Origin of the sequence: Thiomonas sp. FB-Cd (assembly GCF_000733775.1) — a bacterium.
Classification (GTDB): domain Bacteria; phylum Pseudomonadota; class Gammaproteobacteria; order Burkholderiales; family Burkholderiaceae_C; genus Thiomonas_A.
In genome coordinates, this window is record NZ_JPOE01000005.1 from 1028037 (window position 1) to 1085707 (window position 57671).

Sequence of the window (57671 nt, forward strand, 5' to 3'; positions counted from 1 at the left end):
TTAATTGCGGGGAACAAAAACAGAAATTGCCGCAACGCCTAAAATGGATCCGTTGACAGTCCACGTGCGCAAGGCAGGTTTGTGATGCAAGCAGCAATCAAGAAATGGTCAGCCCTCGTTGTGCTGGCGGCAATCGCGCTCGCCGGCTATCTGGCGTGGAACGCCCTCGATCACGACCCGAAGGCTCCCGACGTCAATTTCGCCTTGCTTGATGGCAAGACCATCACCTCGCAAGACCTGCGTGGCAAGGTGGTCCTCGTCAACTTCTGGGCCACGAGCTGCACCACTTGCGTCGGCGAAATGCCCCGCATGGTGAAGACGTTCGACCGTTTCGCGCCCAAGGGGTTCGAGCTGGTGGCGGTGTCGATGAGCTATGACCGGCCGGACTACGTGAAGACCTTCGCAACGTCCGGCCCCTTGGGTGCGCTACCGTTTCCGGTGGCGATGGACACATCAGGCAATATTGCAAAGTCCTTCGGTGACGTGCGACTGACGCCGACGAGCTTCTTGATCGACAAGTCCGGCAATATTGTCAAGCAGTACGTGGGCCCGCCGAATTTCAACGAGTTGCACACCCTCATTTCGCAGCTGCTCGCCAAACAGGCCTGAGTTAGCGTGTCCCGGAGTCTCCTGTTGCGGGAAAGCCCGAGCCTTCCCGCAACAGGGCCTTGCGTGGCGGCCTTGGATTTCTGCGGAGTTTCGCCTCAGGTGGCATGAGATTTGGCCGCCGAAACATGGCCACTCACGCACACAGGTACGCTAGGGCTCGCGCTCTGCTGCCGCAAGGGCCCCGCGCATGGGAAGGGAAAATCCAACCGGCCATGATCGTGCGTTGCACCTTCGATCGGGGCATCGGGTCCTCGTGCGCAGGTGCAATTCGGCGGTGTGCGTGAAGACGGCGGCGGCTTGCCCCGGAGAGACGGCCTTGCGCTGACCCGGCCCTTCCCTCGACCAGCGCGCCGAGGCACCTCGGCCGCAAAGTGCAACACTGCCGCCCTCACATGCCATGGGGTTCTTGCTCGGCATGCTGGGGAAAACCCCGATAAACGGCTACGATAGCCGCATGGAATCGTCAATCCGCCGCGACCTGCGTACGACGCCTGAAAACTTGAACAGCAACGACGAACCCCGCCAAACCGCTGCAACGGTGCCACCGTGCGCGGATCAGCAGGCGTTGGCATTGGCCTTGGCAAAGCCAGCCCAAAATCTTGCCGCTGGGCTGCTCGTACGCAATCTTGGCCTTCAGGCCTATCGCCCAACCTGGGACGCCATGCGTGCGTTTACAGCCGCGCGCCAGACAACCACGCCAGACGAAATCTGGCTGGTCGAACACTTCCCCGTTTACACGCTGGGTCAAGCGGGAAACCCGCAGCACCTCCTTGATTCCCATGACATCGAGGTGGTGCAAACCGACCGCGGTGGCCAAGTGACGTACCACGGACCGGGTCAGGCCGTGGTGTACGTCCTGATCGACATCCGGCGCCGCGGCTGGATGGTGCGCGAGACGGTACACCGCCTGGAAGAGGCGGTACTCCGCACCTTGGCCCGATTGGGCGTTGTCGGGGTGCGGCGCCCCGGCGCTCCTGGCATCTACCTGGGCGCCCCTCATCCCCGTGCCGGCGCCAAGATTTCCGCGCTGGGTTTGAAGGTGCGTGGCGGCTGCACCTATCATGGGGTCGCCATCAACGTGGACATGGATCTCTCCCCCTTCAGCGGCATCAATCCCTGCGGCTACCCTGGACTGGAAACCGTGGACTTGGCTTTGCTCGGCGTGCATACGCGCGCGGATGCAGTGGGCATGTGCTTTGCGACGGAGTTGGCGATGCTGGCCGAATCTGCTGCCAGTGCGCGCGCACCAGCGCCATTACACATGGATCACACTGCACCTACCCCATGAACGATCTGCCCGACCCCAACGCGAAACAAAAAGGTCAATCCAAGACTGCGCGCATCCCAATCAAGATCGCCGTTGATGGTCCGGCGCTGAAGAAGCCGCAATGGATTCGGGTCAAGGCCGCCGCACCGTCATCGCGCTTTTACGAGATCAAGAACCTGTTGCGTGAGCGCAAGCTGGTGACCGTATGCGAGGAAGCGTCCTGCCCGAACATTGGGGAATGCTTCGGCCACGGCACAGCAACCTTCATGATCATGGGGGACAAATGCACCCGCCGCTGCCCCTTCTGTGACGTTGGCCATGGCCGCCCTGACCCGCTTGACCCGGAGGAGCCAGGTAATCTGGCCCGCGCCATCGCCGCGCTCAAGTTGCGCTATGTGGTGGTCACGAGCGTGGACCGCGACGACTTGCGCGATGGCGGGGCGCAGCACTTCGTGGACTGCATCCGGGCCACGCGCGAGCTATCGCCATTGACTCAAATTGAGGTGCTGGTGCCCGACTTCCGCGGCCGACTGGACAAGGCGCTCGACAGGTTCGACCACGGGCTTCCCGACGTCATGAACCACAATCTCGAAACCGTGCCGCGCCTCTACAAACAGGCCCGGCCAGGCGCCGACTACGCGCATTCGCTCGAGCTGCTTGCGGCGTTCAAAGCGCGCCATCCCGGCATCCCCACCAAGAGCGGGTTGATGGTGGGGCTGGGCGAAACGGATGAGGAAATCCTTCAGGTCATGCGCGACATGCGCGCGAACCACATCGACATGCTCACAATTGGCCAGTATCTTGCCCCCAGTGGCCACCACCTGCCCGTTGCCCGCTACGTGCCGCCCGAGACGTTTGCCATGTTCGAGCGCGAGGCTCGCTCCATGGGATTCATGCATGCCGCCGTGGGTCCTCTTGTGCGTTCAAGTTACCACGCTGACCAGCAGGCTCACGACGGGGGCCTATTTGTCAACATAGCGAAGTGAATGGAAAATTAGCGAAGTGGATGGAAAATTAGCGATAAGAACGCTGTTTCGGACGCACCCGTCTTCTTCGCCTAACGGCCGCATTCCGCCTCGCTTTGACCACTGACAGCACCCGGCAAAACACGTGGGCGACTTGCAGATCAGCGCATTTCCTCAGGGCGATGGCCTCTGGAGGGTCGATTGGTTCGGCGGTGTGCAGTTCCCGAACCGCGTACTCCGCCGAACTCAGCCATCAGTCTTCGTTCACCTCTCGAAGGTCACCGACCCGGCGGTGCTGGCGGATCCGATGGCGCCCGTCAGCGCGTTATCGACCCTGCCCTGGCAGAAACAGTTCAAGTGCTGGATCTCGGTCGGTGCCACGATGCTGTTGCGCATTGGCGACCTCTGGTCCAACCAACGTTTCATCGCGTCACCTGAACACGAGGTCGAGACTTTCGAGAAGGTAAGCATCGACCGTTCGACAGCCAAGCTGCTCAAGGTTGGGCACAGCGACGATCAGGGCAACTTCTTGTTGCCTGCGGCCGAGCATCCATGGCACATGGCCAACACCCACTCCTACTGCGTCCGCGTGGCCTTGGCCAACGGTCGGAGTCTAGCCATCCCCTGCATGGAGCTGGCGCGCTTCTATTTCGGTTCGTCGAGCCCGCTGCTGAGTACACTGTTCCTCCCTCCCTTCGATCGCACGAAGCTGTACTCCAGCGTGCAGCTCGATGGATTCTTCGGTGAGGATGTCGTATTGGACCTTGCCGAGGGCATTCCCAAGGAATCGGCGCAGGATATCGGCCGCATCGCAGCCAGCAAGCAGGCAAGCAATGCCGCTGCCATGATCGGCGTATCCCTATTGCGGCAGGCACCGGAAGGGCTCGACGACATCTACCCGCAATGCGTGTTCCCCTTCGACGGAGAAACGACGCTCAAGGCATCGGGCAAATGGTTGCCGCTCGGCTCGCAGCAGCGCTCGACTTTCCTCGTCTACCGGCTGCGCTCCTGCTCTTACCCATTTCCGTTCGACACCTTGAAATTTCGAACGTCTGGACAGAGGCGCCGACCGTGGAAACCCGCAGTGTCAGGCGGGAGCACGGCAGGATCCCCTCGTCGCTCAGGCGCCCCCAACGCCAAGGAGCCTACCTTGCGCGAGCGAGATGCATCAGGGGCGTTGGCTCCGCGCACTCGGCGCGCGTTCCGCGAGGTCAAGTTCCCGGACCTGGCAAACAAGCGCATCTGGAGCGAGGTGCCACTCGATGCCAGCTCTGTGCCGATCGGCTCGCGAGGAGCGGCGGCCGTCGCCGATCTGGCCGTGGGTCAGCCTGGTTCCGTTCAGCGGATTCGGTCGGTCACCTTGGTCGAGGCGCTCGGCCAACCTGATGGGCCACCGGCGTTTCTGCGGCCTGCGATCGAACGTCTCAGGCGTCTGAAACGGCTCAACGTGACACTGCTCACGGCAAGCGTGGATGACGGGTGGACGGTGCCGGTTCCCTACACAGCAAGTGAGGATGGCGAAATTCCACCGGAGGTCTTCATCGACGACGGCGGCGGCAGCCCGCGCATCCGCCGTGTTGCCGCGTTTCTAATCCACGAGGGACGTCGGCAGGCGAATGTGGTCATAGAAGAGCGCGAAACTGGTGCGTTTTACGTTGACGGCGAAGCAGTTGAGCAAATTCTTTCGGAGTTGCACGTCCACGTCCAGATCCCTCACCAGTAGGCCTACGCTACCGGTTCTGGAACTGTGGTGCCACGCCTAACAGGCTGCTGAAATACCTGGCGCGACGCTCGGCCTCCGAAGGGGCTGGCGCGTTGTCGTAGTAGACCCACGACGATCCATTCCATGGCGCGGCCCCGACACGTTTACCGAAGGTTTGTTCACGATGCGTCGCCTGGACGACTTCGTGCATGCGAACCATCCGCTGCGAAGGGTCCGCGCCATGGTCAACGAAGCGTTGGTCAAGATGGACGAGCTATTCTCCAAGATGTACGAAGCCGATATCAAGGGTGGCCGCCCGCCCGAGTTCGACATATTTTTGCGTAAGTCGTCGCCCCTGCAAAGCCCCGCCAACCCGCATGACTGCTCAACAGGACGGGCAATGGCGGTTCAGCGAACCGCTGCGCGTCAAGGGCCGGTTCGTGCGCCTGCAGCCGAAGGCGGCCACGCTCGACCAAAGCCCCTCGCTCATCCTGCGCGGCGCTATAGACTCGGCACGAATTATCCGGGAACTTTAAGGTGCAGAGCGCGTCACGCCGCGCATGGAAACAGAAGACGCCCGCAAGCAGTCGCGAGAAGTACTGCACGAGAGACGAAAGCAAGTCATCCGCATGCACCGCAAAGGCATGCCGGTGATGCAGATCGTTGAGCACAGTGGTCTGAGTTGGTACGCCGTGAACACGGCGATCACCCTTTATGCGACATCGGGGGCTGCAGCGCTCAAGCCTGCTGTGCGCGGCCAGAAGCCGGGCAGTCGGCGCAGCTTGAGCGAGCCGCAGGAGCGCACGATTCAGCAGATCATCTGCGACAAGCGCCCCGAACAACTGAAGATGGAATTTGCGCTATGGAACCGGGCTGCGGTCATGCAGTTGGTTGAACGCGAATGCGGCATCAAGTTGTCGGTGCGCGGCGTTGGCAACGATCTCAAGCGCTGGGGATTCACCCCGCAAAAGCCGATCAAGAAGGCGTATGAGCAGCGTCCAGAAGCCGTACAAGCCTGGCTGGACGATGAATACCCGGCCATCGAACAACGCGCCAAGTCCGAGGGTGCCGAGATTCACTGGGGCGACGAAACCGCGGTCGTGAATACCGACGTGCGTGGCCGCTGCTACGCACCGGCTGGGAAAACACCGGTGACCTTTGCGGTCGGTGGCACACGCCAGAAACTGTCGATGATCGCCACTGTCACCAACCAGGGCACGACACGCTGGATGATCATTGACGAGGCGTTCAACTCAGACAAGCTCATTGCGTTTTTGGAAGCCTTGATCAAGGACGCCGGAAAAAAGGTGTTCCTGATCCTCGACAACCTGCGTGTCCATCACAGCAAGCCGGTCAAGGCTTGGGTCGAGGCGCATCAGGACAAGATTGAGTTGTTCTATCTGCCCAGCTACAGCCCGGAACTCAACCCTGAAGAACGGCTCAATGCCGATTTGAAACAGGCGCTTTATACGAAGGTGCCGGTGCGCACCAAGGCCAAGCTGAAAGCCGCTGCAACCGAGCACATGCAGACGTTGGAGAAATCACCCGAGCGGGTAAAAAAGTTCTTCCAGGATGCACGTGTGAAATATGCAGGATGAATCACGGATAAATCAGGCCGAATCAATAGGATGCATCGGCGGTGATGGCGATGCGGAGACGGCGTACTGGGCCGTGGCCGAAATTCCCGAGGCATTGGTGTCTCTGCGGCAACACTGCGAGCTGCGTCGGAGACAACCTTAGAGCAAGGCACACCAACCCGCGGCCGATTCAACGAAGGAATCGCTGCCGCATATTCAAATGAATCGAGCCACCTCTGTCGAGGCGACGCCGTCGGCTGGAGTCGTCGGTTCAGAGTTGTTGCAAGGACTGCGGCGACCGCTGCAAGCGGGGGTTAACGATATGGCCTACGCCAATCCAGTCCCGCGCCCTTCGCTATTTGGTCTCATCCTCTTCGCCATACTTATAGCAGGCATGGCGTCGTGATTTGCCAAAGAAACAACATACTGTACAATTCAACAGTTTTACATCGGAATGTATTGTAAGAAAATCAGAAATCATGGCTACCGCCCCTCTTTTCAGTGAACGTAAAGCAGCCGAATCGGCTGCTTTCCTGCTCTTCAAGGCAGGTGGCGAGCTTCCCGTCATTAAATTGATCAAGCTTCTGTACCTGGCCGAGCGCCTGGCTCTCGAACGCTACGGAGAGCCTCTGACGGGGGATCGGCTGGTTTCAATGCAGCATGGACCAGTTCTGTCGATAACGTACAACCATCTGAATGGCGCAATTCCCTCTTCGCTAGGCGGCTGGGACTCGTGGGTTGCGGATCGAGCCGAGCACAAAGTTTCGCTTCTCGACGCAAGTAAGATTCGAAGGCCGGAATTGGATTTGCTAGGGCTGAGTGATACTGATCTTGAAGTCTTAGATGAAACATGGATCAAATTCGGGCATTGGGATCGCTGGAAGCTTGTGGACTTCACCCACGAAAAATGTCCTGAGTGGGAAGACCCTGATGGATCTAGCAAACCCATCACTTATAGCCGTTTGTTTGAAACACTGGGCTACTCCAATGAGCAGGCGCAGGCATTAATTGATCGCCTCTCCGAGCAAGAGAGAATCAACATAGCCTTTGCCTGACTAGAGCAGTCCCCATGACGCAGTGGCAGGCCGCTCCTGGAAGCACCCTTCTGGTTCCGTCTGGCCCGAGTGGGCGCCATTTGTTCATACTGGTACTGGGACCTCTTGCTGTTGCAAATTATGGAAGCATTGCCCAAATTGCCATGGTCAGCGTCACCTCGATTAGGGATGGCGCCCCACATGACTCGGCATGTGAAATTCGCTCTGGGGAGCATCCATTCATTGATCACCCAAGCTACGTTGCGTACCGGTACATGCGGATCGATCCTGAATGTCATGTGCGCGAAATGGTGACCAATAACATATGGGTGCCCAATCGCCCATGCTCAACGGTACTGTTGTCGCGGATCGTTGACGGAGTGAGCCGATCAAGGTCTATATCCAGGGAATTCAAACAAATTTTCGGCTGCCTGTAGTCCCTGCTCAACTTTTGGGCCAAATCCTCACCACGCAGGTGGTGGTAGCGCTTGAGCGAGCTCAAATCGCGGTGGCCGGTAACGGCGGATAGGTGCAGAACGTTGCTCATCTTCGCAGCCGTGCAGGTCGCCGCCGGTCTCGCCATTGGTTCGACAACACGCCAAGCCGCTGAGTACCCGGAAAGAGCGCTCCGAACGCGAGCGACGAGAACGGCAACATCCTGCATGACGTGTTGATCGATGACGGGAAGAAGCAACGCCTTCTGCCGCCCACACTCCTCATATGATCGCCGCTGTCAATCGCGTCAGCGCATGGAGCTTCGAGGATTGCCCTGTCGGTGCTCGTGTGGCGTCGCCCGATCGATCCCGGGCCTGTGTTCAGGTCGCCTCCTTTTCGCGTTGCGCGTGCAGGCCGATCGCCCAGACGAAGCCCGCCAGTTCGCGAGCAACGGCCACACAGACCTTGTTGGCCTGAATGCCCCGCTCGTGCAGGGCTGCGTAGCGGCCGCTCAGTCGTAGCTGCCCTTTCCAGGCGATCGTGCGGATCGCCTCGGACAGCCCCTGCTGACGTTCGTTAGTCGGCCCTGAAGAACCCCCGCAACCCGCATGAATGCGGGGTTTCTGGGGTGATTGCGGATGGTGGGAACTCCCGGTCTGATTTCCAATAGAGGCTGTTTTCTGGGAGTTCTGCCGTGCTGTTTGCCTGCCCCGCCACCGACGATTTTTTCCGCGCGCGCATCGACCACATGATCGATCTGCGCCATCCGCTGGCGGTGCTGGCCTCGCGCATGCCCTGGCAGGAGATCGAGGCGCGGGTGGCACAGACTTTTTCGCGCAAAGGTCGTGCAGGCGTGGCCATGCCCGACCTCGATCTCTTCGGCGAACAGGTGCAGCGCGCGGCTGTGCCCAGCAACGCCGGGCGGCCGCGCGTGGCGCTGCGCATCATGATCGCGCTGCTGTACCTCAAGCACGCCTTCAACGAGTCCGACGAGGGCGTGGTTCAACGCTGGGGCGAGACACCGACCTGGCAGTTCTTCTCGGGTCAGGCGTACTTTGAACACCGCCAGCCTTGCGACGCCACCACCCTGATCAAGTTTCGCAAGCTGCTGGGTGAGGACGGCGTCGAGGAGTTGCTGGCGCAGACCCTCAACGTGGCTGTGGACCTCAAGCTGATCAAGCCGCAGGAATTCGCGCGGGTGATTGTGGACAGCACGGTGCAGCACAAGGCGATCGCCCACCCCACCGACAGCCGCCTGCTGGAGACGGCGCGCACCAAACTGGTCGAGGCGGCCAGGGATGCGGGGATTGCGCTCAAGCAGACCTTTGCCAAGGAAGGCAAGGAGCTCAGCCGCAAGGCCGGGCGCTATGCGCATGCCCGCCAGTTCAAACGCATGCGTCGGACCATCAAGCGCCAGCGCACCATCGTGGGCCGCTTGCAGCGCGAGATCGAGCGCAAGGCCAGCGCCATTGGCCAGGCGGTGCGAGAGGCGCTGGGTGAGACCTTGCACAAGGCCCAGCGCATCAACGCCCAGAGCGGCCAGCGCAAGGCGGCGGATGGGCAACCCAAGCTTTACGCCTGGCATGCCCCGGAAGTGGCCTGCATCAGCAAAGGCAAGGCCCGAGCGCCCTATGAGTTCGGGGTCAAGGTGGGCATCGCCAGCACACTGCAGGGCAACCTGATCGTGGGGGCCAGGGCCTTCCACGGCAACCCGTACGACGGCCACACCCTGAGCGAGCAACTGGAGCAGGCCACGATCCTGATGCAGGACAGCAGGTCAAAGCCGGCGACCGCGTTCGTTGACCTGGGTTATCGGGGCGTGGATGCTGACAACCCGGATGTGCATATCGTGCACCGGGGCAAATCCAAACGCATCAGCAGCAAGGACAGAAAACAGCTCAAGCGGCGCCAGGCCATCGAGCCCATCATCGGCCACCTCAAGAGCGATCACCGCATGGACCGTTGCCCCCTCAAGGGTGAGCAGGGCGACCGGTTGCACGCCGTGCTGTGCGCGGCAGGCTACAACATCAAATGGCTGCTGCGCATGATCGCCAAGAAGGGGGTGCGCTTCGTGCATCGGCTTTATTTGCGCCTGTGTCAGGCTGCGCACTTACGCCCGAACTGGCATCAGATCCTGCGCGAACTCGCCTGCTTTGCGCTCAACGGCCCAGCGCTGCGACTGGCCGCCGCTTGAAAATGAATAAATCAGGTCCGACTCGTTAAGGTCTCTGCCAACCCTGACCTTGAATCGGTAGTTCCAGGCCGCCTCGACCAGCAATGGCCGTTGCCCGTCTTGGTGATGCTTCCCCGACTCGTGCGCTCACCGCTGGAGTGCTCCGAGGGCACCAGACCCAGGTAACCCATGAGCTTGCGCGGGTGTTCGAATCGGCTCAGGTCACCGATCTCCGCGACCAAGCCGATCGCGGTAATCGCAGCCACCCCACGCAATGCCTGCAAGGCTTCGACGACCGGCTCGAAGCGCCAACCTGCGATCGACGCCTGCAGCGCCTTCGTCAACCGCGTCACGCGCTCGTCGGCCGCCTTCACCGCTTGCCAGTACTCGGTGAAGGCCGTCTGGGTGGCAGCCGATTCGAAACTCTGCCTGGCCAACCATGCATCGTGCGTCAGGCACCTGGAGGTCTTCCCGCCATAACGTCGGTCGTGACGCAGCAGGAAACCCTTGAGCTGTTGACGCACCTGCGTGCGGTTATTGACGACGTCCTCGCGCGCCCGTGACAGATCGCGGATCGCCTCGTCTTCCGCATCGGGAATCCACACGGGTGTCAGCGCCCCGGCACGCGAGTACTCGGCCAGCTCCAGGCTGTCGCGAGCGTCGGTCTTGACCCGATGGCCCGGCTGCCGAGGCGTCTTAGACGGCGCAATAACCTCGCACGCATAGCCCCTCGCAGCCAACGCCCGCTGCAGCCCGTAGCCCGTAGCCCGTCGGACCGCCCTCGTAGACGATGTGCAGTCCATCAACCGTGCCCAGCTTAGTCAACACCTTCAGCAGCTTGAGAACGTCATGCACGACCTTGCCAACCAACCGAGCCTTGTCTCGCCCGGGCTCGGCCGCAGCCACCGTGATGCTGTCCTTATGGACGTCCAAACCCACATGAATCTTGGTACCCTTTTCCATGGCCGGTCTCCTGTTTGCTGATGGCGCATGCCACATGCATGTAGCTCTACGCGCCTCGGCGCGCAACCTACGATGCTGGGGACCGGCCATCTGCCCTTCGGGCGGCGACCATGATGTCTAGCGAATCGCAACCTGAATCCAGACGCGCCTTATTGCCGTCATTCAAGAACTCTATGGACCGCCTTGATCTACAGTGATCCCCTTTAACGGCAACGACATTTGCCAGGTCTTCGCAAAACCGTGTGGAGCCGCTCGGGCAGGCGTGAGCTACGCGTTCTGAGCACGCAGAACGGGGCGGCTCAGGGCTGGCCCGCTGCGCGAGTTCGCGCAGCGGCACTGGCGACAGCGGTGAGCGCACGCCCTGCGGCCCCAACCCAGCAGCGCTCGGCTCGCCGCGCCGCAGACCTGCCCTTGGCAGGCGCCCATTCCGCAGCGATGGAGCATCTTTGCCTGCTCCCAGCCCGCACACTCGCGCACCGCGGCGAACGGCACGTCCTCGCAACGGCACAGGACTGCGCGCTGCGCCAGCGCCACGGCGCGCTGCCTGTCGAACCCGAAGCTGAGCTCCACTCGCCGAGAGAACTCCGCCCAGCGCTTGCGGCTCCGAGCAAGGCGGCTTTGCTCGTCGAAGCGCCCCACCGCGGCAAGTCCGGCGATCGTGCCCTCGATCGCCGCGAGCTCGGCGCCGCGCGAACCGGTACATTCGCCGCAGGCAAAGATCCCGGGAATCGAGCTCAGCTGGCGCGCGTCCACCTCGATGGCCACTTCGGCGATTCCTCGCATGACGGTGCGACAGCCCAGCGCCGCGCCAAGCTCGTGGTTGGCGACCAGACCCGGCCCCAAGCCACCCGCTCGCAATCCACGCGCACGCGCTTGGCGCCGCGCGCGATCTCGACGAACTCGACACGTCCCTCCCCACCGACTAGGCAGGGCGCTGCGCCGGCGATAAACCTAGTGCGCGCCAGCACCGCGCGCAGCTGCAGCGCCTGCGCGAGCTTGCCCGGATGCGCCGCCAGCCCGGCGACAAATCGCGTGAGCGCCGCAGCCGGTGCGGCCTCGACGATCGCCACCACCCGCGCTCCGGCGCGCCTGGCGCTTGCCGCCGAGGCCCACAACAACGGGCCTGACCCGGCCACCACGATACGCTGCCCGGCCACCGGGATCCCGCCCTTGATTAGAGCCTGCAGGCCTCCCGCGCCCGTGACCCCCGGCAGGGTCCAGCCGTCGAACGGCAAGCAAAGCTCGCGCGCCCCGGTCGCGAGGACCAGCTTGGCGTACCCAAGTTCCTCGGCGTGACCATGGCGTTCGAGGAACAGGCTACGCCCCGTGCCAGGCGCCGTCACCTCGGTCGCCGTGAGGATCGTTACGTGCGGGCTCGCGTGCAATGCCTCGAGCATGCGCTTGGCGCGTCCGCCGCGCGGCCTGCGGACATCGCGCCGCCACACTTGGCCACCGAGGTCGGACGAGCGCTCGACGATGCACACTGACGCGCCGTGCGTGGCAGCCGCGAGCGCGGCGCTCAGGCCGCCAGGCCCGCCACCGATCACGACCACGTCAAAGCGCTGCATCTGCGCGCTCCGCGGTCAGCACCTGCATGCCGGCCACGCACGGGCTCTGACATGCTAGGCGGTTCGGCTCCCCATCGATCGTGACGCGGCATTCCTTGCACACCCCCATGCCGCAATAAGCGCTACGCGCCGCACCGCTCACCGAGAGCCGGTATACCGCAGTAGCGCCGCCCGCCGCGCGCTCGATCGCCGCTGCGACACTCGCGCCTTCCGGCACGCTGATCGCGACCCCGTTCACGCGGACCGTGATGATGCCTGCGCGCTGCATTAGCTCAATCTCCGAAAACGCCGGCAAGACCCGCCGGCAGCGGGCGGCCACAGATTTTCGCGGCCAGGATCTTCGCGGTGGCCAACGCGGTCGTCGCGCCCAGCCCTTCATGCCCTGCCGCGACCCAGACCTGTCCAGGCGCGCCTAGCGGGCGCGCCCGGCCGATGATTGGCAGTCCGTGTGCCGTTGCTGGGCGCATTCCAGTCCAAACCCGGATCACCTGACGCCCACCGAGTCCTGGCAGAAAATGCATCGCGCGCCGCGCAATGCGCCCAATGATTTCGAGATTCTCCGCGCGCTCCTCGACACCGATCTCACGTGAGGCACCGATCAAAAGCTGCCCCGTCGGTCGGGGCTGCACGTTGAACGCAATCGAGACCGGATCCGTCGCATGGGTGCTCGCCGCATAACCGATCTCCAGGACCTGATGCGACACTAAGCGCGGCCCGCGCTCGGTGATCATCAGGTGCCCGCGCTTGGCAACCAGCGGCAGATCAGCTAGCAAGCTGCGGGCCGCCAGACCGGCCGTCACGATGACCGATCCGGCCTCGAAGCACCGGCCGTCGCTCGCGCGCACCCAGTCGGAGCCGACGGCCTCGGCTCGCACGCCCTCGTGCACGCGAATGCTTCCTCCGACGGGTTCGCGCGCCAGCCACTGCGCCGCCTTCGGAGGATACAAGATCGCATCCCCGGGGACGCGCATGCCCGCCAGCGCCGCCTCCGAAAGCCCGGGCTCGGCAGCGGCGAGCTGCGCGCCGCGCAGCAGCTGCGCGGCGATGCCATGCCTTTTAAACGCTGCGGTCTGTGCTTCGAGTAGGCAGACATCCGAATCGCTGCCGGCGACCCACAGCGTGCCCGCTTGGACGTACTCGGCGAAACGTAGGAGCCGAGGCGACTCGCCTCGCCACAACTCGACTCCTAGGCTGGTGAATTCGAGCTCGCCGGGAACACCGAGCAAGCTCACGAGGTGCCCCATCCCGGCGGATGTCGCGCCGGCGCCGACGAAGCATGCCTCGAGCAGATCGACCGAGGCACCCTGTGCTGCGAGTTCGCGCGCGCAGGCCGCGCCGACGACACCTGCGCCGACAACGATGAAGTCGGGCTGCGGCACGCTTACTTCCAGAGGCGAGCCGAGCGCTCGCGTTCGTCGACGAGCAGCTCGCCGAGCGCGGTCACCTGTGCGTCGCCGACCAGCATGAGCCTTGCGCGCACGGGCCCGGCAGCGTCGCAGCCATCGAGCTCGTAGCTTGCCTCGAACATGCTGTCGGTGATACTTGGCTGCCGCCAAGTGTCGCACGGGCGCAATTTGCCGTCGGCGGTGAGGCTGGCGCTGGTCCCCGTGCCGCAGGGCGAACGGATGTACGCCTTGCCCGGCCAAAGCACGAAGTTCCTCGAGTCATTGCCGGGCGTCTCGTCGCCGGCCGCTGTGAGCCCGACCGGTTCTATCCGCGCGCCGTCGCGCCCCGTGACTCCGCGAGCCGTGAGTTCGCGCCGGATCGCCCACGCGAGCTCGGTGAGTGCGTCGACGTTGGCAAGGTCCAGGCGCAGAGCCGACTGCTCGACGATGTAGAACCAATTTCCGCCCCATGCGACATCGCCGACAAATCGTCGGTGGCCGGGCACTTCGACGGCAACGTCCTTGTGTTCGCGAAACGCTGCGACGTTTCCGATGCGCACCCGCCCCTCGGCAGTCCACTCGGCCTGCACCTCACCGACGGGCGTATCGAGGCGATGGCGGCTGGGCGCCAGTTCGCCGAGAAATGCGAGTGAGGTGACGAGGCCGATGGTGCCGTGGCCGCACATGCCGAGCAGCCCGACGTTATTGAAGAACAGCAATTCGCCCGGGTCGCCGTCGCGCATCGGCGCCCAGTACACGGCCCCGACCAGGATGTCGGAGCCCCGAGGCTCGCTGACCGCCGCCTCTAGCAGCCAGCCATGCTCACGATAAAAGTCGGCGAGGCCCTCGTGCACGCCGCCCGGCGGCCGCGGGACTCCCGCAAGCAAAACGCGGGTCGGCTCCCCGCCGGTGTGCGAATCGATGAACCGCAGGCGCCTCATGCCTCTGCTCCAGCGTGCTGCAAGGCCTGCGAGAAAAATGCCCTTGCGCGCGGCGATTTGGCGCGGTGGAACATGTCGTCGGCGCGGCCACTCTCGATCGCGCTGCCGCCCTCCATGAAGACGATGCGATCGCTCGCGCTCAACGCGAATTGCATTTCATGAGTGACTACCACCATCGTCGTGCCTTGCTGGGCCAACTCGCGCATTACGCTCAGAACTTCGCGGCTGGCCTCGGGGTCGAGTGCCGAGGTCGGCTCATCGAACAGCAGGGCCTTCGGCTTCATGGCCAGTGCGCGCGCGATAGCGACCCTTTGCTGCTCGCCTCCCGATAAGGTCAGCGCCGGCTGCAGCGCGCGGTGGAGCATGCCGACGCGGTCGAGCAGGGTCGTCGCGGTGAGTACCGCCTCATCGCGAGTTGCGATTCCGGCATCGAGCATCGCAAGCGTCACGTTCTCGAGCGCCGTCAGGTGCGGGAACAGGTGAAACTTCTGGAACACCATGCCAAGCCTGCGCCTTACGCCGCGAAGTTCCTGCTTGCCCAGCCGCAGTCCGTCGTCGAAGATGCGTACGCCATCGATGTCGATGCGCCCGCGGTCGGGCATCGCCAGCAGGTTCAGGCAGCGCAAGAAGGTACTCTTGCCCGCGCCGCTCGGTCCAACGATGCTGACGACCTCGCTTTGCCGCACGTCCAGACTCACGCGTTCTAAGGCCTTCACGCACCCGAAGCAAAGCGACACCCCTTCGGCACGGATAATCGAGGTCGGCGCTGTTGAAGACGCGCCCGTTTGCACCGAGTGCTCGTCCATCAATGGGTCTCCTTAGGGGCGGCGGGAGCCGTCACGCTCATCGCGAAACGCAGCAGACCAAGCCGGCGCAACGAGAATGGATGCCCCTGCGCAAGGCGGCGTTCCACGTAAAGGATCAGCGACGAAAGCGGAAAGCATAGCGAGAAGTAGATGGCTCCGACCACCACATAGACCTCGAGCGCGCGAAAGGTCGCCGAGGTGATGATTTGCCCCTGGGTCATCAACTCCGATCCGCCGATCGTCACCATCAGCGAAGTGCTCTTGAGCAAGTCAACGAGCATGGTTCCGGTTCCGGGGAGCGCCACCAGGATCGCCTGCGGAGCCACGACCTTGCGAAAGATGCCGAAGCTGCTCATGCCCAGGGCCAGTCCGGCCTCCTGCTGTCCCTTGTCGACGGCCTTCATCGCAGAACGGAAGATCTCGGACAAATACGCTCCGTAGTGTCCGATTAGCGCGAGCGAGCCTGCCGCGAATGCGCTCAGGTTGATGCCTATGGACGACAGTCCGAAATAAGTGATGAAGATCTCGGTGATCAGCGGAACGTTCTTGAACGTTTCCACGAACACGCGCGCCGCCCCGCCGAGCAGCGAGCGTTCGCGCAGCCGCATCAACGCGAGCAAGACGCCCAACACGATGGCGCCAACGAATCCGGATGCCGTGTATTCGAGGGTAACGGCGATTCCGTGGACAAGGTTCAGCCAATAGCTGCCCCACGGAACCTTGAAGAACCCGCCAAGAAAATGCATGCTTGTCTCCATTGTCGGTCGATGCCGATTTGCCTGCGCTCGTCTCGCGGATAAGGCAAGCCCTGGGCCTGCCTTATCCGTCGGGCGATCACTTTGCGGGCATTCCCTCGGAACTCGGCGCGACCCAGTCGGCCGGACGATCAACCCCGCGGCGTTGCTTTTCGTAGGAAACGAGCCAGTTGGCGCCGGGGGCCAGGAAAGGCGTCGCGTCGTTGACGCCCGCCGCCTTGATCACTTTGGCATTCGTCCCGTTCCTCCAGAACTTGTGGATCATTCCATCGAGCTTGACAACCAACGCCTCGTCCCCCGGCCGAACGTACCAGCCGATCATCTGCGGGCCGAAGAGCGCCCAATTCGGGTGTGCGGCAATCTGACTCATCGTAGGCGCGGCAAGCGGAACCACCTTGTAGTGCAGGCTGGGGCGCACCTTCTTCTGGTAAACCATGACCAGCGGGTCCATGAACGCCACGTCGATGCGCCCCGCCGACAGGTCCGACAATAAGGCCACCGTATCCGGATACAGACGCAGTTGCACGTCGCCCAGGCGATTCAGGGGATCGACGTAGGATTGACCGTTGATCGCGCCCACGACGTGGCCCGAGAGTTGAGCCACGTCATGGACGTCGACCCCCTTGCGTTCCGCGATGAGTTGCGGAAGATAGTATGAGGGGTCGGTGAACAAGCCAGTCTTCGCGCGGGCAGGCGTCCACGCGACATCGGACACCGCGACGTCCGCACGCCCGGATTGAACGGCGGCGAGCATCCCATCCCAGTTGGTGACGGTAACCCTGTACTTGATGCCTAGCTTCTGCGCGGCGCGATCGAACAGGCTTCCATCGATGCCCTCGAGATGGCCGTTGGGGGCTTCAGTGACGTAGGGCGGAAGCGATGTGATCACGACGTGCAGGGGCTCGGCCGAAGCCGCGAGTCCCGGCGCGCATGCCGCGCCGAGGAGCACGGCCGCGCCCATCAGGCGAGCTAAGGTGCATCGAATATGTGAGTGGCTCATCGAAAGTCTCCTTGCTGGGTTTCGTTCGGATACCGGGAGGCATCCGTTGGTGGGTGCTGCATCGCTCGATGTCCAGCTCCGTAAAAGTCGGCTGGACGGTGGGTCGACAAGAATCGGCCCCAAAACCGTACATCGTGCGACCGGACCCATGCGTCTTTGGTCCGGCCCTCTTGTGACTACCAACTCGACACTGCAACCCGACGGCACCACGCGGCTTCACCTCGGGCGTCTGCGCTCCTTGATTAACGCTGCCGCGAATGCGACTGCGCAATGGTGGGCCGAGTTGCCAAAGCCCGCGCCATTAGGCCCTCGACCTCGGCGCGCACCTCGGCGCTCAGCGCCAGCCTCGGAGGACGCGTTAGGTGTGAGCCCCTGCCGACGATGTGCTCGCAAAGCTTGATGGTCTGCACCAAGTCGGTCCGCGCGTCCAAGTGCAGTAAGGGCATGAACCAATCGTAGATTGCTCGCGCTTCGTGCAAACTTCCTTCTTTGATCAGACGGAATAGCGCCTCGCCCTCGCGCGGAAACACATTCGACATGCCTGATACCCACCCGACCGCGCCGACGAGCAGACTTTCGAACACGACGTCATCGAGGCCGGCGAACAGGATGAATCGCTCTCCAACGGCGTTGCGCAAATCGGTGAAGCGCCGCGTGTCGCCCGACGAGTCCTTGAAGCAGACGATGTTGTCACAGTCAGCCAGCGAAGCAAGGATGTCCGGGCTGACGTCGGTACGGTAGATCAACGGGTTGTTGTAGACCATCAATGGCAGATCGACGGCCGCGGCTACTCCCCTGTAGTGCGCAGCCGTCTCGTGCGGCTGCGAGGAGTACACGAGCGGGGGCATCACCATTAAGCCATCGAGGCCGGCGCGCTTGGCCTCGATCGCAGTTTCGATGGCAAACGCAGTCGTGTACTCCGCGACGCCCGCGATGACGGGCACCTTGCCACCGACGACGTCACTCGCGGCCTCCCAGAGCGAGATCTTCTCAGCGCGCGAGAGCGAGCAGGTTTCGCCTACGGTGCCGCAAACGACAAGGCCTGATACTCCGTCTTCGACCAGTGCCTTGACGACCTTCGCCGTCGCGTCGACATCGACGCTGAAGTCCTCGCGGAATTGCGTGGTCACCGCCGGGAACACGCCCGACCAGGAAACATGCTTGTTCATTGCATTCCTTCCAAAGTAGTCTTGTTCGTGTAAATTGTATACAATCTACAAACAAGATCAACACGAAAATAGAGCTTGCGATGAAAACCGTGGATTCGACTGTGCTCGCGGCTTCCCGCGCCGCCCCGGACTGGGCATCGAGCCCGGCGCGCCAGCGCGCCGATCTACTTGCCGGCCTCGCCCGTGCTTTGGAAGAAGGGCGCGAGCCTTTGGTGAAGCTTGCCCACGACGAAACCGGTCTCGGTGCGCTCCGTTTGAGCGCGGAGCTGGATCGCACTGCGTTCCAGCTCCGCCGCTTCGCCGACGAGGTGACCGCGGGAGCCGCTTTTTCCGTGATCGATGATCCGGCGGCCTCCGGGGCTCCCCCAGCCGGCCACCCGCACCTGCATCGAGTCCGGGTTCCAGTGGGACCCGTGGCAATGTTCTCCGCGAGCAACTTTCCCTTCGCCTTCTCAGTGCTGGGCGGGGATACTGCTTCCGCCCTCGCGGCGGGCTGCCCGGTAGTGGTGAAGTCTCACCCCGGCCATACCGGTCTGTCTCGCGAAGTGCACGAGCTCGCGCTGCGTGTCCTACGGGCGCAACTGCTGCCCGCTGTGCTGCTCGGGTTAGTCGAGGGCGCTTCGCCGCAGATCGGCCAAGACTTGGCGCGGCATCCAGCCATTCGCGCAGTTGCGTTCACAGGTTCCTTGCGCGCAGGGCTGGCGTTACAGCAGGTGTGCCGGCAACGCGTCGATCCGATCCCCTTCTATGGGGAATTGGGATCGATCAATCCGGTGGTTGTGCTTCCCTGCGCGATGCTCGGGCGTGAGCAGGCAGTAGCCACGGCGCTTGCACAGTCGATTGCGCTGGGGACCGGCCAGTTCTGTACCAGTCCTGGCGTGATCATCGCCAAGAGGTCTGATTCTCTCGACCTGTTCGTGCGGCTGCTGGAGAAAGCACTGGCGTCGCAATCACTGCATCCGATGCTGAACGAGGCCATCCGCACCGGATTTGACGCCGGTTGTCAACGCCTCGGGCAGCGACCCCGCGTGGCGCAAATTCTCCGGGGCGCGAGTGCCGCTGCCAATGTGCCCGCAGCTGCGTTGTTTCGAACCGACGCCGCAAGCTTTTGCTCGGATCCGGCGTTGCGCGAGGAAGTGTTTGGACCAGAGGCGATCGTGGTCGAGGCCCGGGACGATCAAGATATGCTCGACGCCGTGCGCGCGATCAAAGGAAGTCTGACGGCAACCATCTGGGGGGCCGACGAGGACAACCAATTCCACAGAGCCCTTGTGCGGGCGGCCTCTTCGGTTGCGGGACGGGTCTTGTTCTCGGGCGTTCCCACAGGGGTCGCCGTCAGTACCGCGCAGCATCACGGCGGCCCCTTTCCCGCGTCGACCCAGCCGTTCAGCACATCTGTCGGCTCTCGCGCGATAGACCGCTTCCTGCGGCCCGTCGTATTCCAAGACCCGCCGGATTGGCTGCTGTCGCGCGGCGGCCTCCCGGTGTGAGCATGCAGGAAATCATCAGGAGAGAGAATATGAAGATCACCGCGATCGAGGTCTACAACTTCGACCTGACCTATGTCCACGGTGTCTACACGATGTCGGGCGGCAGGGATGTCACCGTGCTTCCGTCGACGCTCGTGCGGGTAATCAGCGACTCAGGGCACGAAGGGTGGGGGGAGGTATGTCCACTGGGATCGGCCTACCTTCCCCAGCACGCCGACGGAGCCCGTGCTGCGCTACGCTTGCTGGCGCCTGCGCTGATTGGCCTCGACCCGACGAATCACGCTGCGATCTACGACACCATGGATGCGGTGCTCATGGGGCACGCTTATGCCAAGAGTCCGATCGACGTGGCGTGCTGGGATCTGACTGGCAAAGCGTGGGGCGCCAGCGTGGCCGACATGCTGGGCGGGGTCCGGCAGCAGCGCTTCCCGCTGTATTTCGCGGTTCCGCTCGGCTCGCCGGAGCGCATGACTCGCTACGTTCTAGATCGTCGCGCGGAAGGCATCCATCGCTTCCAGCTGAAAATCGGCGGCGACCCAAGCGTTGACGCGGTCCGCGCCAAGCACATCGTCGACAGCACGGGCCCCGAGGATCTAGTCATCGGCGACGCAAATTGCGGGTGGAGGTTGAACGAAGCGCTGATCGCCGCGCGGGCGATGGAGCATCTTCCACGCTTTTATTTCGAGCAACCCTGCCCGACCATGGAGGAATGTATCGAGGTGCGGCGGCACACGTCCCTGCCAATGGTCTACGACGAAATCGTAAACGATGCCGGCACACTGATCCGCGCGGTACGCGAAGGAGGTGCCGGAGCCTTCAACCTGAAGGTGTCAAAGGTCGGCGGCCTGACCAAGGCGAAGCTGTTGCGCGATCTGGCGCAGGAGCTGGGCGTGCAGGTTACCGTCGAGGACACCTGGGGCGGTGACATCGTATCGGCGGCTTCGGCCCACATCGCTGCGTCGACTCGGTCGCGCGCGCTGCTGAGTGTGTCGTTCATGAACGACTGGACCAGCGAGCACGTCGCCAGCTACCAGCCGCGCAGCCGCGACGGATTCGGCAGCGCGCCGAGCGGGCCAGGTCTCGGAATCGAGGTTGACGTCGCTGCGCTGGGGGCACCCCTGCTACGGTGCGGCAGCTGACGGCTGCGTAGAATGTATACAAATTGCTCTCACGCACGTTGCTATTGCGCGACCTGAGGCGAAGCCGATCGAACTTCCAGGACCCTCTCATGAATTCTCCAGCGGCCTCTTCTCGCCTGACGACGACGACCGTTGCCGGAGCCGCAGCGGATGCGCTGCGGCATCGCATCGTCTCGGGCGAACTACCCGAGGGGTTTCAGCTCAAGCAGAACGCCCTGGCCGCGGAACTTGGCATCAGCCGCATCCCGGTTCGCGAAGCGCTGGTGCAACTCGAGGGCGAGGGCTTGGTGAGCATCGTGCCGCGCAAGGGAGCGATTGTCTCGGAGCTCTCGATCGCGGAGATCGCCGAGCTGTTCGACTTGCGAGGGCTGTTGGAGCCGATTCTCTTGAAGAAATCTGCCCGGAAACTCACGGGTGCGGACTTTGCGCAGCTCGACGAGATCCTGTCCGAGTACGGGAGGGAGTTGCGCACGAAAAACCCGGCGCGCTGGGGCGAACTTAATACGAGATTGCACAGCGTGTTAATGTCCAAGGCTGGACAACCCCGCACGAGTGCCATCGTCGAATCGCTGCTCCAACAGACCGACCGCTACACCCGCCTTCAGCTCTCGCTGAGTCCGGAGAGTTGCCGCCGTGCCGAGGAGGAGCATGGCGAACTCGTGCGCCTGTGCAAGACGCGCGACATTCGCAGCGCAGCAACGCTCTTGAAGCAACATATCGACCACACCTGCGACGAGTTGAAGGAATTCATCGCCCTGCACAGGCATACGTCGCAATAAACGGGCGCACGTGCGCGCCGATTTCACGGCCGGGCTCGAAGCGACTGCAGCGCCACCCGTGCCGCAGCCAAGTCCCAGGCTGCGGTTCCGACGCTCTTGAAGACCGCGGGCCGGTCATTTCGCACCGGCTCGTCCAGCATGCGCCCAAGAGACATGACCGCCGACCAATCGACCGCTGCGCGCAGGAAGTCCCCGGCTTCGTGAAGTGCGCCAGCGGGGTCGTCCGCGAAAGCTTCGCTTCCGCCCAGCGTGGCAGCGCCGATTTCTGCCATCTCGGGCCGGAATGCCCCGACGCCGACGATCACTCGGCCCACTCGCGCTGGCTCGTTGTACACGGGCTGCTCACTGGTGGTCAACGTAATCACCGCATCAACGCCATCGGGTATGCAGGCCGGACACGGCGACACGTCGGCGCGCAGGTCGTGCGCGGCCTCGCAGAACGCCACAGTGCGCGCCGGGTCGCGTCCGCAGACCCAGACTCGGGCACGCGGGTACACCTCGCTCAACGCCTGAAGATGGAAGCGCGCCTGGGCTCCGGTACCGTACAGAAGGACTTCGCAAGGGGCGTGCCCGAGCAGGCGGCGGATGGCGACCAATGACACCGCGGCGGTCCGCCGCCCGGTCAGCGCGGGCCCGTCGAGCACGCACAGCAACCTACCGGTGGGGGCGTCACAAACGGTGACGATACCTTGGATCACGGGAAGAGCAACTCGCGCGTTGGCCGGCTGGACGTTCGAGAGCTTGTGCACGCCGATGTCCCTCGCGGTGGCCGGCATGCTTAGCATCACTCCGGAGTCGCTAAGCGGCACCGCCAGTCGCGGCGGACTGCAGATGGTGCCCGCCTCGAGTTCGCGCGCGGCCTGCTCCACGGCGTCCATCAGCCCGGAGAAGTCCAGCAATTGCGCGGTCCGCGCCGCGTCGAAGATCGCAAGCGATCGGTCGACATCGGGGTTCATTCCGCCTGCCTCGGCATCGGCCAGGTATCAGAAAGTCGATACCCCTGCGGGAACGGATCGGTAGGGTCGAGAGTGTGCTGATGGATCCCGGTGATCCAGGCGCTGCCGGAAATGATCGGGCTGATGCCCACGCGATCGCCGACGCGCAGCTCCGAATCGACGCGACAGCGAAACTCCGACCCGATCAGCGATCTTCCCACAAAACTGTCACCGGCTCGAAGCCGTCCCCGAGCATGGAGCACCGCCATGCGCGCCGAGCACCCGGTGCCGCATGGCGAGCGGTCGATCTTGCCGGGGCGGATGACGACCGCGTTCAGGCCGCAGGCCACTCCGTCCTCTTCGGTCATTGGTGCCGTCATCTGGCAGAATGAGATGTGGTTCCAGCCCAGCGCCTCGGGATGACGGAAACCTAGCTGCTCGTTTGCGGCTTCGGTGATCTTCATTCCCATCTCGGTAATGTCCCGCGCTTCGTCTGGGGTCAGCGCAAAGTCCAGTCGTCGTCCATCGATGATCGCGAAACTGTCTCCGCCGAAGGCCGTGTCTACCTTCACGCTGCCGACCCCACGGAGCTCGATGGTTGCATCGAGTTTGTCGACAAACGACGGCAGGTTTCGAACTCGAATTCGCCGCGCCTTGCCGTCACGGCAATCGGCGCGCACCTCGATCAGCCCGCCCGGGGCTTCGAGGCATAGCGCTGTCTGCGGTTCCTGCATGGGCACGATGCCGGTCTCGAGCAACACCGTGGCCACGCACATCGAATTCGACCCCGACATCGGCGGCGTGTCGTGGGGCTCCATCACGATCCAGCCCATCTGGGCCTTCGGGCTCTTGGGCGGAACCAAGAGGTTCACGTGGCGGAACACGCCGCCGCGCGGTTCGTTCAACACGAAGTTGCGCAGAGTCTCGTCCCGCGCTATGAAGCGCGACTGTTCCCAGACGCTCGCTCCGGGAGGTGGCGCAACGCCGCCGACGATCACGTCGCCAACCTCGCCGGCAGCATGGCAGCTCACGACGTGGATGACCTTGTTGGTTCGCATCGAATGCCTCGCTCGATCAGGGGCTAACCATTAATATAAAGTCGATTGTATACATTGTTCCGCGCTGTCACCCAGCCGCCGTCAGCGAAGGTGGCCTGCCTGGCCAGCCTTCCATTGTTCAATCCAGCCCTCGGAGTGGGATTATTGATTCGGCCACCAAACAGATTCGAGCTGCATAGCTGACTTAGGGGTCTTGGAAGTAGGCTTTGACGCGCTCGGGTTCGGGGGTGATGACGGCCATGTGCTCCTCCGTTGCGGCCAGCAGGCGCGCCTTGGTGCGCACATGCACCTTCTTACGCATGACGTGCTTCAAGTCGGCGTTCAGCCGCTCCGCGGGGTTGAGCTCCGGGCTGGTGCTGGGCAGGTAGAACACCTCGATCGCCTCGTTGTGCTGGGCCAGCCATTGCTTCGCGGGTTTGCAGTGATGCACGGTGAGGTTGTCCAGGATGAGAAAGACCTTGCCGCGGGCATCCTTCACCAGCGCTTCAAAGAACTCGATCAGGCGTTCATGGTTGAAGGCCCCGTCGATGATCATCCAGCGCGCCTTGCCCTGGCGGGTGACGCTGGCGATCATCGACAGCTTCTGGCGCGTGCTGCCCACGGCCATCGCCACCGGCGTCTTACCCCTGGGCGCAACGCTGCGGCCACGCGCATCGGTGTTGACCAGCGCCGTCTCATCACCCCAATGGATTTCACCCTTCTCGGCTTTGGCACGTTCGACAAGCGCTGGGGACTCCGTCTCCAGCCAGGCCCGCACCGCAGCAGGGGACTGTTCATCAGCCCGACGGATCGGTTTTTGCGGGGTGAACCCCCAACGCGCCAAGTACTTGCCCACCGAGCGCATCTGCAAGGCCATGCCGCATTCGCGTTCGATGCGTTGCATCACAGCAGCTCGGCTTCACAGGGCGAAGTCCATCTTGAGTTGCTCAGGGCGGTGATCACAGATCATGTGCTGGATGTGCGCCTCCTGTTCCGCACTGAGCACCCGCTGATCCCCTGCGCGGCGGCCTCTGCGCTGGGGATCCAACGCAGCCATGCCGCCGGCTTCATAGCGGTCAATCGTCTTGCTCACCGCCGTGCAGCTCAGGCCCACATCGACGGCAATCTGCGTGCGCGTGCGCCCGCATTTGTGCACCCGGATGACCTGTCCGAGCCGCTCATGTTGCTCGGCTGGCGTCACCCGTCTTGCATCGTCCTTATCCTTGCAAACCCGGACTCGCGTTTGCCCCGAGAGTTCCATCTACTTATGGGCGTAGCCTATAGGTGATTGGCGACACACTAGCAAACCATAACAATCGGTCAGTTTCCAGCTGCAATTCCGGGAACGAAGATCACGAAGCCGAGCGATTGGTGAGTCTGTCACATCCGAACTGAGGCACTACCGGCCGTTCAGGCCCCTTGGACGGAACGGCTCGAGCTCGATCTACTGCTGTCATTCGGCGTGCTTCCATGATCCCGCCGTGCCGCAGCTGCGCCGGGCGGCCTGCGTCAGCCGCATCTGACCCGATCGAGCTGCTCGTCACCTAAAGACTATCAGGCCGATTAGCGCCATGGCACGCGCAAGTCAGGTGGCGGTCTTGCTGCCCCGAGCATCGCGATAGCCATACACTTGCAAGCGTAGGATGAGGCTTAACGTGGCGGCAATCGCGAAATCGATCAGCAAAGGCTGGGCGGAGAGCATGGTGGCAACGCCCCCACGATGATCGCAGACATGAACAAACCAACTTCGCACGCAAAACCCTGACAGCCTCTGGGCGGCTGTAGCGGCTTCCGGCGCACCCTTTTGAGATCACGAACCCTTCAGGAGATGTGATGTCCATACGGTGGTTCAAAGGGATGCCGTCGGTAAATCGTGCCTCTGCATGGCGCGACGTTATGGCGGGTGTCGTCCTCGCCTCGATGGATATTCCGCAACTGCTCGGCTATGCGCGCATCGCCGGCATGCCGCCAGTCACTGGACTCTATACTGGTTTCCTGCCCATCATAGCGTTCGCGATCTTCGGCGCTTCGCGCAACCTCGTTGTCGCCGCCGACTCGGCAACCGCGACCATCTTTGCGAGCAAGCTCTCAACCCTGGCCACGCCGTCGAGCGCGCAGTACATTGCCTTAGCGGGGATGACGGCCCTGCTCACAGCCGCGATGCTGTGGCTCGCACGCATCTTTCGCCTCGGTTTTCTCGCCGACTTTCTTTCCCGCACGGTACTGGTTGGTTTTCTCGCTGGCGTCGGATTGCAGGTCGGAGCGGCGATGCTCGCAGACATGCTAGGTGTTCCGATCGCCGCGCGCGCGACGCTGCAGCAGATCGGGTTGATCGCCACGCACCTTCCGAACATTCAATTGCCCGCACTCGGCATATCAATTGCCGTGGTCGCCACCGTCCTACTGTTCAAGCATTTCAGGCCCCGCTGGCCGGTGGCGCTTGTCGTCGTGGCTGTGGGCATCGAATCGAGTGTCATCTGGAATTTGAGCGGCTACGGCATTGCCGTCATCGGCCCTCTGGACATCGGCTTACCGCATCTGCACCTGTTCGAATTGGGTTGGTACCAGACGGTGGACCTGCTGCAAGTGGCCGGATCCTGTTTCGTCGTGGTGATTGCGCAGAGCGCTGCGACGAGCCGCGCGTTCGCCGAACGCCATGGCGATGGTACCGATCCGGATTCTGATCTTCTCGGCCTAGCCGCGGCAAATGTGGCGGCAGCGCTAAGCGGCGCCTTCGTGGTCAACGGCAGCCCGACGCAGACCGCCATGGCGGAACAGGCGGGCGCGCGCAGCCAGCTCGCGCAGCTGACCATGGCTTGCGTCGTCGTAGCGGTTCTGCTGATCCTCGGGCACTCGCTCCAGTACCTGCCGCAATGCATCCTGGCGTCCGTCGTGTTCACGATCGCGGTCGGGCTTATTGCGGTCCGGCAACTCGCCGAGATCCGGCGCGAGAGCCCGGGAGAATTCGCGCTCGCAGCGGCGACAGCCCTTGTCGTGGTGAGCGCCGGCGTTGGAACGGGGATCTTCGTCGCGATCGTGCTTTCGCTCTTGCGCCATGTGCGTCACAGCTATCGCCCGCACACTATGGTGTTCTCGCCGGACGAGGAAAGTCGTTGGAAGCCCGTCCCGTCGCAAGCGGGCCTCGAAACGACCCCGGGCCTGATCGTGTACCGTTTTGCAGCCGACCTGTTCTACGCGAACGTGCAACTGTTCGTCGATGAGGCGCACCGACTGATCAACAACGCGCCGCACCCGGTTCGCTGGTTCATCGTCGACGCCTCCGCGATCACCGATCTGGATTACTCAGCGGGGCGGTCGGTCAACGGCATGTGCGAGGAATTGGCTAGGCGTGATATCAAGGTGATATTTGCCCGCGTGAACCGTTACCTCCGCGCCGACATGGATCGCCATGGCGTCACGGCTGTGATCGGGGCGGGCAACGTCCACGAGACCTTGCACGAGGCGCTCACGATCGCAAGCGGTTCGAGCATTGCTACGTCACAGGTGCAATAGTGCGGGACACCAACTCCAGCTAGGCGCTCCCGGGCCTTGGCGTCCTGTTTGTGCAAGCCGCCGGCAAGAACAGTACTGTTCTCCGGTGACCCTGCGGATCTTGATCGGCACTGACAATGCGCTGTCGCACGCCATCAAGTATGGTTCACGAGATGGTGAGTCTCGTGTTGCTATGCTTGGTGGGAATCTATGCCGGCGCAGCCATCGTGCATCACGTCATCCAGCGCCATAACACGCTGCGCTGAATGCTCTGATCCGCGCGCAGTGCCCGCTGCCGGATAGTCGCTTGTTGCGATGCTGTCCCTGGCATCTTGCCCCCGGCCGTGTCCGCTCGACCCGGCGCACCTGAAAGCGATCAAACTTCGTACCGCTGGCGGTGGTTGTAGAACGTCAACCAATCGACGATCCATTCCACTGCCCGTCTGGCACGCCGGAAGCGATCGGATGGCAGATCAGGTTCGAGGGCAAGTTCGTGGCTGCAGGAAGCTGACGCTCACCTCTTCGTCGTTAATGGCGTACGTCGAGACACTCGCTTGGCAGGCTGCTGGCTGCCGCGCGGCTAGGGCCGCGGTCAGGACATCGATAGGTCCAGAGAAAGACTCCTGAGAGAGAAACATCGAGCATGAGGCTTCAGCGCGGATCTGCCTGACCGATTCGCAGCAAACCGCCGCACCTTGGAGCCGCCTTGCGGGTAATCCCCAAGTCAATCACACACTATGCGGATCTTCTCACCGCGTCAGCGCGAAACTCACAAGACAGTCGGTGTTCGTACCCCGAGAATTCAACCGTGTCACAAATACGGAGGCGAAAGTGGACACCAATTGGAAGGGGGTATTCCCAGCGGTTACGACCAACTTTAACGCTGATCAAAGTCTTGACCGCAGCGGAACCGCGAACGGGATCCGGTTGCAGCTTGAGGCGGGTGTAAGCGGAGTGATCGTGTGTGGCTCACTCGGCGAAGCCTCCACCCTAACTCCTGCAGAAAAGCTCGAAGTTGTCGGCATTGCGCGCGAAGTCTGCCAAGCACGAATCCCGGTTCTGCTGACGATAGCCGAGGACTCGACGCGCGTCGCATGCGCCCTGGCACGAGACGCGGCACGCCAGGGTGTCGATGGACTAATGGTGCTGCACGGCTTGCGCTACGTATCCGACGGCGTCGAGACAGTCGCGCACTTCAACGCCCTGGCCGACGCCTCGGATCTTCCGATGATGATCTACAACAATCCGCTCGCGTACGGGGTCGACGTCGGCTTGCCAGTACTCGACGAATTGGCAAGGAACCCGTTGTTCATCGCAATCAAGGAGTCCTCGGGAGACATTCGGCGGGTCACCGACATCAAGCGGGAATTCGGTGATCGCTACCAGATCCTTTGTGGAGTAGATAACCTGGCTCTCGAGGCGCTCATGATGGGCGCTGACGGATGGGTCGCGGGGCTGTGCTGCGCATTTCCCCGCGAGACCGTCGCCATCTACGAGGCTTACCGCGCGCAAAGGTATGACGAGGCCTTGTCAATCTATCGCTGGTTTGCACCTCTACTGGCACTCGATGTGTCAAACAAGCTGGTGCAGAACATCAAGCTTGCCGAGTCGATGGTCGGCGCCGGCACCGAGCACGTGCGGCAACCGCGTCTGCCGTTGAGCGGCACCGAACGCGCGAACGTGGCAGCGGTCATCGACCGCGCCTTGGCTACGCGGCCGGTGCTCTGAGCGCCGCGCGAGCCCTATACAAACACAACGAGAGGAGACGATCATGCTAGTAGAAAAGGCGTTTTATGCGGTGGCGCTGGCAAGCAGCGTTGCATTCACAGCTCAAGGTGCAGCACATGCGGCTGGCAGTGTCATCAAGTTTGGCGTCCAGGCTCCGATCACTGGACAGTATGCCAACGAGGGGCAGGGCATCAGCAACGCCGCGAAACTGTTGGCGGCCGAGTGGAACAAACGTGGTGGCCTGCTCGGCCGCAGGATCGTCGTCGAACTCTGCGATGACCAGGGGCAGGCGGCTCAGGGTGCCATCTGCGCCCGCCAGTTCGTTAACGACGGGGTTCTTGCGGTAATAGGTAGCTACACGAGCGGTGCAGCGCTCGCGGCGGAGCCTATTTACGCGGCATCCAGCATCATCCAGACCTCGGACGGCACTAGCGATCAGCTGACCGCGCACGGCTACAAAACCTTCTTCCGCAATGCGCCGCCGAACAGCGCTGAGGCCGTATTCACTGCAAAGTATTTTGTCGCCAAGGGATATCGAAAGGTGGCAGTGATCACCGACCACTCGAGCTTTGCGACGGGGCTCGCACAGTCGGTCATCGCAGAGGCCAAGAAGGCGGGCGTTGACATCGTCGATGAGGCATACATCAATGCCGGCACGCAGGACTACACGCCAGTGTTGACCAAACTCGGTGCCTTGCATCCCGACGCCGTCTATTTTTCCGGTTACTACACGGACGGTGGGCTGATCAAGGCGCAAATGTCACAGCTCGGCCTGAAGGCCCCCTTTATTGGCGGCGATGCGAATCAGAACACCGCTTTCGCCAAGATTGCCGGAACCGCCGCTGCGGGCGCAGTGATCATCAACGTGCCGGCACCCCAGGACCTCCCGTACAAGTCTGCGCAAAAGTTCCTGGCGAATTACAGGGCAATGTATGGAAAGGCGCCGCCGAGCGTCTATACGTTGACCAATGCCGACGGCATGCGGGCGATTCTGCAAACTGCCGAGCGCATCAAAACCGTCAAGCCCACGGAGCTAATCCCCGCGCTCCATCACCTGAGCCGTTTCAACGGCTACACCGGGCAGTTCTCGTGGAACGAAGCTGGCGAGCGAATCGGCAGCGGCTTTGTCGCTTTCGTGATCACGCCGAGCGCCGGTTACCGGATCGTTTACCCGAAGTCCGGCGACTGATCTGATTTCGAAAGACGCGGGGCGCCCCGGGCGGAGCGCCCCGCTCGACATTCGGGGGTTGCATGCTAGGCACACTTGTTCAGCAGTTGGTCAACGGACTGGCCGTGGGCGGAATTTATGCCTTGATTGCCTTGGGGTACACGATGGTTTACGGTGTGCTGAGGCAGATCAATTTTGCCCACGGCGATCTTTGCATACTTGGCGCATATATTGGGTTGATGGTCTTGCGCGCGTTTCGTGGGCATTCATCAATCGTTGCAGTCGCTCTGGCTTTCGTCGTCGCAGCCTCTGTAGTCGCAGTGGCCGGTCTACTCCTCGAGCGGGTGGCCTATCGCCCGCTACGAAAAGCCAACAAGCTGGCCCCTGTGGTGTCAGCGCTTGGTGCGTCGCTAGTTATTGAGAACGGGCTGATGCTGCTTTGGGGGCCGCAGATCATGGTTTTTCCAGAGCACATTCTGGGGGGCTCAAGTTGGCATTTCCTAGGGGCGGCCATCACGTCACTCCAGTTGGCAATCATCTGCGGCTCCGCGCTGCTTATGGCAGCCCTATATGGGTTCGTGCATCACACACGCTTTGGTACAGCGATGCGCGCTGCGGCGAGTGACCAGGACGCTGCAAGGCTAATGGGAATTGATGTCAATAAAGTGATCATTGCGGTCTTCATGCTGGGGCCGGCGATTGGCGCCGTAGGTGGGTTATTCGTGGGGCTTTATTACCGGCAGGTCTATTTCACGATGGGTTGGACCTATGGATTGAACGCCTTCATCGCCGCCATCCTTGGCGGCATCGGAAACATTCCGGGGGCGATGTTGGGAGGGGTGATCCTAGGGCTATTCAGCGCGCTAGCAGCGGGATTCATCTCAAGCTCTTGGCAACAGGCGATCACGTTCGCGCTGCTGATTGGCATCCTGCTGTTACGGCCCACCGGGCTGCTCGGTGAACGCGTTGCGGAGAAAGTATGATGCAAAAGCTGAATCGCCGAACCTTGGTGCGACCCGGCCTGCTGGCGTGGGCTGTCTGCCTCGCCGCGCCCTACGTTTTGAGCGCGACCTGGCTGTTCATTGCAACGCTATTTGCGATGTACGCGCTGGTGGCTTTGAGCCAAGATATCGTGCTCGGACGGGCAGGCATGTTCGACATGGGGCATGCGGTGTACTTCGGCATCGGTGCGTACGCAACAGGAATACTGAGCACTGCGTTCGCGTGGCCAGTGCTCGCGACCTGGCCGATCGCTGCCCTCGTTGCCGTCCTCTGTGCGATGGCGCTAGCGGTTCCGATCGTGAAGTTGCGCGGAGACTATCTCCTTGTAGCCACCCTTGGCCTTAACGCGATTTTCGTCCTCGCCCTCGACAACAACCTGCTCGGCGTTACGGGCGGCGCAGACGGAATCTTCGGCATCGGGGCACCTGCCATATTGGGTCGGGCTTGCATCTCCGCGCCTAGCCAATTCTGGCTGTGCTGGTCTGTTCTCGGCATCGGGCTCTATCTGATGTGGCGCCTGGATCGATCTCACCTGGGCAGAACCCTGCGGCTGATTAAGACCGACGAGCTTGCAGCAACGACGCTCGGCGTCAATGCGCGCCACTACAAGGTTCTTGCATTTGGTCTGGGAGCGGGACTTGCATCGGTTGCCGGTGCGCTGTTTGCCAGCGTCATGGGCAATGTCAGTCCAGGCTCGTTCAACTTTGCTGAGTCCGTCACTCTATTTGCGATCGTACTGGTCGGTGGCCAGGGTTCGGTGGCGGGTGTGCTGCTGGGTACTGTGCTGATGTTCGTTGTTCCGCAGGCGTTTCGGCAATTCGAAACGTATCGCTACCTCGTCTTCGGCGTCGCGATGATGGTCGCGATGGTCGCACGTCCCGAAGGCATCTGGCCGCGTCGCGCCGTGCAGGAGACCTGACCATGGCACAGCATCTGCTTGAGTTGCAAGGGGTTGGCATACGCTTCGGCGGCCTACAGGCGGTAGCTGACCTCAGCTTTTCTGTCGGGCCTGGCGAGGTGGTCGGTCTGATTGGCCCGAACGGCGCGGGCAAGACCACGGCGTTCAACCTGATAACCGGTGTCTATCGGCCGACAGCGGGCGAGATTCGCTTTGATGGGAGCATCATCAGCGGGCGGCTCCCCCACGAGATCGCGGCGCGCGGCATCGCGCGAACATTTCAGACGATACGGCTCTTTCAGGGTCACAGCGTATTGCAAAACATTCTGGCGGGCACTCATCTACACGTGCGTCAGCGCTGGTGGCAAGGTCTTCTGGGCCTTCCTGAACAACGGCGTGAGGAAAGGCATTTGCGCGACGAGAGCATGTCGATGCTCGCTGAATTGGGACTAGATAGGTATGCGGACATGAATGCCGGGCAGTTGGCCTATGGCGTGCAGCGGCGAGTTGAGCTAGCTCGGGCGCTAATGACCCGTCCCCGGTTGCTGATTCTCGACGAGCCCGCTGCTGGCCTGAACGATGCGGAATCTCTGGCACTCAATGAAACGATACGGAACATACAGGCGCGAGGTATCGGTGTGCTACTCGTCGAGCACGATATGAACGTGGTGATGAACGTCACCGACAAAGTCGTGTGCATTAATTTCGGGCGCAAGATCGCCGAAGGGGTCCCAGCAGCCGTCGCTGCCAACGACGCCGTGGTCGAGGCGTACCTCGGACGGGACGAAGAACTATGAGTGAACTTAATTTGTCGGACCGGCGAATTGGTCACGAAGAACTGCTGTCGGTAAACTCGTTGACCGTAAAGTACGGCGCGATTTCAGCCCTGCGCGGCGCCTCCCTTCGCGTAAGGCGCGGCGAAATCGTCTCCTTGTTAGGTGCCAACGGCGCCGGAAAGAGCACGCTGATGCGAACCATTAGCGGCTTGCTGAGACCGACGGCGGGGAGCATTGCTTTCGACGGGGAGTCCACATTGGGGATCAGCGCCGACCGCATCGTTCGCCGCGGCATATCGCAGGTACCGGAGGGGCGGAGGGTCTTTCCGACCTTGACCGTACGTGAGAACCTGGTGCTTGGCGGCTATACCCGTCCGGCGTGGGAAGTGGGCCGAGGCCTGGAAGCCTCCTACGCTCTTTTCCCCAGGCTCGCAGAGCGCGAAGGTCAACTGGCCGGCACCTTGTCCGGAGGCGAACAGCAGATGCTGGCCATCAGCCGTGCGTTGATGGCGCGACCGCGGTTGCTGCTACTAGACGAGCCGAGTCTTGGCCTCGCACCAATCATCGTGCGTGACATTTTCCAAGCGCTACGCAAGATTGCCGGAGACGGCCTAACGATCTTAATCGTCGAGCAAAACGCGCGAATGGCTTTGCGCCTGGCGAATCGCGCCTACGTCTTGGAGCACGGCGAAGTGGTAGCTGAAGGTTCCGCGCGTGAGCTCCTCGATTCCGACTTGGTGCAGGCGAGCTACCTTGGCGGTGGACATTGATGGAGGCCCCATTTCATGATCTCTGGAAGTAGACGATGACCAGAACGCTTCGATTTATCGACTCGCACACCGGCGGTGAGCCAACACGGGTTTTGCTTGAGGGCATCCCTCGGCCGGCGCGGGGGAGGATTCGCGAGTGGTATCAAGAAATTCGCCGAGAGTACGGCTGGTTGCTAGCCGCGGCAGTCAATGAGCCGCGCGGATCGGACATCCTGGTCGGTGCCGCATATTGGCCACCGACCGAGTCGGATATGGCCGGCGAGGTGATGTTCTTCAACAACGTCGGACTGCTCGGCATGTGCGGGCACGGCACGATCGGACTGGTGGTCTCGCTCGCGCACTTGGGCCGTCTTGCTCCTGGCCTCCACACGCTTCACACGCCGGTTGGCAACGTGCGCGCGTTTCTGCGCGAAGACGGCAGGGTGCGCGTACAGAACGTCCCCTCCTACCGCCACCGCAAGAACGTGGCGATCGACGTTCCTGGATACGGCGGTTTCATCGGTGACGTCGCGTGGGGCGGGAACTGGTTCTACATCGTAGAGCACGGACAAGACCGCATCGATCTTTCGAACCGAGATCTGCTGACCGAATTGTGCTGGGCAATACGCGGCGAGCTGCGCGCGAGGGGCATCACGGGGCGCGACGGCGCCGAGATCGATCACATTGAGCTGTCCTCGGCGCGGGACGCGGCGCCGGGCAACGATGCGAAGAATTTCGTGCTCTGCTCCGGTAAGGCCTACGACCGCTCGCCGTGCGGAACCGGAACCAGCGCACGACTGGCGTGTCTGGCTGCCGACGGCGTACTCGGCGCCGGGCAGACGTGGCGCCAGGAGAGCGTCACCGGCAGCGTATTCGAAGGCAATTATGAAAGCTGCACGGTAGACGACGATGGCGTCGCCTGGATCAAACCGTCGATCACCGGAAGCGCGCAAGTTACCGCCGTTGGCGAGCTGCTATTCGACGAGGCGGAGCGTGCCGCTGATCGCTGGGCCTGAGGCGATGGGCCCCGTGGACTGTCTCATCATCGGGGGCGGCATTGTCGGCGCCGCCTGCGCTCGCGAACTGGCGCGCGCAGGCGCTACGGTCGATCTGCTAGAGGCGGATTACCTTGGTTCTGGAGCTACGTCGGCTGGGATGGGGCATCTCGTCACCCTGCAGGGAGTGCCGGGCGAGCTCGAGTTTACGCGCCACGGTGTTGAGGCTTGGCGGCGCGAAGCCGACGAGCTCAAACGCGCGGCAGAATATGTGCAGACGGGGACTCTTTGGATCGCGTCGGGGCCCAGCGAAGTCGAGCTGCTCGAGCAGCAATCGGATGCGTTCGCCGCCGCCGGGGTCGACGCTGAATTGCTGACCCGCACGGGGTTGGTCGCGGCCGAGCCGGCGTTGGCGGAGGCGGCATGCGCCGGCCTGCGCGTTCCAGGGGACGCCATCATCTACGCGCCAAAGGCCGCGCAGTGGCTGGGCCGGCAATCCTGCGACGGACGGCTTCGCGTACATCAGGGGGTGCGCGTAACCCGGGTCGGCCAAGACTGGGCCGAGGCCGACGACGGCCGGCGCTTTGCAGCTGCGCACGTGATCATCGCCGCGGGACTGCAAGCTAAGGCGCTGCTGCCGGATCTGCCACTCGTCGCCAAGCGCGGACATCTGATGATCACGGATCGTTACCCGGGCATGCTGCGCCACCACGTACTCGAAATCGGTTACGCCGCTAGCACTCATGCGCAAAGCTCGGTGTCGGTGTCGTTTAACGTGCAACCGCGGCCGACCGGTCAAATCTTGATCGGCTCGTCGCGGGAGATCGGGGTCGAGAGCGCCTCCGAGGATCCCGCGATCGTGCGGCAATTGGCGCGGCGGGCCATGCAATTCCTGCCTGGGCTGGCCGAGGTTTCTGTGCTGCGCGCGTGGACCGGAGTGCGGGCGGCGTCGGCCAGCGGCATGCCGATCATAGGCCGTGCAAAGCTGCCAGGCCCGCTGGGCCTAGTCTGGGTGGCTGCTGGTCATGAAGGCCTGGGCGTATCAACGGCGCTGGTAACGGCGAGCATCGTGCGCTCCAGGATCGTTGGCGAAAGTCTGCCTGAGGGGTTGGAGCAGCTTTACGGGGAGGGGGTTTCGTGAGGCACTGCCCCAACGTGGTGGTCCGCGTCGACGGCGTCGCGGTCGAAGTCGGCGACGGGGCGACGATCGCCGCTGCGATTGAACAGGCGGCGGCGGGTAGGCCGGCGATCTATCGGCGCTCGGTCGGCGGTGCGGGACGCGCAGCCCTGTGCGGCATGGGCGTGTGCAAGGAGTGTCGCGTCACCATCGATGGGCGCGCGCATCGGCTGGCGTGCATGACGCGCTGCGAACCCGGAATGATGATCTCGACACGAGGAGACTAACTTGGCGCGATTCGATTTACTGGTGGTCGGCGCCGGCCCCGCCGGGTTGGGCGCCGCGGTGGCTGCGGCACGGCACGGTGCCATGGTCTGCGTGCTGGAGCAATCGCCCGAGATCGGCGGACAGGTGTGGCGCCGCGACCTGCTCCGTGCCCGCCCGGCCGTAGCGGCGGGGTTGATGCGTCAGTTGCAGGAAAGCGCGCGCGTAACCATCATGGCTTCGACCCAGGTGGTCGGTCTCGACGGGACACAGCGGCTGCTAGTCGCCGACGCTAGCGGCAGCCTGCAGACACTGGATTACGAAGGGCTGGTGCTGGCCACCGGCGCCCGGGAACTGATCCTGCCGTTTTCCGGCTGGACTCTGCCCGGAGTAAGCGGCGCGGGTGGCTTGCAAGCGCTGGTGAAGGGCGGTGTGGCGGTAGCCGGGCAGCGCGTGGTCGTTGCCGGCAGCGGCCCGCTGCTGTGGGCATGCGCGAACACCATTGCGCGCCGCGGCGCAATGGTCGTGGCTATCGTCGAAGCGATACCGGCACGGGCGCTGGCAAGGTTCACTGCCGGCCTCTGGCGCCACCCGGGAAAGCTCGCGCAGGCGCTAGCGCTGCGCGCGTATCAAGCGCGCAGCCGCGTGATCACGGCGAGTCAGGTCGAGCGCGTCCTCGGCGACGAGCGCGTGAAAGGCGTCCAGCTGCGTCACGGCACACGGCGCATCGAGCTCGCGTGTGACCGCGTCGCCTTCGGGCTCGGCCTCGTCGCCAATGCTGAGCTGGGTGGGACGATCGGTTGCCGCATCGTCGAGAGCGGGTACGCCGAGCGCGCGATCGCTGTCGACGAGCGCCAGAGAACCTCGGTCCACGGGGTTTACGCGGCCGGAGAATGCACCGGCTCAAGAGGGGCCGAGTTGGCCGCGATTGAGGGCGCCGTCGCTGGCCTGGCGTTCGTCGGCTGCTTCGATCCAGACGGCGCCGAGGCCCGCGCGCGCCGTCGGTGGCGCGCGTACTCCGTGCGCGTCAGCCGCTGCTTCGCGGTCGATCGACAGTGGGCCGCAGCAGCGGCGCGCGACGCCATCGTCTGCCGCTGCGAGGACGTGGAGTTCCGCGCGGTGAGTGCCTTCGCGAACCGGAACGAAGCGAAGATGATGACCCGGTGCGGCATGGGGCCGTGTCAAGGGCGTATATGCGGGGCGACGACACGCGCCCTGCTGGGTTGGGGTCCAACGCGAGTGCGCGGGCCTTTATAGATAAGGCCCAATAAAATATGAACTTTCAGCAAGTTTTTTGATCCATTGATGATGGAAAAGGAAAACGCAAGGAAGCAAACACTGGAGCAACTTCACGAGCGGCGCAAGCAAGTCGTGAGGTTGCACAAGCGGGGCGTCAAGATCATGCAGATCGTGGACATGACGGGGCTGAGCTACCCGCCCGTTCGAGCGGCCATTGACTTGTACGAGGCTGGCGGCTGGAGCGCCATCCGGCCGACTCGGCGCGGACGCGCCAGAGGCGACGGTCGGGTGCTCAGTCAAGCGCAAGAAGAGACGATCCAGCGCCTGATCATTGACACGCGTCCTGAGCAACTCAAGATGGACTTTCACCTGTGGAGCCGCGCTGCGGTGATGCAGCTCATTGAACAGGAGTTCGACATCAAACTGCAGGTGCGCAGCGTTGGAAAGTACCTCACCCGCTGGGGCTTTACGCCGCAAAAGCCCATCAAGCGAGCCTATGAGCAAAGCCCCGCGGCGGTGCAGGCTTGGCTGGAGGGGGAATACCCCGCCATCGAGCAGCGCGCCAGGGCTGAGGGCGGGGAAATCCACTGGGGAGACGAAACCGCGCTGGTCAACACGGACGTGCGTGGCAGAAGCTTTGCCCCTGCGGGCAAAACCCCCGTGGCGATGGCGGTGGGCGGCACGCGCCAGAAGCTCTCGATGATCGCCACGGTGACCAACCAGGGCAAGACCCGCTGGATGATCATCGACGAGGCGTTTGATGCCGACAAGTTGATTGAGTTCTTGCAGGCCTTGATCAAGGATGCGGGCAAGAAGGTATTCCTGATTCTGGACAACCTGAGGGTGCATCACAGCAAGTTGGTGAAGGCTTGGGTGGCCTTGCATTACGCTCAGATCGAGCTGTTTTACCTGCCCAGCTACAGCCCCCAACTCAACCCTGAGGAGAGGCTCAACGCCGATCTCAAACAGGAAATGGGCAAACGCGTGCCGGTGCGAACCAAGGCCAAATTGCGCGAAGCTGCCAACGACCACATGGCGAGGCTGGAACAAAACCCGCAGCGTGTGATGAGCTACTTCCAGGACCGGCATGTTCGCTACGCAGCTTAATACTTCACAGGGCCGGAGCAATAGTGCCGACTAGCTTAGGTGCGCTTGGCGGCGACGGAGGGCTGAACAGTGAATGAAATTCTTGGCTTGTGCCTTATTGCTGGAGAACCCGTTGGCGTCGATCGGACATTTATGCGCAGCGTCAGCGTCGGCGACGGCTCTTCACACCCAGCCGCCTTCCGGGTGGCTACTGATCAGGAAGTGCTTGATGCTGCCCACGCGGCGACCGCGGCTTTTGATCCCTTCGTGCATGGCCCGCTAAGTGTGAGGGCAGAGCCGCTCGAAGCGATCGCCGCAGAGATTCAAGCACTCGGCGCTGAATTCATCAATGAGGAACAGCGAGAGATTGGCCTAGCAAGCGCGCGATTAGGAGGGGAACGAGCGCGCTCCGTTGCGCAGCGACGCATGTTCGCGCCAATCTTGCGTGAGCCGGAAACGTCACCGGTCTGCCTCGAGCCCGTGCTGCCTCAACGCTCGCCGCTCGGGGAGATGAGGAGGGGCAACATCGCCATTGGCCCGGTGTCGGTATTCGGATCTAGTAACTTTCCGCGTGCGTTCTCCGTTGCTGGAGACGGCACCGCGTCAGCGCTGGCCGCGGGCCGTCCAGTTGTCGTGAAGGCACGTCCTCGACACTTGGTTACAACGGAATTCGTCGCCGGCTTGAAACCTGCCTTGCCCACCGAACGGCAAACGACCCTTCTCAAAGAATCCATTGCCAACGCTTACCGAACCGGGGTTCGCGTACGCGCAGACTCCGAGGAGTTGCGCGGGTTGGCGTCACATGTCGAAGACGGGCGATTGCACTCTGAGTTAATCGCGGCCTACGCAGGCGCGTTTGGGAGGGGCGCGACGGCGCTGCAAGAGGAGCTATTCGGACAGGCAGCGGCGGTAGTCGTCGTCAATGATGAGCCTAGCCTGCGCAAGGATCTGCAAAACCTAGCCGGGCAGCTGTCGGCTACTTTGTTCGGCGATCTCCCGAGGGTGCTGCCGTTGCTGGAGAGGTTGGCAGGAGGGCTGATGTTCAACGGTGTCCCCGCCGGGGTTGAAGTGAATCGGGCCACGGTCCACGGCGGCTCCCGTCCGGTGACTACCGCCGTGCTTGTCACTTCTGTCGGAACGCTGGCGATCGAGCGATACCGACGTCCGATCTGGCACCAGAACTTGCCCGATCGATTGCTGCCGGCGCACATGCGATGAACACATCTTCGTGGACTGGCCTGCCCCGCGACGGCAAGCTCGAGCAAGTGGTTATCGCGGTCAATTGTTTGGAACCGGTATTCGATGCCCTAGTTGACGCGGTGATTTTCCTGAAAGATGCCGAAGCCCGGTATCTGTTCGTGAATAAGACTTTCATGGATCGATGCATGGTTCGGAGCAAGGATCATGTCTATGGGAGGTTGGCGCAGGACATCTTTCCCCAGCGGTTCGGCGCCGCTTACACGACGCAGGACCGTGCCGTGCTCGCTTCGGGCGATGAGATCACTAACCAGCTTGAGTTGCACTTCTACACCGGGCGCCGCTCAGGTTGGTGCCTGACAAGCAAATACTGCATCGTCGAGGAAGGACGACGGGTGGCGCTGATGGGCATATCGCGCGACCTCAAGGCGCCCGAACAGAATCATCCTGCTTATGAACGCGTCGCGGCGGTGGCCGCACATATCCAGCAACATTACGCGCACAGCCTGCAGCTGCACTCACTAGCGACGATGGCAAACATGTCCATCGCGCAGCTTGAAAGATATTTCAAGATCATTTTCAATCTTTCACCTCGACAGCTTCTGCTCAAAGCTCGGCTGGAGGCGGCACGCAAGCTACTGCCCGGAGAACTTAACCTGACCCAAATTGCTTCACAATGCGGCTATGCCGACCATAGTGCATTCTCCAGGCAATTCAAGACACTAATAGGGATATCCCCCAGAAGCTATCGGGCTTCATTGAGGATGATGGTGCAGAAGGATCCCATGTGCCAAGATGGTCGCAATTAACGCTAAATAAATTCAAGCCCCGAACGAACATGGCAAGTAGAGTGTAGTTAGCTCTGGCTGAAAAGTATTTTCGGCCTCGAGCTAGCCAACGACATGATTCGAATAAGAGTGAGGGGACAAAATGAGGCGTAAAACTGCGGCGCTCGGCGCCATCTTGATTTCTACTGGGTGCATGGGCGCCGCGAAGGCACAAAACTCAGTACAACTTTACGGGGTCGTAGACCTCGGGCTTGAACATCTCAGCTTCGATCATACGGCGGTGTCCCGTCTCGGTTCCGGAGTTCAAGCCGGGTCCCGGATCGGCTTCAAAGGGCGCGAAGATTTGGGTTCGGGTATTAGCGCTGGCTTCCAAGTCGAGTCTGGCTTCTGCGCAAATGGGACTAATGGAGCCGTGTACACCGGGGAAGCGCCCGCGGCGGGTAGCTATTGCACGGGCGGGATGTTCATGGGGCGAACGAGCGCACTGATGCTCGACGGCTCATTCGGACACGTGCAGATGGGCCGAATTTACAGCGATTACCTGAATAACGCTGCGGACGCGGACCCATTCGGGGCTGGGCTTACTGGCGCTATCACAAATATCGATCCTGGCGTGAACGATTATGTGCGGATTTCGCAGGCGCTTCAATACACCACGCCAAGCTTTGGAGGGTTCCGAGCACTAGCGCTCTATGGTTTTGGGGGTTACCCAGGATCCTTGTCAAAGGGGCGCGCAATAAATGTTGCACTCAAATATTCAAAAGGACACCTCAATACAGCCATCGGCTATTTTTCTGTCAATTCGATGGGCTCGGCGAGTACCGCCTCATTCGGGCTGGATGCGACGGGGCGGGCGTTTGCGCCTAATGGTGGTATCGTGAAAAACAGATTCCTCCAGGCCTACCTCTCATATGACGCAGGAGTCGCAACTGTTGCCGGTTACGTGGCGAAGGAGCGATTCGGGCGCGGCGCCACAATGGCTGACGGGAGCGCCTCGCCTGATGTCATGGTATATATGCTAGGCGCTACTATACCGGTAGGTGCGGGAAATATTTTAATGTCATACTCGCAGCACAAGGATAAAAACATGTCAGAATCAACCTCAAGGCAGCTTGCGATCGGCTACACCTATACACTTTCAAAAAGCACAGACATTTATTTTTCGTATGCGGATATTAGAAATGATCGGAACGTCGATCAATACGTCGGTGATGCTACTGTCTCCGGTGCTGGTTCGCTTGGTGGGCAAAACTCAAGCGGCATTGCCCTAGGCCTTAAAAAGAGCTTTTGACCCTCGTATGTGGTGATTCTCCAGCGTGGACTTGACGGGCAGCACTCGGACAAGTGCTAGCCCGTCTTTTCTGTAGGGAAGCGTTGTGCTCCATGAAAACCGCTCGGGCAACCTAGTGCTGATCCGCACCCAGGCGTGGGCGTGTTCACGCCGATTCAATGTTGAACTGTGCCGATTTAATTTTGACCAGGGGCTAGGAGTTGAGCGTTTGGTGCCCAGCGGTGGATAACTATACATAACGCAATTCCTCGGCAGCAGCAAGCCGTTCAGCCTCCCTAGCGCTTCGCCCGCCGCCGCGGTGCCGGATGAGGAAGCCAAAGGTGTAGCAAATTGATTCGCTTGGCGAATGCTGGTCTGCGACGAACATGCTTAGATACGTGGCAAGCCCCATCCCCCGATCCGAAGGGCTTCAGCTTGGACTTGCAGCGAATAGCATCCGAGCGCCGTGCGCGCTTCAAGTAGGACTCCAGCGCCTGCGGTAGCTGATGCTCCGGCGCGGCGTAGCCCAGCATGATACCGAGCGACATGTGCGGAGAGTAGTCGCCACGAACAAATCGGTGCATGCCGTTGATCACATACTCGCGCAGATGCTCGGCGTCAGTGAGCAGTTTGCATTCAATGCACAGCACCGCCTTGGATCGAGCGATGCCCAGTCGACCGGTCTCTACCAGCAACACCTGTAGGTCCGGCATTCTGGGCTCCCTAGCTCTTCGTGCTGAATGTTGCTTTCCCTCGAGAACGATGGTTTGGAACTGGGCGCTGGTGAAGTAAGAAAGCTCGTCGTTGTCGAGCACGGTATTCAGTTGAAGACACAGCGAACCGTTCAGAAAATTTTCCTTGTAGTGCCGCGCCCGAACCTTTGGGCGACCCTTCAATTCAGCATGGATTTTGCCCCAGGAAAAGCGGATGGCTCGAAGCAAATTTTGCGTCGTCAGTGGGTCAAAAGGTCCGGCCACCGGGGGGGCTGCATGATCGCCGACAAAGAAGCAGAACTCGCCAGTCACTAGGCTTGTCATGAGGTTGTTAAAAGTTGGGCGATTTGGCGCGTGAGCAATGCGGCTCTCGACGGAAGCCATTGCACCTGGTCGCTTGGGCGACCCAAGACGACGCCTCTGACAACGCGCTCGGTGATCTGACTCGCGGGATAGGCCTTCAGCACGAACGCGGCTAGTTCGGGAATTCCAGGCATCTGAGGAAGGTGGAGACCAGGGGCCAGCGGGCCACAATAGACATAGACAAATTCCCAGCCTGGAACCTGGCCTTTGTGCACAGAGCGCACCGTCAAGGTCGGGAAACGACCGGCTAGGTGCGCTGCAAGAGACGTCTGAAGTGCGTCGGCGAATCGATCTAATTGAGACGTGGTTACTGGCGCGAGTGCGACATTGCGAGACTTCTCGAATGGCGAAGCTACCAGGACGGTCTCTCGCATTACCGCCAAATCGGCCGCAGTGAATTTCATAACCCTGCGCACCCAGTCGTCCATCTCCGCGCTCACCACACAGCCCCGGTCCAACTTCCCAAAGAGTTGTCCAATCTCTAGCTCGGTTGTTGCCTGGGTCGTCAGCGCCTGTTCACAAGTGACGAGCGGGAGCGTACCGAGATCAATGTCCAGATGCCGCCGGCGCTCGGAGAAGCTAGTGGTTAGTAGGTAGTAGTAATAAGCGTAGACGCTACTAAGCAACAGGGTGAGGTACTGACCAACGAGTTTGCCGTCGCGCAAAGTGCCGAGCGACACGCCCAAAAATGATCCGGAGAACACAGCATGCGATCGCTCTCCGCCGGGGCTCGTGACCAGGATCCCGCCGCTACTCGACTCGAAGGCTCCGGGCGATTCCCGAATCAACAAAACGGGCAGCCGGTAGAGATCCGCTGCGCGAGACCGCTCCATCGGTCGCAGAACGAAGTCCGGCAAAGATGCTGCGTCAACTCGGCATCGCACATTGGCTACGGATGGGGTCAGTTCGGCGACGCGAGACCAATCGACATCCCAATCGATGTCCTTGACTCGGCTGCCAACCTTGTAGCCGCGCCCGCGACGCAGCTTCAGCATGTCATCCAGGTAAGTGGCCAGCGGCACATACTCAATGCGCGTAGCTGCGCTGGGTATCCGGCCATGCCGGAACCACTCCGCCACACGACTTTCGGCAACCGCTGCGGCTGTCGTGCGCCGCTTAATTTTGCGGATCAGTGCGGCATCAATCGCGCTAGCCTTGCCGAGCACTAGTGGAAGGCCTGGCTCAGCCTCAAGCCCGTTTAGATCGTAGTGTTCAACCACCGTATGATCAAGACGCAAATGAGGGCGGCGCTCGGACGATGAAATCAGTCTGGGTGTCAGTATCGCGAAGGTTTGGTCTGAAGCCGGTGCCCGGTTGCGTGCGAAAAGAATGCAGAATGGCACGCCTACCGTTGGCCAGCACCATGCCATCTTATCGACCAGCTCGGCGCCGTTGAGAACGCCTTGTACCGCAAACGACCGGAATAGCGCGGATCGCGCACTGCGGCCGAGGGCAGAAGATTTGGTGAGCAAGCGACCGTGGAGGACGAGAGCGATCACCCCATCCTCCTTCAACAGGTCAGCGCATTTCCAAACAAACGGCAGATCGGGGATGTGATCTGGGTTCTTGTATTGTCCTCGGACACCTCGCTGTGCCATCACGGACGCGGCTAGCTCATTGGCTCGCCGATCCAGCTTCAGCCCTTCGCTGCCCTTGATTGAGGTCCAGGGTGGATTTCCCATGACCACGTCGAATCGCTCCGACGAATGTGAATGATTGGCCCTCAGGCTGCCCAGGGATGCGTCCTCGTCACTCGCGTTGGGGGAAGTCCGCGCGTCAAAGAGTACCGTACCGATCAACGGTTCGTTGAAGTAGAGCTTCTCTGGCGGCCAGGGCGATGGATCGAGTTCGATGGCGCAGAGGTATAACGACAGTGCCGACAGCTTGAGCGCATCTTCATTTATGTCATAGCCACGCAATTGGCCATATAAGATGTCACGAAGCCGCCGAGTGTCTGGCCAGACTCCGGAGACGCGGTATTCGTGCTTGGCCAGTTCGCGGAACGCCAGGCAAAGAAAAACGCCGGCCCCGATTGCAGGATCCAGTACCCGAGCCAGGTGGCGGCGTTCCGGTGCAATGCCTTGCAGCGCCTGCGTAACAACCGTTCGCGCTATGTGCCTTGGGGTGTAGTGGATACTCTCCCTGCGGGCTCTATTTTTGGACCGGAAATGGGCGAAATCCTCGTAGACCTCGCTCAAGACTCCAGCGGGAATGTGCGCGAAGTTCAGACGGTCCCACAGCGGCAGTTGCCCGCTCGCCAGCGTCCTCGACATAATCCAACTTAATGGCGCTAAGGCGCTTGCGGATGTACCGGCGCGCAGATCGCGGAAGTACTGGAGATAGGTTCGCTCACCCTTGTTAAGCTTGAGCAACTCGCCGTTGAACGTGACGTCCAGCCATTCGCACAGGCTCGCCGCCCCTTCGGCGGCGTGGAACGCTTGCTCGATCTCGTCGTTCAGTGCGTCAAATAGGGTCGGCGCCGTATCGCGACTCAGTATTCCCCTGTCCAATAAGAATCGCACAAAGATCGCTCGCCCCACCAGCCCCAGAACGTCGTCGGACTCTGGCTCGGTGGAGGCGTCCCCGACCCCCGCGGATTGCAACTGAGCGGCGACGCGCCGCACGCTGTCTGTCAACAACTCGCGGAGTTCAAACTCCTGCGCTTTCTCCGTGGCGCTCAGGCTCAGCCCACCCTGCAAGACCAATAGCAGCTTGGCCGCTTGCAGAGGATCCAGCAGGTTGAACTCGTCGACTGCGGCATGCTGGTCAAACCGGCAGCGCCAGACCTGAACCTTCTGAGTGGCGTCTACGCTCAACAGCGCCGCCGACGATGAGCGATTGGCCAAGCGATCTGATAGCAGCCGCGCTTGCGCCTGGCGGTTCTGCGGATCCGTATGAAAAGCAATGTAAGCCAGGGGCGCTCGATCACATTCGATCACGGCTTCGACCGGAGACTGGTCCCCCAGCAGATCGCTGTAGTCCGCCGTACGGTCAGTGAGGCCATCCGGCGTGCTGCCGAGCCGGACAATGGATTCTTCTGGCGCCCCTAGGGCCGCCAACACTCGATCCAATCGTGGAGTCGAAGCCATGAGCCTACCTCGACTTGGACGAAATTAGCTTCAGTTGAGTGGGCACAGCAGACTCTGGCGGCGGCGTCTCGAAGACCACGCCGTATTTCTGGAGCAGCGCGCGGTAGTCCATTTGTTCATCTCCCAGATGCCCAAGCAACACGGCCATGACGGCGTAATGCTTGGGCACGAACCCGGACTTCTTGTGGTTCGAGACCGAGGCAGGCAGCACGTCAAGCAAGCGCGCGAAGTCTTGCAGGGTCAGGCCAGCCTTGTGGAGGTGTCGCTTGAATTGATCGTATTTCAAGTGAAACACTCTACATGAAATCATGAACTAGCGCCATGAAATGTTGAATGTATTTAACAAATTTTGCGAGTGAACTAAACCTCAAACACAAGCAGGGCCGCCCCTGCACTAGGCCACTTGGTAGACACCTAGCGGGTATGGGAAGAACTGTTTGTTTGTTTGTTTGTTTGTTTGTTTGTTTGTTCGTGCCGAGCGAACATTGATCCACTGGAGGTGCAGCAGAAAACTCGGACTGCTTAAGCAGCGATCCCCATGATCCTGCGGTATTCGATGGGGCTGCGGAAGCCTAGCGAGATCTTGATCCTTGCCTCGTTGTACCAGCTGACGTAGGAGTCCAAGTCCAAGTCCAAGTCCAAGTCCGAGGCCGAGGCCGAGACGAACTCGTCGATGGTCGTGTTCAGCCAGTCGCGCGAGTAGAACAGTTCGTTCGTCAGGCGGCCGAAAAGACCTTTGCCGGCTGCGTTGTCTGGCGAGCGCGCCTTACGTGACATCAAGCGGACGAGCTTCGCCTCTGCGATGCGCGATAGCCAGCCAGGCCAGCGGTAGTGGCCGCCACGACCCGAATACACCACGAGCCGCCCCCTGCTTGCGGTAACCCCGTCCGATGACGGCGTCCAACATCGTGTTGACGAGCTCGGCGTCTGTATCCGTGCCAGTCGACCAGCTATAGATTCGGCCCACAAAGAGATTGAACTTATTGAGTTTTTCCGCATCTCACGCTCATGGAAAAAGACGATGCAAGAAAACTCAGCCCAGCCGAGCAGCACGAGCGGCGTCGGCAAGTCATCCGCTCACACAAGCGAGGGAGAACGCGCACGCAGATTGCCCAGGAAGTGGGGTTGAGCTACACGGCGGTGAGCAAGACGATCGCGCGCTTTGAATCGCAGGGGTTGGCTGGTCTGGCGCCTCGCACGCGCGGTCGGCGCAGTGGCGAGGACCGCGCCCTGTCGGTGGAGCAGGAACAGGCCATCCAACGCACCATCTGCGACAAGCGCCCGGAGCAGTTGAAGATGGACTTCGCGCTGTGGAGCCGAGCCGCCGTCATGCAGTTGATCGAGCGCGAATACGGCATCAAGCTGCATGTGCGCTCGGTGGGCAAATACCTGGCGCGCTGGGGCTTCACGCCGCAAAAGCCGATCAAGCGTGCCTATGAACAGTCGCCAGCGGCGGTCAAGGAATGGCTGGACACGCAGTACCCGCAGATTGCGCAGCGCGCCAAGACAGAGGGCGCAGAGGTTCACTGGGGAGACGAGACGGCGCTGGTCAACACCGATGTGCGAGGCCGCAGCTTTGCACCCAAGGGGCAGACGCCGGTGGCCATGGCGGTGGGCGGCACGCGTCAAAAGCTCTCCATGATTGCCTCCGTGACCAACCAGGGCAAGGCGCGCTGGATGATCATCGACGGCGCGTTCAACCATGAGCGGCTGATCGAGTTCTTCGAGTCACTGGTCAAAGACACGGGCAAGAAGATCTTCCTGATTCTGGACAACCTGGGGGTGCATCACTGCAAGCCGGTGAAGGCGTGGCTGGCGCAGCACAAAGAGCAGATGGAGGTGTTCTATCTGCCCAGCTACAGCCCCGAACTCAATCCAGAGGAGCGCCTGAACGCGGACCTCAAGCATGTGATCCGAACCAAGGTTCCAGTGAGAACCAAGGCGAAGTTGCAGGCCGCCGCCGTTGAGCACATGACCGCCCTGACCAACAAGCCCGAGCGTGTCAAAACCTTCTTTCAAGATCCGTTTGTCAAATACGCCGCATGACACTGTTTGAGGGCCGGATCAATAACAACCATGCCATTGAAGCAATCGATCATGGGGGCAAGGTGCACCTTGCCGGCAGAGATCTGGAACTCCGTGAAGTCGGTGTGTGGCCTCTGCCCGGTGGTCGCATGGTCAAGCGCCTAGGGATGCCCGCTCACGGATTGCCCTTGCGCGCTCATAGCCCTTGATGACGTCGCCAATTTTAGGTTAGACTTTGCCAATTGATATCACATCACATGCTGGCGGATCGACGTGAATTCTGGAGAGAATCTCCAATTGGAGGCTGATTTCGCCAATTTGGCGCGACTTGCGGCGTCGGGGGCGCAGGAAGATGTTCGTCTTTGGCTCGCCAAGCTCGTGCGTCGCTACCGGACGAGTCATCCTACCCTCGCGGAACGGTTGAACGAGACGCTGAAGGCAACGCATACGCGATCCGCCGGATCCGCCGCACTGCGTCGTGCGGTCGCGCCTTCATTCTCGACGGCCGAGGCCACTCTTCCCGTCGATGTCGACACCCGTATGTCGCTGCTCCGCGTGTCGGACGACCGAGATTCCGGTCTCGAAGGGCCGCTGCTTCCGGATGCCCTTTCGGCCGAGATTGACGGCCTGATCCTGGAACGATTCGAGCTGGACAAGCTTCGGGCGCATGGCATTCGTCCGCCACGATCAGCCATATTGATCGGTCCGCCGGGCGTTGGCAAGACACTGTCCGCACGATGGATCGCCTACCGTCTAAATAAACCTCTTTGGGTTTTGGATCTCACGACTGTGATGAGCAGCCTCTTGGGTAAGACAGGCGCCAATTTGCGAATGGTTTTCGACCATGCGAAGGCGAACGAGGCGGTGCTGCTGTTGGATGAAATCGACGCCATCGCGAAGCGCCGCAGCGACGAGTCTGACGTCGGAGAGTTGAAAAGGCTGGTCACAGCCATCCTTCAGGAGGTGGATAGCTGGCCTGACTCGGGACTACTGCTTGCGGCAACGAACCACCCTGAGCTGATTGACCCGGCCCTCTGGCGGAGGTTTGACGCAATCTTCAGATTCCCCAACGCGGACATCGGTACCGTCGAGCGAGGTGTCCGGCGGTTTCTCGCGCGGGATGCCGATGATTTTGAGCCGCTCATCGGGCTGCTGGCGGATGCCCTCAAAGACACTTCGCTTTCGGATGTCGAGCGAACGGTGACCATGCTCCGGCGGCAAGTCCTCTTGAAGGAAGCCTCGCCCGCCGAGGCGATCGTACGCCTAGTCGCACCGCACATCGAAGAGCTCGACAAAGCGCATCGGCAGACCCTTGCGATCGAATTGGCCAAATGCAAGGCATACTCCCACAACCGCATCATGGAACTGACCGGCGTTTCGCGCGACACAATTCGGAAGTACGCAGGGCCGTCGCCTATCAAGGGACGCAGTGGAAGAAAGGACGCATGACATGGCAACGCGTTTTCTGATTGGGCAGGGTGAGCTGCTCGCGTACGATATTCCCCCGCCACCGATCATCCCGTCGAAGGCACACCCATACACGCTTGCGCAGGCGAAGGAATTTCTCGTGCCGCGCATGCTGAGCACAGCGCTCGCCATGCAGGATCTGGCCGCTGATGCGTGTCCTGACGACGTGGCCGTCGCCAAAATTGACCTTCATCCGGCCTACATCGCCAAGTCCTTCTTTCCCAAGGACCTTCTGCGTGCTGCAGATCTCACCTCCATCGGAAGCCGAACGGTCCGCGTCAAGCCCAGGAACGACGTTCGGAAGAAGGCACCAGAGATTAGCGATACGACGGAGCTGTTTGTGGCCGGAACGAGGGCGGCTTTTGCCAAGCTTCCCAGCATTGCGGGCGAATTGGCGGAAGGGTCCAAGCTCGGTAGCCAGCTCGCCGAGATCGAGGCTTTCGAGCCAATGACGGCACATGATCGAATCCGGGGTGAGATCAAGGCGACGACTCGAGTCTTCGAGGTCGGGCTCCATCTGTTGCCTGGATGCGGGCCAGATGAGGTGCGCACACGTTTTGAGCGCTATGCGAGGAAGCTTGAATTCAAGGTCAACCACGAACTGCAGTTTCCTGTCGGCCGTATGCTGTTTTTGGCGCTTTCAGGACCAGCAAGCGGGATCACGGACCTTGCCCAGTTCACCCTTGTGAGGAGTGTCCGGACTATGCCGGGCATTCGTGGTGCGCGTCCGATTTCGCGAGGGACACCTTTGAGCGTTGGCTTCAAGTTGCCCCTGGTTGATCCACTCTCCGACGAGCCGTCCGTCGCCATTCTGGATGGCGGGCTGCCCAAGGACACCGTGGTGCAGAGGTACGTCGGACGCTATCTGAAGTCGGACGAGTCAGCCAATGACATCGACGACTATAACGAGCATGGCCTTGGCGTCACTTCGGCCTTTCTGTTCGGTCCAATCGAGCCGGGAACCATAGCACCACGCCCATTCGCCGCCGCTGATCACTTTCGTGTTCTGGATGCGCTGTCGGACGCGGAAGATCCGTACGAGCTGTATCGCACGCTGGGGCATGTCGAGGATGTGCTGCTTTCACGTCAGTACCAGTTCGTCAATCTGAGCCTGGGTCCGAACTTGTCAACAGATGATGGCGACGTGCATGCGTGGACTGCGGTGTTGGACACCCTTCTCAGCGATGGTGAGACGCTGATGACGGTGGCTGCGGGCAACAACGGCGAGGCAGACGTCGCAACAGGTCTGCACAGAATCCAAGTCCCAGCGGATAGCGTCAACGCACTGAGCGTGGGCGCCGCCAACCGGACTACGGCCGATTGGGCGCGCGCCGCGTACAGCGCTCAGGGGCCTGGCCGAAACCCCGGCCGTCGCAAGCCCGATGTGGTTGCCTTCGGCGGAAGTCCAAAAGAGTATTTCCACGTTGCGGCCCGTGGCCCAAAGCCGGTGCTCGCGACGACCATGGGGACAAGCTTCGCAGCGCCTTACGTACTGCGCACAGCGGTTGGGGTCCGGGCTGTCCTCGGCGAGGCGGTGCATCCCCTGACGATTAAAGCGTTGATGATTCATGCGGCAAACAATGATTCGGGTGCGCCCGTAGACGAGGTCGGTTGGGGGCGAATCCCGAGCGACTTGAACGACATCATCATGTGTGGCGATGGCGAGGCGCGCATCCTCTACCAAGGGCTTCTGAGACCCGGGAAATACATGCGAGCGCCAGTGCCGCTCCCTAAAGCCCCATTAAGCGGCCGAGTTTCGCTCTCGGCGACCTTTTGCTACGCCAGTCCCGTGGATGTCGAGGATGCCGCGGCCTATACAAAGGCTGGCCTGACAATTGCATTCCGGCCTCACTCAGCGAAGATCAAGAAGGGAGGAAAGTCACCCGCGACGAGGACGTTCTTCTCGCAGCAAGAGTACCGGACCGAGCAAGAGCAGCGCAGCGACCTGGGCAAGTGGGAAACGGTCCTTCACGCAAGCGATAGGATGCTCGGCACCAGCTTGCACCAGGCCTGCTTCGACATCCACTACAATGCCCGCGATGGAGGCGCTCATGCGGGCTCGGGGGCAGAACTGATTCGTTATGCGCTGGTGCTGACGGTGCGTGCGCCGAAGCACGTTGATCTGCACGGAGACATTCTTGCTAACCACAGCCTACTCAAGGCCATTGAGCCGAGAGTTTCCCTGCCGCTGCGCAGCGGCTCGATCCGTTCGTGAAACCCAAATGCGCACATCAGTTCGTTTCACGGCGATTCTGCTTCCGGTGCGGGATGGCTGCGGTGACAGCGTGACGATACGTGGCGGGCGCGTCATCGAAGTCCCGCAACAGGTGGTTGTAGCGAAGAGCACCTGCCTTCACTGCCGCGCCGAGCCGCCCACCGAGGTCAGCGAGAAGCCAGGCCCCGCATTGGAGCAAGGCATGGCGCGCAGCGAGCTGCAGTGACTCGAACGGCATCCGTTGTTCGGCCGCTTTCACCGGATCCTCGATCCCGTGAAGGTCCAGGAGATAGGCTCGAAGCGCGACCGCATTTCGCGTTGAGAGCATCAGCGCGCAGATGTGGCGCAAGACAGCGAGCTCGCCGACGAACTCAGCCGGTGGCGGCAGGGCGGCAAGAGCTTCGGCCATTGCCACGAGCTTGCCGAATGCCGCCGCGTCCACGACGCGGGGCGATTCGGTCGGCGCCACAGTGAGGTTGGACTTGCACTCGTGGCAGCGCGACACGTTGACCGTCTCGCCGTCGGAGTCGCCCGCGTTCATGCCGAAATCCATGCGGAAGAACGACACTGCTGCGCCGCATGCGTGGCACCGGTCGTATAGCATGCAGCGGTGGCGCGGACAGGTCGTGCTGAGACTGAGCCGCCAGACCTTGCGGAAATATGGCGTCGCGTCTTCAGCTAGGCACGCCGGGCAGAACTGCTGCCCGAATCCTTCTCGAAGCCGGTGATATATCTTCAGCGACAGGATCCAATTCAGATGGCCGGACGGACGCGGGTTGCGAAACAGGATGCCGTTGTACACCTTGAGCGTGGTGCCATATGCGGTCTCAAGGGACGTCCCAGTGTGCAGTGCAAGGGTGTCGACGAGCCAGGGCGGCGCCAGTCGGTCGATGTCGCGATTCCAGACCTGCAGGCGGTTGCCGAAGATCAGGTTGCAGAAGGTCTGGACCTTCAGGCCGTGGCCGTGCGCCAGACGTACGAGCCAGCTCGACAGTAGCTCGTCGGGGAGCGGCTTGTATCGGATCGGCCAGAGTGGCGCCGTGACGCCCCGAAAGCCCTCCACGGCGGTCAGCGTCAGGCGGTGAAGCGCTGGTGCCCCTTTCGCTTGCTCGGCGCTACCCAGTTCAGTTCGTCGAGAAGCGCAAGGGTGATTCTCTCCTCGCCCGTGCGGATGGCCTTCACGCCAGCCTCTTTGACCAGGTCACAGATGTCGCCGAGGCTGGACTCGGACCGGGCATGGATTGCGGTCATCATTCCCGGCGAGTGAAGGCCGGATGCGCGCTTGAGCGGTGTGCGGCTCTCTAGCGTTTTGAGGAGGACGCCGAGCTTTGGCCCGATCGACCAGCGCGGCAGGTCATAGGGCTTGAAGCGGCTGGACATCTGCGCGTCGGCATTAAAAGCGTTGTAGGCCTCTTCGATGCCGGCGGCGACGATGCTGACCTTGGTCTCGTTGCCCAGGCTCTTCAATGCGTTGCGGAACTCACGCTGCCGATTCAGGCTACCGGCGATCAGGTGGTGGATCTCGTCGACGATCAGCACCTTGACGCCGACATGGGCGAACAGGCGCTTCACCTGCGAGCGCTTTTCGTGCGCCGGCGCGGTCGGCTTGTAGGGTGCCATGAGGGCGTCGAGGATGCTGCTGTAGAAGTCGGAGATATCCGGCTTCGGCGGCGCCTCGATCATCAGCACCTCGCACGTTGTCGTCTGCGATTCGGGGTCAAGGTCTGGTGGATGGAGATCGCGGAAGTGCTGGAGCAGAGACGTCTTCCCGCTGAACGGTGCGCCGACCAGCAGCATGCACGGCATGCGCGCAACCCGGGGGTGGGTTCGCAGGTCCTCGAGCTGTTCCAAGACATTCTTGACGTAGTCCAGAGTGATCCAGGTTCCGGCCCGTATGAACCGGATGCGCTCCACGTCCGACAGGGAAAGCGCACTGCGGGTTTTCGCGCTCAAGTGCGCATAATCACCGTCGTCACTCGCCGTCATCGATCGCCTCCACCTTGGACGGGTCATAGCCGCGCAACACGTCTGGCGCCGACGTCGGCGCCGGATTGGACACGGTCGGCAGCTCCTTCTTTTTGATGGCTCGGGTCTTCGCCTGTTGTTTGCGCTTTTGCTGGGCGCGCCTGGCCGACTTGGTTTTTTCGGCTGCGGCGTCTTCGATCGTGCGTTGCTTGTTGATGATAGCGAAGATCTCGCGCTCGTTGTTCGTGGAAATGCCCTCGGCCTTCGCCTTCAGGCGTGCCTCCCGTAGCTCCCACAGGCTCACCGGCGGCAGGCTGCTATCGCGATAGGGGATCGCGTAATAGCGCTTCGCGATTGGATCGAAGAAGTAATACTGACTGACATCGCGTGGGTCGAAGCGGAAGCGGAACATTCGCTTGGAACGGGGGTGATCCGGGTCCATGGCGTTGACCCATGGGCGAAGGACGTCGTGGAAGTAGTACACCTCGTCGTTCACCATGCCGTAATCCTGGATGGTGCGCTCCACGAAGGGCATGAAGTCAATGCGTACCTTCTCGACGTCCGTTCGGCGCTCTGGGAGCCCGCGCCCAAGCTTTCCGCCCTTGCCGCCGAGAATGCCTTCCTTCCATTTCGCGAGCGGACTGGTACCGAGCTCGCTGTGGGGGCGTAGGTGGTAGCGGTGAAACAGATGGATCAACCAGTCATCGAGTTCGTCAAAGGTCATCGTGGCGTTGGCTTCGGCATCGTAAATCCCCTTTTGCTTCGGATTGGCGAACGTCGCGCCCGGCAAGCCCTTGAGCTCCTCGGAGACCGTGCCCATCAGGCGCTCGATGTGCGCGCCGTAGTGCGGCTTCTTCACGGGGCGCAGCTGAAGGTCGATGTCGTATTCTTTCGCTGCCACGCGAAGCATGTTGCCCCTGAATTCCTTGGCGTTGTCCATGTGCAGGGCATCCATCACGCCGTAGAAGTCCCACTCGACATCGCGAAGACCCTTGCGCTCGAGCCACGCCTCCTTGGGAAGAATCGCATGGGACACACACATCCCTGCCGAAAGTGCGGATGGTTCCTCCAGGGCGGTGAACATGCCGAGGACAACGCGGCTATTGACGTCGATCGCCAGGGTGATCCACGGACGAGCGATCGGCAGCCGGTGTTCATCGTCGACGATCATCACCGGCAGTTGCGTATGGTCCATCTGCACCATCGCCAGCGGCCAGTCGGCGCCGGGGATGGATCCCTCGTGGACGGCATAGCGCTCCCGGGCGGCCTTGGGGCCTTCGCGTCGGGAGAGTTTCTCCTCGCCGCTGATCTTCTCGATGAGACGGTACACGGTTGTGACGGCCGGGAGCGGGTCGATCCCGGCGTTGGAGCAGAGGCGGCGGATCTCTTCGGCAGTCTTCGCAATGGACAGCTTTTGCGTGGAGAGATACTTGCGGTCGATGACTTCCGTCGCGATGAGCCTGACGTCTTCTCGCAACCTGTTCCGTCCTTTGCCGCCATCCGGGTGTGTCGGGAGAAGTGCTGACAGGAGGCCGCTGTCGCGGTACAGGTTGAGCCAGCGATACAGCGTAGTCGTGCCGATCCCGGCATCTTTCGCGAGCTGGGCAGCGCTCTGCCTCGTGCGGCCGGTGTTCCCCTCCAGGATGGGCCTGATCACCTTCAGTCGCCACTCGGCCTTTTCCCAGTCTTCCTCAGGAATGGCGTCGAGATCGATCTCGGGCATGGCCGACATCGCCTCTGCGTTGCTGCGGTACGGTGCGGCGAGGCCAGCGATGTCGAGGACGACCTTTTCTCCAGACGCCTGCTCGCGAGCGATGACGCGGCGAAGGTCGATGATGCGCAGGATCGTGTATTCACGCTCCTCCTGAACGACGCGGCTTCCCTTGCTGATGGTGAGCTTGGGAAGAGGCTTGCGCTGGCCGTCGTCGCTGGGTGCGTTCATGGCGCCCGTGACGGAAGGGAGATGGGCGAATCGTCGGCGAGCGGCTTGTCGAGGTTGACGAGCAACCTCCCCGTGATGACCAAGTGCCACAGGGTGGGAAGCAGCCGGAGCCGCTCGTCGATACCGACGACATCGGCCGCGAGCAATTGCATCTCGGAGGACCGACCGCCGGTCGACGCAATTTGGCGCGTGATCCAATCGACGTTGGCGGGCTCGGCGCTCATGGAACGGTAGCGCCGCAGGAATTTGATGTTGTCGAGCCGAGGTGTACGGATGTCGCGCTCGGTCTTCAGGACGAACACCCATCCGTGCTCTGCCGCGAACGCGCGGGCCGCCTCGAACTTCGGCTCGTATTCGGTGCGATGCTTCTTGAGCAGCGCCTTCGGCTTGACCTCGATGAGCTCGCTGGCGCGGATGACGCCGGAGGCGTCCGGATGGAAGTGGGTCAGAGCATCCGGGACGTAGCTGGTTCTTTTGGCCGGGACAGGAATCCGCACCGGCTGCGCCTCGTAGGAGCGCACTGTGTGGTCGAAGTCCAGGAGGATGAGGTGGTCCGCCTCGAGCAGGGACTCGAAGTCCGCGTCGCCGACGCTCTTGGACGTCGCATGCCGACCCGTGACCGAGACGTGGTTCTTCGGAATCCTGCGAACGGGCATTCTTCGGTGCGGAAGATCGTCAGAGTGCGGTGAGTCTATCCAGTTCCATCGTCTTTAGTAAACCATTATCGGTGTTCCGAATTTCCGATCCAAGTCCACGATCCGGCCGCTGGCGAGTGTCCCCTTATGCATGCATGTCCAAGTCCCCAATCCTGCCGAGTTCCGGCAGCAGATGGTCGATCTCGTGCACGCCGGGCGCACCCCGGCCGAGCTGTCGCGCGAGTTCGGCCGCACCGCGCAGGGCATCGTCAACTGGGTTGGCCTGGCCGCGGCCGACACCGGGCAGCACGCGGTTCGTCTGCCAAGACCCTGACCTGATCGTATCCATGCCCGCTTAGCTGACTAGGAGATCAGGCGCTTGCCAGCAGTGAGGCTTGAACCGGGCGTCTAGTCGCGCGCGAGCTCGGCTTGGTGGTGGAGCGCGGATCGTGCAGGCGCACGAAGTAAGGGAAGACTAGCTCGGCAATGAACACGGCCGGGTAGACCGTCGGACTTGCAACGTCAGTCGCTACTCGCCTGACCACGGCAGTCACCTGGGAGTGGCCCAGCCTTGTTCCGCTTAGAAAATTGGCTAGCGTTTCGTAAGCGATGTCGGCCATGCCGGCGCCCAGGGAGAGGGGTTCGCGGGAACGACACACGAGTGCGTAGTGCGTCGTTTTTCTGCGCTGGCCCTTGCTTGAGTCGCGGCTGACGACCCGAGAACCCGACGGAATCTGCCACTCATCGCCATCGAGGGTGGTGGCACCGGCCCATGTCAGCAGGCTCGACGGCGTGACGTCAATTTCCTTCGGCTTGCTGCGCATCGGCGAGAAGACAACGACTGGGGTCGCGGTTGTTCGCACGAACTCGCGTACAGCCGGGCCCACGCTGTTGCCGATGCCCCAGAGAAAGACACCGCCGTTGGCGACGCGCTCGCGCTCCTTGCGAGCGACGATATCCTCGATCGCTTCGCCGGACTCGGTACCAAACTTTGTCCAGCAGAAGGCTTCAGGCAGTTGCGCGTGCTTGATCATGTCGTTGCGACTATGCATTTATGCGTCTACTATAGCCTTTGTGGCCTCCGACATCAAGCTATCTTGGGAGAAGATGAAGCGCGACTTGGGCACGATTCCCCTCTCGCAGGCAGATATTGCCGTGGGGGCGGGCATCAGCCAACCCGCAGTGTCGCGTATCTTACGGCGTTGCCCCGGACGAAGTGGCAAGGCCTTTTCTCGCCTATGCATTTATGCAGCAGAGAAAGTCTCGGAGAAGCACACGCCGAACCTGTCCTCCGAGGTAGAGAAGGTGATTCTCGGGGCCGTACATGCCGTGTGGAATGGAACGCCGGAGCATGCCCGGGCAATTGCTGCGATCATTCGAGCTGCGGGAGCGGTTGCCCGCGCGTCTAGGAGGTGATGGCCTTGGCGACGTCTGCCAACTTAATTGTCGAGCGCCTAGTCGAAGTCGGGTTCGCACAGGACTTTGTGCGCGCTTCGCTGCCTGACTGGTGGGATCCGACCGATAATTCGTCGTCGGCGAAGACTCTCGTCTCACTCCTGCTGGCCAAGCGCCTGAGCCTCGATCCAGAATCGCTGCTAGACGACGGCGTCCCAGTTGGGTTCCTTTACACGGGCGTCCCAAAATTCAAGCACATGCGGCTCGCGCCAGGCGCACGTCGCGATGTGCTCGTTGCGTTCGCCCAGGGAGTTGGCCGAGTCGTGCTCGGGGAGATGCGTAAGGCGCCGGCGCAGCCAATACC

The 57671-nt window shown here is 61.8% G+C and carries 52 protein-coding genes and 4 pseudogenes (1 of these 56 only partly in view); 32 read left to right on the forward strand and 24 right to left on the reverse strand.

Features of this window, described 5'->3' with window-relative positions; all coding sequences use genetic code 11:
* Positions 1 to 84 precede the first annotated feature (84 nt).
* The 8 genes and pseudogenes from CD04_RS0118555 to CD04_RS0118580 all read left to right on the forward strand — a co-directional run bounded on the left by CD04_RS0118555 (position 85) and on the right by CD04_RS0118580 (position 7175).
* The gene (locus CD04_RS0118555; RefSeq protein ID WP_031409503.1) at positions 85 to 609 is read left to right on the forward strand and encodes a peroxiredoxin; all 525 of its coding nucleotides are present in this window, start codon (positions 85 to 87) and stop codon (positions 607 to 609) included.
* Positions 610 to 1147: 538 nt separating this feature from the next.
* Positions 1148 to 1897, forward strand: a complete 750-nt coding sequence (lipB, locus tag CD04_RS0118560; RefSeq protein WP_369792869.1) for a lipoyl(octanoyl) transferase LipB — start codon at positions 1148 to 1150, stop codon at positions 1895 to 1897.
* Complete coding sequence (gene lipA, locus CD04_RS0118565; protein ID WP_031409507.1) at positions 1894 to 2862, forward strand: lipoyl synthase; 969 nt, start codon at positions 1894 to 1896, stop codon at positions 2860 to 2862. Before lipB ends, lipA begins: the two co-directional genes overlap by 4 nt.
* A 124-nt stretch (positions 2863 to 2986) precedes the next feature.
* Entirely contained in the window at positions 2987 to 4564 is a 1578-nt protein-coding gene (locus CD04_RS0118570) for a hypothetical protein (RefSeq protein WP_051849419.1), read from the forward strand.
* A gap of 163 nt (positions 4565 to 4727) precedes the next feature.
* Positions 4728 to 4862 (forward strand): annotated as a pseudogene (locus CD04_RS23925) (IS5/IS1182 family transposase); the annotation flags it as partial.
* Between the two features lie 58 nt (positions 4863 to 4920).
* Entirely contained in the window at positions 4921 to 5079 is a 159-nt protein-coding gene (locus CD04_RS24255; protein ID WP_197033193.1) for a hypothetical protein, read from the forward strand.
* Between the two features lie 24 nt (positions 5080 to 5103).
* A complete protein-coding gene (locus CD04_RS0118575; protein WP_031409512.1) occupies positions 5104 to 6141 on the forward strand; it encodes an IS630 family transposase in 1038 nt (345 codons plus the stop codon).
* A 458-nt stretch (positions 6142 to 6599) separates the two neighbouring features.
* Positions 6600 to 7175 (forward strand): Panacea domain-containing protein, encoded by a 576-nt coding sequence (locus CD04_RS0118580; RefSeq protein WP_031409514.1) that lies wholly within the window; start codon positions 6600 to 6602, stop codon positions 7173 to 7175.
* Positions 7176 to 7969: 794 nt separating this feature from the next.
* Here CD04_RS0118580 and CD04_RS25370 read toward each other — a convergent pair.
* Positions 7970 to 8179: pseudogene (locus CD04_RS25370) on the reverse strand (IS110 family transposase); the annotation flags it as partial.
* 158 nt (positions 8180 to 8337) lie between these two features.
* Between CD04_RS25370 and CD04_RS0118590 the strand changes: the two are divergent.
* Positions 8338 to 9783 (forward strand): IS5 family transposase, encoded by a 1446-nt coding sequence (locus CD04_RS0118590; protein ID WP_231480727.1) that lies wholly within the window; start codon positions 8338 to 8340, stop codon positions 9781 to 9783.
* 11 nt (positions 9784 to 9794) lie between these two features.
* Here CD04_RS0118590 and CD04_RS23390 read toward each other — a convergent pair whose 3' ends face one another.
* From CD04_RS23390 to CD04_RS0118635, 11 genes are all read right to left on the reverse strand, one after another.
* Entirely contained in the window at positions 9795 to 10502 is a 708-nt protein-coding gene (locus CD04_RS23390) for an IS110 family transposase (RefSeq protein ID WP_369792857.1), read from the reverse strand.
* A complete protein-coding gene (locus tag CD04_RS25375) occupies positions 10459 to 10725 on the reverse strand; it encodes a hypothetical protein (RefSeq protein WP_051849421.1) in 267 nt (88 codons plus the stop codon). Before CD04_RS25375 ends, CD04_RS23390 begins: the two co-directional genes overlap by 44 nt.
* 267 nt (positions 10726 to 10992) lie before the next feature.
* The gene (locus CD04_RS24905; RefSeq protein ID WP_051849422.1) at positions 10993 to 11508 is read right to left on the reverse strand and encodes a hypothetical protein; all 516 of its coding nucleotides are present in this window, start codon (positions 11506 to 11508) and stop codon (positions 10993 to 10995) included.
* Complete coding sequence (locus tag CD04_RS24910) at positions 11460 to 12293, reverse strand: FAD/NAD(P)-binding oxidoreductase (protein ID WP_051849423.1); 834 nt, start codon at positions 12291 to 12293, stop codon at positions 11460 to 11462. The genes CD04_RS24905 and CD04_RS24910 overlap by 49 nt, the downstream gene beginning before the upstream one ends.
* Positions 12280 to 12561, reverse strand: a complete 282-nt coding sequence (locus tag CD04_RS0118605) for a (2Fe-2S)-binding protein (protein ID WP_031409520.1) — start codon at positions 12559 to 12561, stop codon at positions 12280 to 12282. Before CD04_RS0118605 ends, CD04_RS24910 begins: the two co-directional genes overlap by 14 nt.
* Before the next feature lie 4 nt (positions 12562 to 12565).
* Positions 12566 to 13672 (reverse strand): FAD-binding oxidoreductase, encoded by a 1107-nt coding sequence (locus CD04_RS0118610; protein WP_038168554.1) that lies wholly within the window; start codon positions 13670 to 13672, stop codon positions 12566 to 12568.
* Between the two features lie 2 nt (positions 13673 to 13674).
* Positions 13675 to 14619 (reverse strand): proline racemase family protein, encoded by a 945-nt coding sequence (locus tag CD04_RS0118615; RefSeq protein WP_031409524.1) that lies wholly within the window; start codon positions 14617 to 14619, stop codon positions 13675 to 13677.
* Positions 14616 to 15425: an amino acid ABC transporter ATP-binding protein gene (locus CD04_RS0118620; protein ID WP_156030336.1), complete on the reverse strand. Its 810-nt coding sequence runs from the start codon at positions 15423 to 15425 to the stop codon at positions 14616 to 14618. The genes CD04_RS0118615 and CD04_RS0118620 overlap by 4 nt, the downstream gene beginning before the upstream one ends.
* On the reverse strand, positions 15425 to 16171 hold the full coding sequence (locus tag CD04_RS0118625; RefSeq protein WP_031409528.1) for an amino acid ABC transporter permease: 747 nt from the start codon (positions 16169 to 16171) through the stop codon (positions 15425 to 15427). The genes CD04_RS0118620 and CD04_RS0118625 overlap by 1 nt, the downstream gene beginning before the upstream one ends.
* 88 nt (positions 16172 to 16259) lie before the next feature.
* Complete coding sequence (locus tag CD04_RS0118630; protein ID WP_031409531.1) at positions 16260 to 17141, reverse strand: ABC transporter substrate-binding protein; 882 nt, start codon at positions 17139 to 17141, stop codon at positions 16260 to 16262.
* 281 nt (positions 17142 to 17422) lie between these two features.
* Positions 17423 to 18349, reverse strand: a complete 927-nt coding sequence (locus CD04_RS0118635; protein ID WP_031409533.1) for a dihydrodipicolinate synthase family protein — start codon at positions 18347 to 18349, stop codon at positions 17423 to 17425.
* Positions 18350 to 18429: 80 nt separating this feature from the next.
* Between CD04_RS0118635 and CD04_RS0118640 the strand changes: the two genes are divergently transcribed.
* The 3 genes from CD04_RS0118640 (at position 18430) to CD04_RS0118650 (ending at position 21757) form a co-directional block, all read left to right on the forward strand.
* Positions 18430 to 19839, forward strand: coding sequence for an aldehyde dehydrogenase (NADP(+)) (locus CD04_RS0118640; RefSeq protein ID WP_031409535.1), 1410 nt, complete (start codon positions 18430 to 18432; stop codon positions 19837 to 19839).
* A 29-nt stretch (positions 19840 to 19868) separates the two neighbouring features.
* Positions 19869 to 20978, forward strand: coding sequence for a mandelate racemase/muconate lactonizing enzyme family protein (locus CD04_RS0118645; RefSeq protein ID WP_031409537.1), 1110 nt, complete (start codon positions 19869 to 19871; stop codon positions 20976 to 20978).
* A gap of 89 nt (positions 20979 to 21067) precedes the next feature.
* Positions 21068 to 21757: a GntR family transcriptional regulator gene (locus tag CD04_RS0118650; protein WP_031409539.1), complete on the forward strand. Its 690-nt coding sequence runs from the start codon at positions 21068 to 21070 to the stop codon at positions 21755 to 21757.
* 23 nt (positions 21758 to 21780) lie between these two features.
* Here CD04_RS0118650 and lhpI read toward each other — a convergent pair whose 3' ends face one another.
* From lhpI to CD04_RS22255, 3 genes and pseudogenes are all read right to left on the reverse strand, one after another.
* Positions 21781 to 22713, reverse strand: a complete 933-nt coding sequence (gene lhpI, locus CD04_RS0118655) for a bifunctional Delta(1)-pyrroline-2-carboxylate/Delta(1)-piperideine-2-carboxylate reductase (protein ID WP_031409541.1) — start codon at positions 22711 to 22713, stop codon at positions 21781 to 21783.
* Positions 22710 to 23750: a proline racemase family protein gene (locus tag CD04_RS0118660; protein WP_031409543.1), complete on the reverse strand. Its 1041-nt coding sequence runs from the start codon at positions 23748 to 23750 to the stop codon at positions 22710 to 22712. The genes lhpI and CD04_RS0118660 overlap by 4 nt, the downstream gene beginning before the upstream one ends.
* Before the next feature lie 184 nt (positions 23751 to 23934).
* Positions 23935 to 24990 (reverse strand): annotated as a pseudogene (locus tag CD04_RS22255) (IS630 family transposase).
* A 572-nt stretch (positions 24991 to 25562) separates the two neighbouring features.
* Here CD04_RS22255 and CD04_RS0118675 point away from each other — a divergent pair.
* From CD04_RS0118675 to CD04_RS0118750, 15 genes are all read left to right on the forward strand, one after another.
* Positions 25563 to 27242 (forward strand): SulP family inorganic anion transporter, encoded by a 1680-nt coding sequence (locus CD04_RS0118675; RefSeq protein WP_031409545.1) that lies wholly within the window; start codon positions 25563 to 25565, stop codon positions 27240 to 27242.
* A gap of 810 nt (positions 27243 to 28052) precedes the next feature.
* Positions 28053 to 28949 carry a dihydrodipicolinate synthase family protein gene (locus tag CD04_RS0118685; protein ID WP_031409546.1) on the forward strand — a complete coding sequence of 299 codons (897 nt, stop codon included), beginning with the start codon at positions 28053 to 28055 and terminating at the stop codon, positions 28947 to 28949.
* Between the two features lie 43 nt (positions 28950 to 28992).
* Positions 28993 to 30138: a branched-chain amino acid ABC transporter substrate-binding protein gene (locus CD04_RS0118690; protein ID WP_031409548.1), complete on the forward strand. Its 1146-nt coding sequence runs from the start codon at positions 28993 to 28995 to the stop codon at positions 30136 to 30138.
* Positions 30139 to 30200: 62 nt separating this feature from the next.
* Positions 30201 to 31100 carry a branched-chain amino acid ABC transporter permease gene (locus CD04_RS0118695; RefSeq protein ID WP_031409551.1) on the forward strand — a complete coding sequence of 300 codons (900 nt, stop codon included), beginning with the start codon at positions 30201 to 30203 and terminating at the stop codon, positions 31098 to 31100.
* A complete protein-coding gene (locus CD04_RS0118700) occupies positions 31097 to 32038 on the forward strand; it encodes a branched-chain amino acid ABC transporter permease (protein ID WP_231480690.1) in 942 nt (313 codons plus the stop codon). The genes CD04_RS0118695 and CD04_RS0118700 overlap by 4 nt, the downstream gene beginning before the upstream one ends.
* A gap of 2 nt (positions 32039 to 32040) precedes the next feature.
* Positions 32041 to 32814 carry an ABC transporter ATP-binding protein gene (locus CD04_RS0118705; RefSeq protein WP_031409554.1) on the forward strand — a complete coding sequence of 258 codons (774 nt, stop codon included), beginning with the start codon at positions 32041 to 32043 and terminating at the stop codon, positions 32812 to 32814.
* A complete protein-coding gene (locus CD04_RS0118710; protein ID WP_156030337.1) occupies positions 32811 to 33563 on the forward strand; it encodes an ABC transporter ATP-binding protein in 753 nt (250 codons plus the stop codon). Before CD04_RS0118705 ends, CD04_RS0118710 begins: the two co-directional genes overlap by 4 nt.
* A 35-nt stretch (positions 33564 to 33598) precedes the next feature.
* Complete coding sequence (locus CD04_RS0118715; protein WP_031409558.1) at positions 33599 to 34558, forward strand: proline racemase family protein; 960 nt, start codon at positions 33599 to 33601, stop codon at positions 34556 to 34558.
* A 13-nt stretch (positions 34559 to 34571) separates the two neighbouring features.
* Positions 34572 to 35678 carry an FAD-binding oxidoreductase gene (locus tag CD04_RS0118720; RefSeq protein ID WP_197033164.1) on the forward strand — a complete coding sequence of 369 codons (1107 nt, stop codon included), beginning with the start codon at positions 34572 to 34574 and terminating at the stop codon, positions 35676 to 35678.
* Entirely contained in the window at positions 35675 to 35941 is a 267-nt protein-coding gene (locus tag CD04_RS0118725) for a 2Fe-2S iron-sulfur cluster-binding protein (protein ID WP_031409562.1), read from the forward strand. The genes CD04_RS0118720 and CD04_RS0118725 overlap by 4 nt, the downstream gene beginning before the upstream one ends.
* A 1-nt stretch (position 35942) precedes the next feature.
* Positions 35943 to 37175: an FAD/NAD(P)-binding oxidoreductase gene (locus CD04_RS0118730; RefSeq protein WP_031409564.1), complete on the forward strand. Its 1233-nt coding sequence runs from the start codon at positions 35943 to 35945 to the stop codon at positions 37173 to 37175.
* A gap of 51 nt (positions 37176 to 37226) precedes the next feature.
* A complete protein-coding gene (locus tag CD04_RS0118735; RefSeq protein WP_031409566.1) occupies positions 37227 to 38264 on the forward strand; it encodes an IS630 family transposase in 1038 nt (345 codons plus the stop codon).
* A gap of 132 nt (positions 38265 to 38396) precedes the next feature.
* A complete protein-coding gene (locus CD04_RS22805) occupies positions 38397 to 39461 on the forward strand; it encodes an aldehyde dehydrogenase family protein (protein ID WP_051849425.1) in 1065 nt (354 codons plus the stop codon).
* A complete protein-coding gene (locus CD04_RS0118745) occupies positions 39458 to 40249 on the forward strand; it encodes an AraC family transcriptional regulator (RefSeq protein WP_051849426.1) in 792 nt (263 codons plus the stop codon). The genes CD04_RS22805 and CD04_RS0118745 overlap by 4 nt, the downstream gene beginning before the upstream one ends.
* 121 nt (positions 40250 to 40370) lie before the next feature.
* Complete coding sequence (locus CD04_RS0118750) at positions 40371 to 41519, forward strand: porin (protein WP_031409571.1); 1149 nt, start codon at positions 40371 to 40373, stop codon at positions 41517 to 41519.
* 275 nt (positions 41520 to 41794) lie between these two features.
* Here the strand turns inward: CD04_RS0118750 and CD04_RS0118755 are convergent, their stop codons facing one another.
* From CD04_RS0118755 to CD04_RS24915, 4 genes and pseudogenes are all read right to left on the reverse strand, one after another.
* Positions 41795 to 42535 (reverse strand): hypothetical protein, encoded by a 741-nt coding sequence (locus tag CD04_RS0118755; protein WP_031409573.1) that lies wholly within the window; start codon positions 42533 to 42535, stop codon positions 41795 to 41797.
* Positions 42532 to 45663, reverse strand: coding sequence for a class I SAM-dependent DNA methyltransferase (locus CD04_RS0118760; RefSeq protein ID WP_081858085.1), 3132 nt, complete (start codon positions 45661 to 45663; stop codon positions 42532 to 42534). The genes CD04_RS0118755 and CD04_RS0118760 overlap by 4 nt, the downstream gene beginning before the upstream one ends.
* A gap of 4 nt (positions 45664 to 45667) precedes the next feature.
* Positions 45668 to 45949, reverse strand: coding sequence for a hypothetical protein (locus tag CD04_RS0118765; protein ID WP_156030340.1), 282 nt, complete (start codon positions 45947 to 45949; stop codon positions 45668 to 45670).
* A gap of 236 nt (positions 45950 to 46185) precedes the next feature.
* A pseudogene (locus tag CD04_RS24915) lies at positions 46186 to 46633 on the reverse strand (IS3 family transposase); the annotation flags it as partial.
* Positions 46634 to 46671: 38 nt separating this feature from the next.
* On the opposite strand from CD04_RS24915, the gene CD04_RS0118775 reads away from it, so the two are divergent.
* The 3 genes from CD04_RS0118775 (at position 46672) to CD04_RS0118790 (ending at position 51370) form a co-directional block, all read left to right on the forward strand.
* A complete protein-coding gene (locus tag CD04_RS0118775; protein WP_031409579.1) occupies positions 46672 to 47709 on the forward strand; it encodes an IS630 family transposase in 1038 nt (345 codons plus the stop codon).
* A gap of 276 nt (positions 47710 to 47985) precedes the next feature.
* Entirely contained in the window at positions 47986 to 49137 is a 1152-nt protein-coding gene (locus tag CD04_RS0118785) for an AAA family ATPase (protein ID WP_231480691.1), read from the forward strand.
* Position 49138: 1 nt separating this feature from the next.
* Positions 49139 to 51370, forward strand: a complete 2232-nt coding sequence (locus CD04_RS0118790; protein WP_031409584.1) for a S8 family peptidase — start codon at positions 49139 to 49141, stop codon at positions 51368 to 51370.
* A gap of 16 nt (positions 51371 to 51386) precedes the next feature.
* On the opposite strand, the gene CD04_RS22265 is transcribed toward CD04_RS0118790, so the two are convergent.
* From CD04_RS22265 to CD04_RS0118810, 4 genes are read right to left on the reverse strand one after another with little or no spacing between them, the layout of a single operon-like run.
* Positions 51387 to 52433, reverse strand: a complete 1047-nt coding sequence (locus CD04_RS22265) for a TniQ family protein (protein WP_038168558.1) — start codon at positions 52431 to 52433, stop codon at positions 51387 to 51389.
* A gap of 11 nt (positions 52434 to 52444) precedes the next feature.
* The gene (locus tag CD04_RS0118800) at positions 52445 to 53356 is read right to left on the reverse strand and encodes a TniB family NTP-binding protein (RefSeq protein ID WP_031409588.1); all 912 of its coding nucleotides are present in this window, start codon (positions 53354 to 53356) and stop codon (positions 52445 to 52447) included.
* Entirely contained in the window at positions 53343 to 55277 is a 1935-nt protein-coding gene (locus CD04_RS0118805) for a helix-turn-helix domain-containing protein (protein ID WP_038168560.1), read from the reverse strand. Before CD04_RS0118805 ends, CD04_RS0118800 begins: the two co-directional genes overlap by 14 nt.
* Positions 55274 to 55933, reverse strand: coding sequence for a heteromeric transposase endonuclease subunit TnsA (locus CD04_RS0118810; protein WP_031409593.1), 660 nt, complete (start codon positions 55931 to 55933; stop codon positions 55274 to 55276). Before CD04_RS0118810 ends, CD04_RS0118805 begins: the two co-directional genes overlap by 4 nt.
* A gap of 130 nt (positions 55934 to 56063) precedes the next feature.
* On the opposite strand from CD04_RS0118810, the gene CD04_RS0118815 reads away from it, so the two are divergent.
* A complete protein-coding gene (locus CD04_RS0118815) occupies positions 56064 to 56246 on the forward strand; it encodes a helix-turn-helix domain-containing protein (RefSeq protein WP_051849430.1) in 183 nt (60 codons plus the stop codon).
* A gap of 37 nt (positions 56247 to 56283) precedes the next feature.
* Here CD04_RS0118815 and CD04_RS0118820 read toward each other — a convergent pair whose 3' ends face one another.
* Positions 56284 to 56964, reverse strand: coding sequence for a hypothetical protein (locus CD04_RS0118820; protein WP_156030342.1), 681 nt, complete (start codon positions 56962 to 56964; stop codon positions 56284 to 56286).
* A gap of 369 nt (positions 56965 to 57333) precedes the next feature.
* Between CD04_RS0118820 and CD04_RS0118830 the strand changes: the two genes are divergently transcribed.
* Positions 57334 to 57671, forward strand: partial view of an ImmA/IrrE family metallo-endopeptidase gene (locus CD04_RS0118830; protein WP_197033166.1) — the beginning only. The gene runs 685 nt beyond the window's last position; only the first 338 of its 1023 coding nucleotides appear in the window; the start codon lies at positions 57334 to 57336; its stop codon lies off the right edge, out of view.

Coding starts and splice junctions, on each gene's coding strand:
- CD04_RS0118800 (WP_031409588.1), bottom strand. CDS start 53,356: ATGACGGCGAGTGACGACGGTGATTATGCGCACTTGAGCGCGAAAACC.
- CD04_RS0118760 (WP_081858085.1), bottom strand. CDS start 45,663: ATGGCTTCGACTCCACGATTGGATCGAGTGTTGGCGGCCCTAGGGGCG.
- CD04_RS0118750 (WP_031409571.1), top strand. CDS start 40,371: ATGAGGCGTAAAACTGCGGCGCTCGGCGCCATCTTGATTTCTACTGGG.
- CD04_RS0118675 (WP_031409545.1), top strand. CDS start 25,563: ATGTCCATACGGTGGTTCAAAGGGATGCCGTCGGTAAATCGTGCCTCT.
- CD04_RS0118705 (WP_031409554.1), top strand. CDS start 32,041: ATGGCACAGCATCTGCTTGAGTTGCAAGGGGTTGGCATACGCTTCGGC.
- CD04_RS0118625 (WP_031409528.1), bottom strand. CDS start 16,171: ATGCATTTTCTTGGCGGGTTCTTCAAGGTTCCGTGGGGCAGCTATTGG.
- CD04_RS0118735 (WP_031409566.1), top strand. CDS start 37,227: ATGGAAAAGGAAAACGCAAGGAAGCAAACACTGGAGCAACTTCACGAG.
- CD04_RS25375 (WP_051849421.1), bottom strand. CDS start 10,725: ATGGAAAAGGGTACCAAGATTCATGTGGGTTTGGACGTCCATAAGGAC.
- CD04_RS0118790 (WP_031409584.1), top strand. CDS start 49,139: ATGGCAACGCGTTTTCTGATTGGGCAGGGTGAGCTGCTCGCGTACGAT.
- CD04_RS0118555 (WP_031409503.1), top strand. CDS start 85: ATGCAAGCAGCAATCAAGAAATGGTCAGCCCTCGTTGTGCTGGCGGCA.
- CD04_RS0118810 (WP_031409593.1), bottom strand. CDS start 55,933: ATGCCCGTTCGCAGGATTCCGAAGAACCACGTCTCGGTCACGGGTCGG.
- lipA (WP_031409507.1), top strand. CDS start 1,894: ATGAACGATCTGCCCGACCCCAACGCGAAACAAAAAGGTCAATCCAAG.
- CD04_RS0118630 (WP_031409531.1), bottom strand. CDS start 17,141: ATGGGCGCGGCCGTGCTCCTCGGCGCGGCATGCGCGCCGGGACTCGCG.
- CD04_RS0118635 (WP_031409533.1), bottom strand. CDS start 18,349: ATGAACAAGCATGTTTCCTGGTCGGGCGTGTTCCCGGCGGTGACCACG.
- CD04_RS0118620 (WP_156030336.1), bottom strand. CDS start 15,425: ATGGACGAGCACTCGGTGCAAACGGGCGCGTCTTCAACAGCGCCGACC.
- CD04_RS0118715 (WP_031409558.1), top strand. CDS start 33,599: ATGACCAGAACGCTTCGATTTATCGACTCGCACACCGGCGGTGAGCCA.
- CD04_RS0118690 (WP_031409548.1), top strand. CDS start 28,993: ATGCTAGTAGAAAAGGCGTTTTATGCGGTGGCGCTGGCAAGCAGCGTT.
- CD04_RS0118660 (WP_031409543.1), bottom strand. CDS start 23,750: ATGCGAACCAACAAGGTCATCCACGTCGTGAGCTGCCATGCTGCCGGC.
- CD04_RS0118695 (WP_031409551.1), top strand. CDS start 30,201: ATGCTAGGCACACTTGTTCAGCAGTTGGTCAACGGACTGGCCGTGGGC.
- lhpI (WP_031409541.1), bottom strand. CDS start 22,713: ATGAACCCCGATGTCGACCGATCGCTTGCGATCTTCGACGCGGCGCGG.
- CD04_RS0118640 (WP_031409535.1), top strand. CDS start 18,430: ATGAAAACCGTGGATTCGACTGTGCTCGCGGCTTCCCGCGCCGCCCCG.
- CD04_RS0118580 (WP_031409514.1), top strand. CDS start 6,600: ATGGCTACCGCCCCTCTTTTCAGTGAACGTAAAGCAGCCGAATCGGCT.
- CD04_RS0118650 (WP_031409539.1), top strand. CDS start 21,068: ATGAATTCTCCAGCGGCCTCTTCTCGCCTGACGACGACGACCGTTGCC.
- CD04_RS0118700 (WP_231480690.1), top strand. CDS start 31,097: ATGATGCAAAAGCTGAATCGCCGAACCTTGGTGCGACCCGGCCTGCTG.
- CD04_RS0118815 (WP_051849430.1), top strand. CDS start 56,064: ATGCATGTCCAAGTCCCCAATCCTGCCGAGTTCCGGCAGCAGATGGTC.
- CD04_RS0118615 (WP_031409524.1), bottom strand. CDS start 14,619: ATGAGGCGCCTGCGGTTCATCGATTCGCACACCGGCGGGGAGCCGACC.
- CD04_RS0118605 (WP_031409520.1), bottom strand. CDS start 12,561: ATGCAGCGCGCAGGCATCATCACGGTCCGCGTGAACGGGGTCGCGATC.
- CD04_RS24910 (WP_051849423.1), bottom strand. CDS start 12,293: ATGCAGCGCTTTGACGTGGTCGTGATCGGTGGCGGGCCTGGCGGCCTG.
- CD04_RS0118590 (WP_231480727.1), top strand. CDS start 8,338: ATGATCGATCTGCGCCATCCGCTGGCGGTGCTGGCCTCGCGCATGCCC.
- CD04_RS24255 (WP_197033193.1), top strand. CDS start 4,921: ATGACTGCTCAACAGGACGGGCAATGGCGGTTCAGCGAACCGCTGCGC.
- CD04_RS0118775 (WP_031409579.1), top strand. CDS start 46,672: ATGGAAAAAGACGATGCAAGAAAACTCAGCCCAGCCGAGCAGCACGAG.
- CD04_RS0118755 (WP_031409573.1), bottom strand. CDS start 42,535: ATGACAAGCCTAGTGACTGGCGAGTTCTGCTTCTTTGTCGGCGATCAT.
- CD04_RS0118645 (WP_031409537.1), top strand. CDS start 19,869: ATGAAGATCACCGCGATCGAGGTCTACAACTTCGACCTGACCTATGTC.
- CD04_RS0118575 (WP_031409512.1), top strand. CDS start 5,104: ATGGAAACAGAAGACGCCCGCAAGCAGTCGCGAGAAGTACTGCACGAG.
- CD04_RS0118745 (WP_051849426.1), top strand. CDS start 39,458: ATGAACACATCTTCGTGGACTGGCCTGCCCCGCGACGGCAAGCTCGAG.
- CD04_RS0118710 (WP_156030337.1), top strand. CDS start 32,811: ATGAGTGAACTTAATTTGTCGGACCGGCGAATTGGTCACGAAGAACTG.
- CD04_RS22805 (WP_051849425.1), top strand. CDS start 38,397: ATGCGCAGCGTCAGCGTCGGCGACGGCTCTTCACACCCAGCCGCCTTC.
- CD04_RS0118805 (WP_038168560.1), bottom strand. CDS start 55,277: ATGAACGCACCCAGCGACGACGGCCAGCGCAAGCCTCTTCCCAAGCTC.
- CD04_RS0118820 (WP_156030342.1), bottom strand. CDS start 56,964: ATGCATAGTCGCAACGACATGATCAAGCACGCGCAACTGCCTGAAGCC.
- CD04_RS24905 (WP_051849422.1), bottom strand. CDS start 11,508: ATGCGAGGAATCGCCGAAGTGGCCATCGAGGTGGACGCGCGCCAGCTG.